The following is a 53,343-nucleotide window of genomic DNA, read 5'->3' as shown; positions in this document are numbered from 1 at the left end:
CGCTGAGCCAGCATCTCCGTAAAACCGTACCGAGCGTCCGCAACCACGCGGGCCTTTTTTGCTGTCGGATCGCGCCCCAGGGTGCGGTCGCTTCACGACCCGGCCTGGTCCCCGCAACGGCTCGGCGATCTTCTTCCCCGCCAACCGCAAGGGTTGGCTTCCTCGCGCAACAACAAGATCGCCTTCTGCCGTCCTTCGCTTCGCTACGGGCCTTTGGCTGCAGGTCGGCCGCCCCGGCGCTCAAGGACCGCCATCAAGGCCGCGGTGGTCGCGGGCTTGAAACAGCAAACGGAGATTATCATGGCTCAGATCGGTTCCTTCACCCGCGGCGAAGACGGCGTGTTCGTCGGCTCCATCAGAACGCTCGCCTTCAACGTCAAAGCACGGCTTGTTCCAGCCGACGCCTCCACAAACGAAAAGGCCCCCGACCTCAGGGTGGTCGTGGGCAATGTCGAGATAGGTGCCGCATGGCGCCGCACCTCGAAAGAGAACACGCCCTACCACTCGGTCAAGCTCGACGACCCGTCCTTCCCGGCGCCGATCTACGCCAATCTCATTGACGGCGATGACGAATACGCTCTCGTCTGGTCCCGCTGACCGGACAAGCTCGCGGCGGCTCCAAAACAGGGCCGCCGCTACTCGATCACATAGCCAAGTGCGCGATAACCCGCGCGTCGTTTCGCAGCCATCCGGGCCAGAACCGGCACGGTGTCATCGACGTAGTCAACGACCAGCACATCCTTTTTACCGTCATGCTGGCGATGAAGGCGCCCAACATATTGCGCCAAGGTTCCTTTCCAGGCGATGGGCATCGTCAGGAACAGGGTGTCGAGTCTGGCGTCGTCGAAGCCTTCGCCAATATAGCGGCCAATCGCTATAATAAGGCGCTCCTGGTCATCCGGCGCGCGCAGTGCTGTTTCGGCCATTTTTCGCTCGCCTGCAGACATGCCGCCACGCAATACCACAAGGTTTTTCACAAAGGGTGAGAACCGCTGCTGCAGTTCATCGAGGTGATCTTTTCGCTCGGTCAGCACAACTGGCGATCGTTTTGCCTCCAGCGACTTCAGAACGTCGTCGAAGATAAGCTCGTTTCGTCGCCTGTCCTGCGCCAGAGCAGCATATATCGCGGGCATCGATGGTCTTTCGACCGATGCCAGGGGCGGCGGCAATTCGAATTTTGTCGAGCGATCCCGGGCACGGTGACGGATGCCACGCTCTGCAGCCTGGACCCTCGCATCGACACGGTGACGAACGGCGCCGCACTGCATGAAGATAATCGGATGGTGCCCGTCCTTGCGAGCAACAGTTGCGGACAGCCCCACAACGTACCGCGCCTTTGACCGGCGAGCCACGAGCTCAAAACTTGCTGCGGATATATGATGACATTCATCGACAACCAGATGACCGTAATCGGCGACAAGATCGGCGACTTCTCCATTTCGCACGAGGCTCTGGATCAGGGCTACATCGATGACGCCCTTCGGTTTTCTCTTGCCCCCACCAACTATTCCGATTTGCTTCGGGTCAATCTTCAAGAACGATCCAAGGCGCTCTACCCATTGATTGAGTAGCTCGCGCCGATGGACCAGGATGAGCGTGTTCCGGGCTCGATGTGCTATGAGCGCCGCTGCCACAACAGTCTTGCCGAAGGCCGTTGTCGCGGCAAGCACGCCGGTGTCGTGGGCGGCAAGTGCGTCGAAAGCCCTCGACTGCGGCCGTCGCAATTCGCCCTGGAAGGAAACGTCCGCGGGAAGCGCCATGCCGATTTCACGATGATCGTCCAAAATGGCAATGGCGCCGTGGCTTTCGATGAGTGCGATTGCCTCGTCGAGGCAGCCTCGTGGCAATGCGACATGCCGCGGATGGAGCTCGGCGCATGAGATGACCCGAGGCTTGCCGAATGTCGGCAAGCGCATGGCCTGCGCACGATAAAATTCCGGGTTCTGGAAAGCCGCCAGACGAATGAATTGCGTAATCAAGGGCGGCGGAAGCTCCGTCCTGTCGATATAAACTTGATCGGCGACCACAACCTTTATGCTTTGGGGGATCGCTGCTTCTATTCGCCGTGGCTCACTGCGACGTGACGGCAACATTTTCCACGGCTCATCGGCGTGTTCGTCATCGACCGGCATCCGGACGCCCAAGACCCGCCCCGACAATTCAGCTTCATCTGCGATCCTGAAGACGATGTCCGCCGATACCCTGGGCAAAGACGACAGGTAGGCCCACTGGTCATCGTAAGGTCGCAATTTGTCATCGACAAAAACGCTGTTGCCGCTTTCGCGCGCTTTCCGTTGCAGGGGAAGCGCAATCAGATTGCCGAAGCCACCAAGCGGCATCGTATCCTGATTGGGAAAGAAACGATCATAGGAGGTAAAGCCGATCTCGGGGCGGTTCTCCATCGTCTCCGTGATCAGTGCCGCACCCAGTTGTCGGGCGATCCTGGCCGGAACAGGTTCGGAGAAGAATATCCAAACATGGCCACCATTGCCTGATCTCGATCGCTCAAGAGCGGCGGCGATTCCTTTTGCACGACAGGTGTCCAGCAATGCGCTCGTGTCATCAGCCCAGCTTTCCTTGTCGAAGTCGGCTGCAAGGAACCAGCATTTCTCGTCTTGCAGCAACGGATACACCCCGGCCACAAAGTCGCCAGAGCGGGCATCGCCGCCGCGAAGGTGCTTTTCGATGATGTCCTCGGACGGCGGAATAAAAGCCTGATGCGGGCATTCCCCGCATTTCACCTTCGGCTTGCCGCAGATTCCCTTCGCCCACTCGTTGGAACATGCAGGAGAATATCCCGAGCGGCCCGCCTTCCTGTTTTCCCATCGCACCGGGAAAACATCGGGCCGTCCGGCAAACAGGCGACGAAACAACTCCACCTTCTCTACCGACGGCGAGTTGTTGGTGACTGGCGCATCGGCAAAAAGAGCCGGTTCCGCAGTGCGGTCCGTGGAGGCAAGTTTTCGTTCAAACGTTTCAAGGGCGTGCTCAAGCTCAACGCGCTCGGCATCCAAATCAGTCAGACGCCGTCGAATACGCGCTATTTCCTGCGCAACTTCATCCTCGCCCGCCAACGTCGCTGCCCATCACATAAGGTTTCCGTCGCCAATCAACATAAACCAAAGAATGCTCACGCATAAGCGACGTAGTAAATGCCTCACGCTCATTTTCAGGCCGGAATTATGCGGAGTATACCGGGGCAATAGTTCAGAAAAAACAGATGCCTAAATCGCCCCACTCCGCATAACAACGGACTACGCATAATCGACGTTATGCGGTGCACCGCATAACGTCGAGCTGGGTGCCGCCTGGCAGAAGCGCTCCGAGCAGACGGACCGCGACTACCTCTCGGTCAAGCTGGACGACCCGAGCTTCCCGACTCCGATCTACGCAACACTCGCCGATGTCGAAAGCGAAGACGGCTACCAACTGATCTGGTCTCGCCCCAACCGGGATTGACCGGCCAAGGCCCCGCCACCAGGCGGGGCCGAAATTCTGGAACACCCAGCAATGCTGTAAATGCTGGATTTGCACTTACGCAGGCGCGATAGTCGCGTCGCCAGAGACACCCAAGAAGCCTTTCTCATGTCGCTTTCACAGCCCGCGGGCGATAGCCGCGCTTTCGTTTCTGCCGGAGGAGATCGAGAAATAGCCCAACCGCCTCGTCTTCCCGGCCGAAATGATGGACCATCATTTGCCCGTTCGATCCGATGCGGCCCCACTTACGCAAGAGACAGATGTCGCCAAACAGATTGGGTTCGATCGACATGGCATAGTAACGTGCCATGTTCCTTGAGGCATCGGTGCGCTCGATATAGAAATGATAAGGCTGCAAGATCATGGGATCAGAATCGTTGATCTTCGTCGTTGCGTCCAATGAGACTTATGAATCGGTTAGCTGCAATTGATTCATGGTAGTGATGAGTAGCTCGCAAGCTACCAATGCTTATTGGTTGGAAATGGGGCGCGACACGTAATGGAAACAGCCCGCGCTACGGGTACCAGCCCGATACGATCAAGGATCACATGAAAGCGCTGGCGGAGCAGAGTCACCCGAAACTACACGGTGCCGGTCCCATGGTGCATGGTATGGGCTCAATTGATGTTCCGGGGTGGCGTCCCAATCGTCCCTCACACCGTTTCGCTGCGATGTATCTCAGCGTGAAGCGAGGTGTGCGATTACAACGCCAAAAGAGTGATACCTACGACCCTATCATGTTTTCTCCGATTGAAACCTATTCTCGCCGACGCACGCCTTCATGTCGTCGCGCCGGAACCAGATCGCGCGACCGCACCGGAGCGGCGCGTTTCCTGCCGTGAACACGATCTGCTCGTCTGCCCGCATGCGAAGCACTTCGTGCGGCTGGATCAGCGGTCGCGCCGCCAGCTGTTTCGATCGCGTGCGCGAGGAGCCTTTCGCCTGGAAACTGCGACTGACCTGATCGATCTCGACCGTCGTCATGCCGCAACGGCGCGAGATGTAGTCCGCGGTTTCGGGATCGTTGATTGCCGCAAAAGAGATCCAGCTCGCGCTTTCGAACCACTTGCTGGCGGCGTCGCGGCCGCCATAGGTTTCGCGCATCTGGCCGATCGACTGATAGATCATGACAAGCGTGATGCCGTACTTGCGGCCCGCGTCGCGCCCCGTCTCCAGGATCCGCATATAGCCGAGCCTTGCCACCTCATCGAGGAGAAAGAGCGCCCTGCCCTTCATCGTGCCATCGCGATTGTAGATCGCGTTGAGGAAAGCCCCGATGATGACGCGTGCGATGCCCGCATGCGTCTCAAGCGTCTTGAGGTCGACATTGATGAAGACGTCCGTATTTCCCGCGGCAAGATCGCTCGTCGAAAACGTCGTTCCCGACACCAGCGCGGCATAGTTCGCGTAGGAAAGCCAGTGGGTCTCCTTCACGGCATTGGCATAGACGCCGGAAAAGGTTTCGGACGTCATGTTGACGAAGGCTGCGACATTCTCCTTGACGAAGTCCGAGTTGGAATTGTCGTAGATTTCCTGCAAGCGCTGGCGCAACTGCGGCTCGGGTTCGGACAGATTCCTGCGTACCTGCCGCAGCGTCTGGTCGCTCGTCGCCGTGTGGCCGGAGAGGCAGACATCGGCGATCAGCGCGGTGAGCAGCTGCAAAGCCGAGGCGCGGAAGAAATCGTCGCGCACGCCGCGCGCGCCGCCGCTATCGCTCATGATCCACGAGGCGACGGATGCGATATCCTCTTCTTTCGTGCCGCCGAACTGCCCGATCCAGTCGAGCGCATTGAAACCGGTCGCCGTGTTCTTCGGATCGAGCACAAAGACGTCGCGGTCCGCGCTCGCGCGATGGGCCGAGACCATCGGCGCCACCTCGTTCGACGGATCGAGAACGATCAACGAGCCGCCCCATTTGAGCGCTGTCGGGATCGTCACCGACGTCGTCTTGAAGCCGCCGGAACCGGCAAAGACGATGCCATGCGAGGAGCCGAAGGAGCCGTCGAAGCAGAGCAGCGGCGACCTGCCGCCGGCACCCCATGTCTGCGGATTGTCGGCGCGGAACGATAGCGAGCCGACGCCGTCCTTGTCGACACGGTATCGCTCGCCAATCACGATACCGCCCGTTTCCGCAAACAGCTTGTCCGCGTCGGCAAGTTTCATCCAGTCGGACTCGCCATGCATCGCCCGCTTGCCGCGGATCCGCCTTGGCTTGGGACTGGCGAAGGCCGCGTTGCCGGTGAGCGCGACGCGCAGAGCAAAGCAGGTTGCCATCGCTGCCGCCCCCGCTCCGATCAGCGTTGCGGGATCGACATAAGACAGAACGGACTTCGATCGTGGCACCTGATCCACGAATGCAGAAAGCCTCACCGTTTCGCGAAGCACGGCGATCAGGATCACACTGACACCGCCGGCGACGACGCCCCATCCTGCTGACTTGATGCGGATCGAGCCGGCAGTCCCGAACAGGAAGATAGTGCCGATGAGCGCCGCCGTGAGATAGGGCAGAGCGATGCCGGCGCGGCCGAGCATCTCGCGTGTGGCTTGCGTCTTTCCAAAACCGGCCAGCCAGTGTTCGATCCCGGTTAGTCCAATGGCAACCAGGACCATCAGCATCGCGGGCGTGACGAAAAGCATGATTTTAGTCATCTGACTTCCCGAAGGCCTCCGCGCCGATCGCCAGCAGCCGTGATCGCTCCACCTCGTCGCCCTTGATGCGTTGACGAAGGTCAATCAACGCGCCCAGCAGCAGCGCGCGCTTCTCATAGCGAAGACCGGCTTTGACGATCAGTCCGCCGAGCTCGATCTTTTCCCGCGTGTCCTTTTTGCGGGCGTCGGATGTGGTCGTGCGCGCCATTCGCTCAAGCCTCGCCAATGCTGCTCTCAGCCGCGCCAGGCGGGACCGCTGCGGCTTGCTCGCGGACCGCACCACCGGCCCCTGCCCTCGCCTTGCCGGTCGAACCGGTCTTCCCCGAACCTTGGTCTCCGCGAAACCGCTTGGCCAGATCCTCGAAGGCGGCCTGCAGCTCTGCCTCGTCGACCTCGATCTCGCCGAGGCCAGCCTTGAGCGCGATACGGCCAACGCGCTCGGCCTCACGGGTCTCGGCCGCCTTGAGCTGCTCCTGAAGCCTGGCGATTTCGTCGCGGATTTTTGAGGATGGCTTCTTCATTTCCTGATGTCTCCTTGGTGAGAAAGCTTGTCATACGAACCCAGTTTTTCCGATCGGAGTGCAGAACGCACTATTGTGAATCCTACAATCGCCAGCGGCGATGTTTTGGTGGATGATCCCGGCCGTTCGCAAGGACGGCTGCCAAGGGCGCAATTATACGTCGCTGACGCGACGTGCTGCTGAGAGACCCTGGCGGGGTCGTGGCTCCGGCCGAGCCTGTTGATTTTGTTCGCAATCGGGAGAGAACTCCGCCGTGGCCGTCCCTCATTTCTCCGTCAGCGTCGTCGCCCGCGGCTCCGGCCGCAGTGCGGTGCTGTCGGCGGCCTACCGGCACTGCGCCAGGATGGACTACGAGCGGGAAGCAAGGGTCATCGACTACCGCGCCAAGCAGGGCCTGCTGCACGAAGAGTTCGTCATCCCCGCCGATGCGCCGGACTGGCTGCGTTCGATGATCGCCGATCGCTCGGTGTCCGGCGCCTCCGAAGCGTTCTGGAACAAGGTCGAAGATTTCGAGAAGCGCTCCGATGCGCAGCTTGCCAAGGATGTCACCATTGCCTTGCCGCTCGAACTGACGCCCAAGCAGAACATCGCGCTTGTCAGGGATTTCGTCGAGCGGCACGTGACCGCAAAGGGCATGGTGGCGGACTGGGTCTACCACGACGCTCCCAGTAATCCGCATGTCCATATGATGACGACCTTGCGGCCGCTGACAGAGGACGGTTTCGGCGCCAAGAAGGTCGCGGTCACCGGTCCGGATGGCAATCCGATCCGCAATGATGCCGGCAAGATCGTCTACGAGCTCTGGGCCGGCGGCATCGACGATTTCAACGCGTTTCGCGACGGCTGGTTTGCCTGCCAGAACCGGCATCTGGCGCTCGCCGGTCTCGACATCCGCATCGATGGACGCTCGTTCGAGACGCAGGGGCTCGATCTCACGCCAACCATCCACCTTGGCGCCGGCACCAAAGCCATCGAGCGGAAAGCCGATGGTGTATCAAGGCCGGTGGAACTGGAGCGTCTCGAACTGCAGGAAGCGCGTAGGGCCGAAAACGCGCGTCGCATCCAGCGCCGGCCGGAAATCGTTCTTGACCTGATCACCCGCGAGAAGAGCGTCTTCGATAGCCGTGACGTGGCAAAAGTTCTGCACCGCTATATCGACGATGCGGCCATGTTCCAGAGCCTCATGGCCCGCATCCTGCAGAGCCCCGAAGCGCTGCGTCTGGAGCGCGAACGCATCGACTTTGCCACAGGCGCCCGGGTTTCTGCCAAATACACCACCCGGGACATGATCCGCATCGAAGCCGCAATGGCCCATCGTGCCATCTGGCTGTCTGAGCGGTCGTCGCATGGCGTGCGAGACGCCGTGCTGGAGGCGACGTTCGAGCGCCATTCCCGCCTGTCCGAGGAGCAGAAAACGGCAATCGAACATGTCGCCGGTGGCGGGCGCATCGCCGCCGTGATCGGCCGCGCCGGCACCGGCAAGACGACGATGATGAAGGCGGCGCGCGAGGCCTGGGAAGCGGCAGGTTACCGCGTCGTCGGCGGCGCGCTTGCAGGCAAGGCCGCCGAGGGTCTCGAGAAGGAAGCGGGCATCGTCTCGCGCACGCTGTCCTCGTGGGAGCTCCGCTGGAACGAGGGACGCAACCAGCTCGACGCTCGAACTGTCCTCGTGCTTGACGAGGCCGGCATGGTGTCGTCGCGGCAGATGGCGCTGTTTGTCGAAGCGGTGACGAAGGCCGGCGCGAAGCTCGTTCTCATTGGCGATCCCGAGCAGCTGCAGCCGATCGAAGCAGGTGCGGCCTTCCGTGCGGTTGCCGATCGCATCGGCTATGCGGAACTCGAAACCATCTATCGTCAGCGCGAGCAGTGGATGCGTGACGCCTCGCTTGATCTTGCGCGTGGCAATGTCGGCAAGGCGGTTGATGCCTATCGGGCAAACGGAAAGATGATTGGCGCCGAGCTGAAGGCGGACGCGGTCTTAAACCTCATCGCGGACTGGGACCGTGACTACGATCCAGCCAGGTCGTCGCTGATCCTGGCGCACCTTCGTCGTGATGTCCGGATGCTCAACGGACTGGCACGTGCGAAGCTCATCGAGCGCGGGATCATCGAGGACGGTTCGACCTTCAAGACAGCGGATGGCAATCGCAACTTCGCAGCGGGAGACCAGATCGTCTTCCTGAAGAACGAGGGTTCGCTCGGCGTCAAGAACGGCATGCTCGGCAAGGTCGTCGAAGCTGCTCAAAACCGCATCGTCGCAGAGATCGGCGAAGGCGAACGCCGCCGCCAGGTGATGGTCGAACAACACTTCTACAACAATCTCGACCATGGCTATGCCACGACCATCCACAAGAGCCAAGGTGCGACCGTCGACCGGGTGAAGGTGCTTGCATCGCTCTCACTCGACCGGCATCTGACCTATGTGGCGATGACCCGCCACCGCGAGGATCTCGGCGTTTATTACGGACAGCGATCCTTCGTCAAGGCCGGCGGGCTGACCCCGATCCTGTCGCGCAGACAAGCCAAGGAAACGACGCTCGATTACGACAGGGGCCCGTTCTACCGCCAGGCTCTTCGCTTCGCTGAAGCGCGCGGCCTCAATCTCGTTACCGTCGCCCGAACGCTCGTTCGCGACCGGCTGGAATGGACCGTCAGGGAGAAGAACAAGCTTGCGGAACTTGGGCTGCGGCTTGCCGCCGTGGCGACCAAGCTCGGGCTCGTCCGCGCGAGCCAGCAATCTCCACACCAGGAAAGCCTCAAGGAGACAAGACCGATGGTCATAGGCATCACCACCTTTGCGAAATCGATCGATCAGGCAATCGAGGACAGGGTCACTGCTGATCCCGGATTGAAGAAACAGTGGGAGCAAGTCTCTTCCCGCTTCCATCTTGTCTACGCTGAGCCGGAGCGCGCGTTCAAGGCGGTCAATATTGACGCGATGCTGAAGGACGGAAATGTTGCCAAAGCAACCTTGGCGACGATCCGCTCAGAGCCCGAACAGTTTGGCGCGTTAAAGGGCAAGACTAGGATTTTCGCCAGCCGCACCGACAAACAGGAGCGCGAGACGGCCGAAACCAATGCGCCGGCGCTGGCGCGCGATCTTGAGCGCTATCTGCGGCAGCGGGCGGAAGCCGAGCGCAAGTTCGAGGTCGAAGAGCGCGCCGGCCGCTTAAAGGTGTCGACCGATATTCCGGCGCTGTCGGCCAACGCCAAACAAACACTCGAATGGGTTCGCGATGCGATCGACCGCAACCTGCCGGCCGGCCTTGAGTTCGCGCTTGCCGACAGGATGGTAAAGGCTGAGCTGGAGGGATTTTCGAGAGCCGTAGCGGAGCGATTTGGCGAGCGAACTTTCTTGCCGCTTGCTGCAAAAGACTCCAACGGTCAGACGTTCAATGCCGTCACTGCGGGAATGACTGTCGGGCAGAAAACCGAGATGCAATCGGCGTGGAATGCGATGCGAACGGTGCAGCAGCTCGCCGCGCATGAACGCACGACGGTGGCGCTGAAACAGGCGGAAACTTTGCGCCAGACCAAGAGCCAAGGGCTCTCTCTCAAATGACGGCGCCAATGTTTGCACCTCGGCTCGGACGTGCTCAACGAACGCACGCAGTCGTGCTCCTGTTGGTCACAGCATTCGTCGTTGCTGGCAGTGCGGCTGCGGCGATCATAGGCGGATACCGGATCAACCTGACGCCGAGCGAACCTATTGGTCTCTGGCGGATCGTGGCACTCGATCGTCCGCCGGCGCCAGGCGATCTCGTGTTCATTTGCCCGCCGCAAACGCCGGGGATGCAACTGGCGAGAGAGTGTGGTTATCTGCGCTTTGGGACCTGCCCGGGTGGGGTCGCGCCACTCATCAAGACGGTCATCGCCGTTGCCGGGCAGCATGTGGAAATCGGCGCTGACGTCTCGATCGACGGGCGCAGGATCGCGTTTTCCGATCTGGCTGAGCGCGACGGCAAGGGTCGGCCAATGACACCATGGCCCGGGGGCGTCGTACCGGAAGAAAGCGTCTTTCTCCATTCACCGTTCAGGGGGTCCTATGACTCCCGCTACTTCGGTCCCCTGCCTGCCTCGGGCATCCTTGGCTTGGCTGAGCAGGTACTCACCTATGCGCCGTGACTACGCTCAGTCAGTCCTGTTGATTGCTGCTTCCATCATAGCCGGAACGGTGGCGTGGAGCGGCCACGTGGCTCTCCTTCCGGTCGCGCTGACATTTCCGGTCTTGTGGAGGCTTGCGCCAACGAGGCTCACAGCGACCTTTGTCGCGGCCGGTTATTTTTTGGCGGCATCCCGGGGACTGCCGCAGAGCGTTGCTGCCTTCTACGCGTCGGATCTCCGGCCGGGCCTGCTGCTCTGGCTATGCGCATCGCTTGGCTTTGTCGGCGTCCACGCGACGCTGTGGACGAGAAGCGAACGTGTTCGACCGTTTTGCTATCTCGCGGCAGCCTTGCTCATGGCCATCCCGCCATTCGGCATCATCGGCTGGGCGCAGCCGATCACGGCCGCCGGCGTGCTGTTTGCTGGATGGGGATGGTGGGGGCTCCTTGCCACGACAGCCGGCCTCATCGGCCTCGTAACCCGCATGTGGCCCGCTGTCGCAATCGTTCTTTCCGGCTTTTGGCTGTGGTCTGCCGCATTCTGGACCGATCCGAGGCTACCGGAAACGTGGCGTGGCGTCGATCTCGAATTGGGCGCTTCGCTCGGTCGCGACGTCAGCATGATCAGGCACCGTGATCTGATTGCCATGGTGATGACGCAAGCATCAGGCGAGGCACGGACCATTGTGCTTCCTGAAAGCGCTCTGGGGTTCTGGACGCCGACGGTCGAGCGCCTCTGGAAGGACAGTCTATCGGGGAGCGAGATTACCGTCACCGCGGGCGCGACTGTCGTCGCTGCTCGTGGCTACGACAATGTGCTGGTTGCGATCGATGAAAATAGCGGCCACGTCCTCTACCGCGAGCGCATGCCGGTTCCAGGTTCAATGTGGCAGCCGTGGCGGCCCTTGCTTGGGGTAAGCGGCGGCGCGCGGGCGCATTTTTTCGAAAACCCGATCCCGACCGTCGTCGGCCGTCGGATAGCACCGCTGATCTGCTACGAGCAACTGATCGTCTGGCCGGTACTGCAATCCATGCTCCATGATCCGGACATCATTGTCGCGGTCGGCAACGGCTGGTGGACCAATGGGACATCCATCGTCGCTATCCAGCGCGCCAGTGCGAAAGCCTGGGCGCGCCTCTTCGACAAACCCCTCGTGATTTCCTTCAACACCTGAGTGCCATGGAGACCTCATGCTCGACGCAGCGCTGATCCAACAATGTGCCGATCCCTCATTGAAGCCCGCAATCGTCGAACGGTTCGTGGCCGCCGCTGGGTCGGCCAATCCTCTCGAGATTACTGTCAAGTCGGGTGGCAGGCTCATTCTCGTTCCAAAGCCGACATCGCCAGACGAGGCGATGGCGATCGTCAGGCAATATGTCGGCCAGGCGGTCGTTCGCGTTGGCTTGACGCAGTTTCCGGCGGGTGTTGGTGTGAAGGATGTGGCCGATCTGAAGCCCGATCTGCTCGACCAATGCGAAAACCTCCGCAAGGGGACGGTGATGTTCGCCAAGGTTCTCAGGATCGCTGCCATGTGGTACGGCAACCCGATCAACCAAGATGGTCTAACGCAGGTGTTCGAGGATGCGGTTTATGCCTGGAAGACGGGCGAGTTCGAGGGAGTCAGCGTGTTCCAGGCGGAGGACCCCGGAAAAGACGTAGCGATCCACAACGTGTTGTCTGCGGAGGACGGAGAAGCCAACAGCGAGACAGCTGCCGCGGACGCGCACACGGAAACCGTGGAGAAAAGCGAGAGCGTTGGATCAGCCGAGATGCGGGTCGACCTGTCCAGGATCGGAGGAAAATGATTGCGGCGATGATTGTGTGCTTCCGCGGATGCGCGCACTGAGACGCCGGTACAGCCTCGCTCAGCCGCCAAGTAGCGGATTTCAATGCACCACGAGCCCTTGTCTGGTGTCGGGTTTTTGCATATATTGCATGTCGGGTGTTTGCAGAAAGAAGTTGACCATGCACCAGCCAAGGACACTGAAGCAGAAAATCCAGAACCGCGTCGCCAGAACGAAGAAGACCGATGTCTTTCTTCCGCGAGATTTTGCTGACCTCAGTGGCGAGGACCAGGTTCTACGCGCGCTCAGGTCACTGGTCCATGATGGCGCTCTAATGCGGTTGGGCTACGGTGTCTATGCCAGAGCGATGCGGTCACGATTGACAGGTCGGCCTATGGTCTTGAGCGCAAACGGTTTCCACAGTGCGGCACTTCAGGCGCTCAACAAGCTTGGTGTGCCGTGGGAGCAGAGTGAGAGCACGAAAGCCTATAATGAAGGCCGCTCTACCCAGATCCCGGTGAACCCGACAGTCAAGGTAAAGGCACGCTTCAATCGGAGGCTATCTGACGGCCGCACGGAGCTTCGCGTTGAAAAGTAAGCCAGACCAGAAAACGCTTCTGGAAGTACAAGACTATTCACCGTCAAGCACCGATACGTGCGGTATGATCTGCCCTACGAACCTATCGCCAAGGGTGAGGGCGTCTTGCGGCCGGAGATCAAGATCGAGATCGCTGTATTTCCTGTTTGCACCGCACTGGAAAAGCTCTCCGTCTTATCCTTTGTCGCTGAGGCCAGTCGTGCTGATGCCGAAGCCAAAGACGTCGCATGTGTGCGACTGGCCGAAACCGCTGCGGACAAGTTCGTCGCGCTCGGGCGTCGGGCCGGCTTCGCTTTTTCGGGATTGGGGGACCTCGACCACACGCTTGTCCGTCACGTTTATGACTTGTCTCGCATCGACGGTCACTATGATGCAGCGGAGGCCGCCGCGATTGCTTTGGAGACGATGAAGGCAGACGTCGAAAGTCACGGTGACGAATACCCCGCCTATAAGGCAGATCCTAGGGGTGAAACGCTCCGCGCGTATGAGATCATGTCCAAAGACGAGAAGTTCGCCGAGGGCTACGCGCAACTGCTCGGTGCCATGGTTTATGGTGACAGGCCTGAATTCGCGGCAGCTTTCGCGAAGGTACAAAACTTCGTCCAACGAATCCGCGACGCCTGAGTTTTCGGGCCTTTGATCGTCCCGCAGTGTATTTCACCCCGAATCGGAGCCAGCCCGGTGTGCTTTCGCCAAGATTCTCTTGGAACGTACGATTCCGCCCCCAGCCGGAAATCGATCCCATCTTCAGCGTTCAACGCGCATCAATTCGCGGGCGCTAATGAAAGAGGAGGCTGGAAGACTGTTCCAACCTTTATCTCGACCGCTGATTATACCCGGCAAGACGGAAGTTGATGCTGGGGTGTGCCGATAAGACTTCGCGCTGTGATGAGCCGGTCAACTTGATTTCGTCACCAACTCGGCGGGTTCGACGCCGAGCCCCTCCGCGATCTTGCCTAGCACAGTGATGCTTGCCGACACTTTGGCGTGCTCGATCTTACCAATATAACGTGCGCTCAAGCCGGAGTGATGCGCCACTTCTTCCTGCGTCAGTTTCTTGCCATGACGGATTCGACGCATGTTGGTCGCCACGACCTCCTTGAGATCCATGGCGGGAGCAGAACCTGAATATGAATGATCGTTCTAGGAACGATAGTTCCGATTCGTTGGGGCATGTGATATTGCTCATCCGACTGATCATCTACTTCCATCGGGTATAGGGCGTATGATCACGTGCGATACCGGCCGTGCGGTGACGCAAAAAAGACGTTGTTTTGGAGCGGTGAGACAATGAAGTTGGAGCAGACGCGGATGAATGATGTTAGCTCGTCCGAAGCGGATGTCGAAAAAAATAAAAGGGAATCTCGCTACAATGCGATGCAGAAACCAGATTTAGAGGTGCTGGCGGTTTCTGCAATCCGCGAACACCGCCACCTTCTCGCCGCCGGTGAAGCTGTCTACGAGGAGTGGACCCTCGCGACTGCCAGCCCATCGGTCTCCAGCGCCGTACTCAAAAGCCTGCAAGACGAGTATATCGCGCGTCAAAAGAAATCCGAGGCTCAGCAGGAAGAACTCTCCCAGATCATCGACGCGCTTGGCTATGTCCCCAAGGTTCCGGTTGATAGTGGTGAATGACGCTCAAACCAGCCCGCGATCCTTAGCGATGGCTATGAGTTGCGGAAGGGTCTCTGCCTCGAGCTTTCGACGTGCGCTGTCGAGGTAGTGCTGCACAGTTCTCGGGCTGATACCCATGAGGTCAGCGGTTACGTCGGCCTTTTTGCCCTTTGCCGCCCACATTAGGCACATTGCTTCTCTTTGCGAAAGTAGTTGTTTTGGTGTGAGAACTGTCGTCGCGGCTGTGATTATCAAGCGATAATGGACAGCCAGGACAGCATGCATCGCTTCTTGCGCGTTCTGTAATTTTGAATTGTCAGCCTTCTTTTCCGACGAGGCAAATGTCAGCATCATCTTGGAACCGAAACTTCCTTCGATGGGAATAGTCACCCCGCTGCGAATGCCATGTTCGATCGCCTGGTCTCGAAAGCGTTTGAGTTCAGAAGTTCCACGGACTGGCCAATCGTCGGCTGTCCAGCAAAACGTCTTCATGCGACGCTTGGCTTCCGTAATGACCGGGTCGATGCGGGAATATTTGCCGCCGAGGTAAATGGCCTGCCACTCCTCAGGATAAGAGTTGAACGTGCGGATCTCCAGGCCTTCTTTTTGTAGATATGCGAAACGCTCAAAGCCACATGACCTTGTGAAGCTCTTCAAAGCGCTTTTGATCATACGTTTGTTGTGCGCGGCGTCCGCCATGTCGATAAGAGAGCGAAGGTCTCCGGCCACTGATCTTCTCCTGTCTTCCTGGGCAGCCGCACGCTTCGCGCTTTTCGCGCCGCTGGTTTCGTGGTGCAAATGTCCCGCCGGCCAGAGTCGCTTGGGACATCAGATTATGACCGCGAAATCTCCCCATCTCTTTAAGGTGAAACAAGTACCCTTTGTCGAGAAGCATATCCACGGTCGTAGCAGGATAGCTCTACTCACGTTTATGGGGCGCTCAAGTTTTCTCAATCTAAAAGATGGCGATAACTTGAAAAATTTTTCTGACACCTGATAGCAGCCGTGCAGAAGGGTTTAACCAGACCTGGATGGAAGAACAATATCCCGATCGACCAGAATGTTGAACTTGTAGCCTGGCCGGATGCGGATCGTCGGCTGTACATTCAGATTCTTGGATATTGTTTGTTCAGCCACGCGACCGAAACCTTCCGCAAAATTACGCCGCGCAGCATCCGAGGCCGTATCCTGCATTGCAAGCGTGGAACTCTCAGGCAACGACATGTCGATTCCGGTTCCGATGACTGCCACCAGCGCTGCAGAACCGAAGGTTCTCAAAAAGTGACGGTCGACCTTGTCCTTGAAGCCGCCGTAACCTTCCGCGTCCGTGCCGGCCATGCCGCCGATTTGCAAGGTCGAGCCGTCAGGGAAAATGAGATCGGTCCAGACGACGAGAACACGCTCCTGACTGAATGAGACCTTTGAATCATAGCGGCCGAAGAGTTTCGCGCCCTGCGGGACGAGAACCCGGTGTCCGGTGGCGCTGTCGTAGACATTCTGACTGACCTGCGCGATGATGCGTCCCGGAAGGTCGGAATTGAGACCGGTAATCAAGATAGCGGGAATGACCGAACCGCGCTTCAGCTCAAAGGCCGACATCTGCGGCACGACCCGGTTCGGCAGATAGCCGAGGTCCTTGATATCCTGGTTGAAGAAATCTTCCTTCGACGGTTGAGCGTTCGGATCGTGGTTCTCGCCCATCAGCCCGGATTTCATTGCGGCGGCGTACAGGTCCGAGGCGTTATTCGCTGCCGCAGCCATCGTCTGCCGACTCGTGTCCGTCGAGTTGTTGGCGGCTTTCTCCACATCAAAAACATCCACCTTCAATGGCGAGTCCAAAGCGGTTGCCCGCGCCTGCAGCCGGGCCATCCGCTGCCGCTGGGCTTCGCGGATATATTGCTCGTCCTGTTCCCGCTTCAGCCGAGCCTTCCATTCCTCCTCCGATTCGATCCGCGGGCGTCGCTCTTCCCATTCCGTCGGTCGGCGGTTGACAACAGTCGTTTCCTTCTCGACCTTCTGTTCGACGGCGGGCGTCGGCTGAAACGCTTCGCGTTCCGCTGGCTCGCCAATAATGCCGTCGGTGACGCCGCGCTTGAGCTGGTCGCCGAAGTTTGTTGCCGGCGTATTCGAAGCGCTGTTGAGATCGTTGTTGCGGTTGAACGGCAGTCCGCGCCACGCCAGACCGATCACGACAACGCCAATGAACAGCGCGACGATGACGATGGCGATGATAATCGGCAGCCGGTTGAGACGGCGCATGCCTTTCTGATCGTCGGCCTGATTGGATGCACCAAGCTGCAGAGACTGGACCATATCAGCCTCCTCAATTGCGCTGCATGATGGAAAGCGGGCTGGCCGGCACAGCACCCGCTGCCGTTACCGCATAGGCCCGGCCAAGGGCAATGGTTGGCGTTGACAGGCGCGCGAGCAACTGGCCATCAACGCCATCGATCGAATAAGTGAGCTCGACCGGCTTCACATCCTTGCCGCCCTTGCCGTCGGTGATGACCGTGTAGCCCCAGCCTTTCAGCGCAGCCTTGAGTGCGGCCGCAAAGTCCGACGACTCTTTTTTCATCTTAATCGTCGTCGTGCCTGCGGAACCAATCTGCTCGGCAAGCCGGCTTGCCATATCGCCGGCAATGGCACTTGCGGCGGGACCGGTGACGGCGATGGGGGTGGAACTAGTGCTCAACCCATCCTCGGTCGTCTGGCAGCCGGAAAGAAGGGCCACCGTGATGAGGGAGATCAGAAACTTGCGCATGGTTTAGCCTCCCCGCCGGATGGTGATCTTCTGCTGACGCCAGCCGATGCCGGAGACCAGGATCGCCTTGTCGACCGCGTAGTCGACGATCATCATGTCGTTCTTCATGCGGTAGTTGACGATGAGGTTCTGGCCGCCACTGACGACGAACAGAACCGGCGCCTCCTGTCCCGTGATCGACTTCGAAAACTGGATGTAGGTCTTAGTGCCGTCCGAGTAGACCCGTTTCGGCTTCCAGGGCGCGCTCCCGCTGACCGAGTAGGAGAAGTTGAGTTTATCAGGTGCCGTTCCAGGAATTCCGCCGGTCTCCAGCCGGGAATTGATGTCGGCAAGCTTGGTCGAGACGTCCTCCGGATACTCGAAACCGACCCGCGCCATGTACTGGCTCGGATGGGACTTGAGCTGGATGTGATAGGTGCGGCGCGACGTCGTGACCACCATCGAGGTCACAAGTCCCGGCTCCGACGGCTTGACGATCAGGTGGATCGCCTGCCCGCCCGTCGCGCCAGACGTCGCAGGTTCGACCTTCCAGCGCACCGTATCGCCGACGAGAACGTCACGGACGATCTCGCCGCCTTGCAATTCGATATCGCAGACCTGAAGCGGCGAGCAGACAACGGATGGCTGTGTCTCGCCGAAGAGGAAAATGACTTTGCCGTCGGGACCGGTTGTCACCAGTCCGGCTGTGCCGCGCCATTTCCTGGAAATATTCGTGCCCTTCACCTCATTGTTTGTCATGCTCTGCGCCTCAGCGCCGCTGACAAAGACGAGTGTGGCCAAGCAGCCGACGGCTGCGATCAATCCTATCTCACGCATTGAAAATCCCCTGCCCTTAAAGCTGCGCTGTCCAGTCGAAATCCCGGACATAAAGACCGATCGGATTGAGGCGGATGATCGCCTCGTCCTGCGGCGCTGTCAGTGTCACCGTTGCGATCCCGCGAAACCGGCGCGTGCCGATCTCCTTGCCTTTGCGGTCCCGTTCGTATTCGGTCCAGTCGATCTGGTAGGTCTGGTTCGAGAGCGCCACGATGTTGTTGACCTCGATGGCAATCGTCGAGGACTTCGCCTTCTCGAACGGTGAATTGCTCCGGAACCAGTCATTGATCTTTTGCGTCGACGGATCGGAGGTTCGAAGAAGCGCGTATGTCCGGTCGATATATTGCTTCTGCACGACGGCATCCGGCGTGATCGAACGAAAGCTAGTCACGAAGTTGCCGAGCGAGGCGCGCACCACCCGCACATCCGCATATTCGATCTGTTCGGGGAACCCTGATGTCATCGACGTCCCAAGCTTGTCGACCTGGACTATATAGGGCACCAGTTTCACCTGAGTGCTCAGATACATTGCGTATCCGAAGCCGATGAGGGCCATGGTGAGGCCGAGAATGCCGACGATCCGCCATGCAGCGGCGGCCTTTACATAGGAACCGTATCGCTCGCTCCATTCCTGTCGAGCGGCAAGATAGGGGTTTTCGGGGGCGCGGTTCGCTGCCATCGATGCATCACTTTCCGATTGCTACTGATCTTTGAGTTCCGGGGGTGGCTTCGGTCCGCTATGACCGCTGCGGCTCTGGTCGAGTTTGGCGCTGGCGAGCCCGAGGATCGATCCGGCATAGGCGCCGGGCGAACCAATGGCCTTTTCCTTGGCCGCGGAGCCCGCGGCCATTCCTGCGGACCCTATCCCTGTACCGAAACCTCGGAGTGCCGCACCTGCCACTGATGAACCTGCGGCCCGGGCCGCCTGGCCGGCTGCAAAGCCGGCTCCCGCCGCACCCGCGGCAAGGAACCCGGCGCCTGTGGCGAAGGATGCCGCCTGGCCGCCGTGGCGGATTGCTTCCATGCCGCCCGAGACGGACGCACCCTGGACGACGCCCTGCATGATGTTCGGAACGTAGATGGCGACGATGAAGACGACGACCGCAATGCCGGCGATCGCGAGTGCGGTCTGGAACTGATCGCCAATGTCTGGCTGGTTTGCCAGGCCGATCAGAACCTCAGATCCGATACGTGAGATCATGACAAGCGCCATCAGCTTCATGCCGACGGAGAAGGCATAGACCAGATACCGTATGGCGAAGTCCTTCGTATAGGACGAACCACCCAGCCCAAGCATGATCATGCCGGCGAGCAGGCCGATATACATTTCGACCATGACGGAAACGAAGATCGCGGCAACGAGCGAAAACGAGATGACGACGACGACCATGGCAAAGGCCGCCGAGATCGCCAGCGCGTTGTCCTCGAAAAGCCCGAACTGGATCTTTTCCGACATCTTGGTTGCGACGGCGAGCCCGGCGTTGAAGACATCGGCCGGGGAGGCAGTACCGCCACCGGCGCCGATCTGGAACAGGCTGTCGATAACCGCCTTGGCGAAGGTCGGTCCCTGTGCCAGCACAAAGGCGAAGAAGCCGACAAACATGATCCGCCGGACAAGCTCGGCAAACCAACTGTCGAGCGATGCGGTCTGAAGTGCCAGCCAGACCGCGGCAATGCCGATCTCGATCGTCGCCAGGATCCAGAACAACGACTTCGCCGCGTCCATGACCGTGGTCTCCCACCCCTTCGCGGCCGTGGTGATCTGGCTCTGCAACGAGGTGAGCACGGAACCTTCCTGGGCAAGGGCCGGTTGTGCGCACAGGGCAGCCAGGGCGGCGAGCAGCATCGCGGCGCGAAGCTGCCAATGAGATACTGTCACCATATCCTCACCATTCGACCGTCATCTTCTCGCCGCCAGACGTTGGATACTCCTTCGAGGCGCCGAAGAACTTTTCCCGGCGCTCCTGCGCAGCCTGCTTTTCGGAAATCAGGAACCAGATGCCGGTGCTGCCGGCCGCAAGGAAGGTCGCGATCGCGAGCAAGACAAATTTCGTTTTCACCATTCCACCTTCATTTTCTCACCGCCGGAGGTGGACGGTGCTGTCCCGTCGAAGAACTTCTCCCGCCTGGCCTGCGCGAGGTCCTTGTCGGTCTGCTCGGTTTGAAGCCAGGTCCCCATCATGGTCATTTGTTGGGAGACGAGCCCGCGCAGCTTCTGCATCTGCGCCACCTGCTGTGCCGCGATCTGATGCCCGACCTGCAGGGCCTTCATTTGCCCGTCGGCGGTCTCGGACATCGATCGCAGCGAAGTCATTGTGCCTTCCTCGCTGTCAAACTGCTCGGCCGTCAGGCTCGCGGCCTTCAGCGTGCTGGCGATCGTGTCCCGGTTGGTGTCGGACCAGGTCTGGTAGCTTGAGGAAAAGCTTGTCGTATTCGGCAGGTTGGTCCTGAGGTTCGAATAGCTCTGAAAGCGCTGCTGAAGCACGTCGTCGGCATTGCCCATCGAAAATGAAATGCTCTGGCCCTGATCGACGATGCTGCGCAACTGATTGAGATCGCTCTCGACCTGCCCCCACATGTGCGATGGAAGCGTTGCGGTGTTCTGCAGCAGGTTTTGGTAGATGTTGAGCTGCGTTTCGATCTGCTGCGCGAGTTGGCTGATCTGGGTCAGCTGGTTCTGAATTTGCTCACCAGCTTGGCCAACCAAGGAGACGAGCTCGCCATTGTTGAGCAGCTGCGTCCACTCGGTGGCCGCAGCCGTGGCGGTTCCTGCTTTTGCCGGCATGATGGCGCCGATCGTCAATGCAACGATCATTAAGCCGGCGAGCAATTTATTCGAAGTTGAGCATCGATGCGGCATCGTGAACTCCTCTCGTTTGAAGCCAATGGATTGGCCAGTCGCGGCTATGTTCGGAATGGAGCGTACGAATGCGCTTCAGGTCCTCCTTGCCGGACACGCCGACGAAGCTCAGCGCCACCGGCCCAAGCGCCATATCGAACAGCCGCCGGCCTTCCGGCGTGACGACGTAATATTCGTGCTTCGGCAATGCGTTCGAGACGATCTCGATCTGCCGCTCGTTGAAGCCGATCCGTTCGTAGAACTCGCGCGTCCCTGGCTCGCGGGCAGCACCGTTCGGAAGGCAGATTTTTGTCGGGCAGGATTCCTTCAGCACGTCGATGATGCCGGAGCGCTCGGCATCCGAGATCGACTGCGTGGCGAGTACGACAGCACAGTTGGCCTTGCGCAGCACCTTCAGCCATTCGCGGATCTTGGCTCGAAATACTGGATGGCCAAGCATCAGCCATGCCTCATCCAGCACGATGAGGCTTGGCGAGCCATCGAGACGCTTTTCGATCCGCCGGAACAGATAGGTGAGCACGGGCACGAGATTGCGCTCGCCCATGTTCATCAGTTGCTCGATCTCGAAGGTCTGGAAGGCCCCGAGCAAGAGACCATCTCGTTCCGCGTCGAGAAGCTGACCCATCGGACCGTCGACCGTGTAATGATGCAGCGCATCCTTGATCTCGCGCATCTGCACGCCGCTGACAAAGTCCGACAATGACCGTCCAGGCGCACTCGCCATCAGTCCGACCTGCCGCGAGATCGCGTTGCGATGATCGGGCGTGATGGTGATGCCCTGCAGCGCCACCAGCATTTCGATCCATTCCGTGGCCCAAGCGCGATCGGCGTCACTCTTGAGGTCCGATAGCGGGCAGAACGCCAGCGCCCTCCCCTCTTCGGGAGCGTCACCGCCGATTTCGTAGTGATCGGCGCCGGTGGCGAGCGTCAGCGGCAGAAGTGAATTCCCCTTGTCGAAGGCGAAGATCTGCGCGCGTTCGTAGCGCCGGAACTGCGCGGCGATCAGCGCCAGAAGCGTCGACTTTCCTGAGCCTGTAGGTCCGAAGATCAGCGTGTGACCAACGTCATCGACATGCAGGTTGAGCCGAAATGGCGTCGAGCCGCTCGCGACCTGCATCAGCGGCGGTGAGTTCGGCGGGTAGAAGGAGCACGGCGCCACTGGATTGCCCGACCAGACCGAGTTCAACGGGATCAAATCCGCAAGATTGTGGGTATTGATCAGCGGTTCGCGGATATTGCTGTACCAGTTGCCGGGCAAGCTGCCGAGATAGGCATCTGTCGCATTCAGCGTTTCAATCCGCGCGCCGAACCCCTCAGCCTGGATCAATCGACGGATCGCTTCCGCATTCTCCTGCAGGACTTCATGATCATGATCGAACAGGACAATGACCGGCGTATAGTAACCATAGGCGACGAGCTGCGACGAGGCTTGCGCGATCGCATCTTCCGTCTCGGCCACCATCGTCATGGCGTCCTGATCGACCGAACGGCTCTGCGTCTGGAAAAGCTGATCGAAGAACGGCCTTACCTTCTGCTGCCATTTTTTGCGGGTGCGCTCGAGTTTCTGCCGCGCCTCTTCCGCATCGAGGAACATGAAACGCGATGACCAGCGATAGGTCAGCGGCATCAGGTCGAGGCTGTTGAGGATCCCCGGCCAGCTTTCGGCGGGCAGTCCGTCGATCGCCACGACGCCGAGGAAGCTGTTCTCGACCTTTGGCGTCAGTCCATGCTCGAGCTCGGCCGTGGCGATCCAGTCGAGATACATTGGAGCATCCGGCAATCGGATCGGATGGTTTTCGCCGGTGATGCAGAAGCGGACGAACTGCAGCAGTTCGTCATAGCGGGCGAGCCGCTCCCCTCCCCTCTCGACAACCTCGCGCGTTTCCATCCGCCGGATCGAAAGTGTGTTGGCAAGATACTGCTCGATTTCGCGCACGGCGTTCTTGAAGATAAACAGCACCGTGTCGGCGTAGGTCTTCTTTCGGCTCTCCTCGTCCGAATAGATGTATTTGCTGAGCGCTGTCTTTTTGGGCGCGAGGGGCCTATAGGTGAGGACAAGCGCGTGCTTGCTTTCGAAATGCCCCTGCTCGCGCCCAAAATGCGCCCGTCGCTCGGCGTCGATCGCGCGCGTGACCGCGTCGGGGAAATGGCAGCGGTCATCTGCCGGGTAGTCGAATGTCGGGATGCGAACCGCCTCGACCTGGATCATCCAGCCGCTCCCAAGCCGAGACAGGATCGTATTGATCTGACGTGAAAGTTCGTTGCGCTGCAGATCGGTCGCGCTTTCGGAGTCTGGTCCGGCAAAATACCAGCCGGCCATCAGGCTCCCGTCCTTCAACAGGAGCACGCCATTGTCGACCAAGCCGGCATAGGGGACGAGATCTGCAAAGGATGGGCCGGTGGCCCGGAAGCGTTTGAGAGCGACCATGCCTTCCCCTCAATACCGACGCCACGGCGAGGAGGTCGCCATGTAGTAGTGCTGGTAGGCCATATGGCGGACATAGACTTGCCGCATCAGCGGATCCGCCTTTGCCATCATTCTCAGGAACCCGACGATGACGATCCAGACGGTAACACCGAAGAGGGCGGAATAGACCGTCAGCACCACAAAAATGAGAATGACGGCGGCAAGCCCTGTGAGCAGCACCAGTTCCCGGTCCGCACCCATCAGAAGATTCGGACGCGACAGCGCGCGGTGAATTCGGTTGCGTTGCAGTCCGGACAGGGACTCAGCCATGAGCCCCCTCCCCTTTTCCGCTTGCAGCAAGGGAGGTCGTCTGCTCGCCGGACAGTCCGATCGATGCGCCGGTCGCACCGAAGAGGCCGATGATGGTGGTGGCACCGAGCAGGATACCGGCGACAAGCACGATATAGACGAGCCGCCGCGCGAAATCGTTGAGCTCGCCGCCGAATATCAGCATGCCGCCGGCGATCGCGACCGCTGCAAGTGCGATAGCGCCGGCAACCGGACCGGTGATCGACTCCTGGATCTGCTGCAGCGGCCCTTCCCACGGCAGACTGCCGCCGGAACTCGCGAGTGCCGGCGCGACCGAGGCAAGCACGATGGGTGCCGCGAGGAGGGCTATGGCGAGGACTGCGTTCCTACGCGACATGGCGCGCCTCCTGTTCTTCCATCAGCTGATCGGATTCGATTTCGTATTCGCCGTGTGCGTAGCGCTCGACCTGGATGACGTCGCGAACCCGCCGTCCCCGCGCCGTCCGCTCGATCGAGATGATCAGATCCACAGCTTCGCCGATCACCTCGTGCATCGGCTGCTGGCTGGCTTCCGCTGTCAGTTGCTCAAGGCGGCGCAGCGCCGACATGGCAGTATTGGAATGGATGGTGGCGACGCCCCCTGGGTGGCCGGTGTTCCATGCCTTGAGCAGTGTCAGTGCAGCGCCGTCACGGACCTCGCCAACCACAATCCTATCGGGGCGCAGGCGCATGGTGCTCTTCAGCAGTCGCGCCATGTCGACCGTATCGCTTGTGTGGAGAAGCACGGCATTCACGGCTGCGCACTGAACTTCCGCGGTATCCTCAAGGATGACGAGGCGGTCCTCAGGTGTCGACTTGATGATTTCATTGATGACGGCATTGGCAAGCGTCGTCTTGCCGGAACCCGTGCCCCCCGAAATGATGATGTTGAACCGTGCCGAAATCGCGCTGCGGATGGTCTTGGCCTGCTGTTCTGTCATCAGGCCGGAGCGCACATAGTCGTCGAGCGGGATCAAGCGCGAGGCACGCCGGCGAATGGTGAAAGCCGGCTTGGAAACGACGGGAGGTAATAGTCCTTCGAAACGGTGGCCGCCGATCGGCAGTTCGCCGGAAATGATCGGCTGCTCGGTATCGACCTCGGACTGGAGTGCATGCGCTACCGTCCCGATGACCATTTCTGCACTTGCGGGCGACATCACACCGGCCGGAGCCACTCCATGACCGAGCCGTTCGATGAACAGTTTGCCGTCGGGATTGAGCATGATCTCGACAACGGTCGCATCATCGAGCGCGACACAAAGCTGGTCGCCAAGCGCTTCCTGAAGTTTGCGGACAAGCCGAGGGTGGGAGCGAAGCTGGTTCACGGATTTCTCCTTATGCTGCCTGGCTGACGGGAGTGAATTCAGATCGGTAGTTGGAGGGACGGATCTTCTCGAAAATCTTGGCGTCGGCCGGCAAGATTCCCGCCACGGCCATGGTCACGCCGATTTTCCTGGGATCAGCCAGCCGCTGCAGGGGCCAGCCAACGCGACTGAGGATACGTTCGAAGCGCAGGTCGGTGGCCGTGACGATTTCAGTGACGCCGTTCACGAGGCACCACTCGATGATGCCCGCAAACATGCTCAGCGTTGCCTCATGGACCGAGCCGGCTCCCCTGCCCTCTTCTAGGGTGGTATCAACGCAAAAGCGGGAACTCTCGACCATCGCAGCATGGGCGTTCAGCCGCCCGTTTGGGAGAAGCGACGAAAAGATGTCCGTTACCATCGTCGGGCCAATGGCTGGCAACAGCCTCGCGCATCCTGCCACACGGCCGCTTTCCGAAACAGCGATGATGTAAGTCGGTTGGAGGGCGTCGAAAGCGTCCGTTTCCCGGCCGTCGATAACATCGACTTCCCAGCCCAGTCGATTTGAAAACACCTCAGCGCGAAGCCTGTGATGTGCTTCGAGAAGTTGTTGTTGAGAAATGCTCTGTCGAGCAGAAATCGCGAATACTTGCATGCTTATCTCCGTTCCGAAAATTCGCTGCGGAGATGAGCACGGATCACAAGTGCTGAGCAGTTGTAGAATTCTACAAGGTAATTGGAGGCGAGTCGGCTCTGCGATTCGGGAAGGATTACTGGCGTCGCCAGAGGGCTAGCTTCGTCTTGCAGGATTCACCGGAGAACAATTCGAGATCAGGAATCTGGAAGAGTTTGCGCTAACCCTCTGATCGGAAATACAAAAACTCTTACATGCAGCTTGCGGGTTCGCCTGGGAACTTGCCATCCGTTAACCTTTTGTTAAGCCTAAACTTCTGGACGAGTAGAGAGAATCGTGTTCTATTTTGGCGGGCAATGGCCAGTAAGCCGATAGAAGGCCGCCAAGGGGGACAAATGGCGATAGCAAACCGAGTGGAAGCATTTGTTGGCTCCAAGGAAGATGCTGGCAGCAAAATCATGCGCCATGCCGCAATTTTGTCGGGGCAATTGCAGCAGCTCAGAACTCGCATGTATCCGCCAACAGCGCAAAAGGCCCTGCGTCCGTTTTTGACCAACGAAGTGTCTAAGCTGACGTCTATACCCGATTCCACCCTTAAGCTTTTGTCCACCGAAGGGCGTGGACCGGTTCCCAGCAGACTAGAGAATAACCATCGCGTCTACACGCTCGCCCAGATTAATGAGCTGCGTGAACTGTTCGCTAAGCAGAAACCTTCAGATGCCTTGCGATTCTTGCCTCGCCGTGGCGCTGGCGAGCATCTCCAGGTTGTGGCAATTGCCAACTTTAAAGGCGGCAGCGCAAAGACCACTACCTGCGTCCATCTATCTCATTATCTCGCGCTGCACGGCTATCGCGTCCTTGTATTGGATTTGGATCCTCAAGCATCCCTGTCCGCTATGTTTGGTGCTCAGCCGGAGCTGGACGTTGGGTCAAATGAAACAATCTACGCCGCCCTACGCTACGACGAGGCCGAACGTCGCCCAATTCGCGACATCATCCGCAAGACATACTTCGATGGCATTGACCTTATTCCGGGAAATCTGGAAGTCATGGAGTATGAGCACGAAACGCCGCGGGTTTTGGCGATCAAATCGAGCTCCGGCGCAATCTTCTTCGAGCGATTGAAGCTCGCCCTTTCTGAAGTCGAGACGGACTACGATGTTGTCATTCTTGATACTCCGCCGTCGCTCGGCTTTCTCACGCTGAGCGCAATATATGCGGCAACCAGCATGATTATCACCGTCCATCCGGCCATGCTGGACGTCGCATCGATGAACCAGTTTCTTCTCATGATGGGAGACCTCATTAGCGTTCTCAATGAGAGCGGCGCACAGCTTGATCAGGATTTCATCCGGTACTTGGTAACACGGCACGACCCAAATGACGCGCCGCAGTCACAGGTGGTTGCGATGCTTAGGCACTTGTTCGGCTCTGATGTTTTGTTGCCGACCGCCATTGAAAGTACGGCGGTGGAGGCCGCGGGCCTGGCGAAACGTTCGGTATACGAGCTCGAGATGGGACAAATCGGTCGCGATACCCAGAAACGTGCCCGGGAGGCGGTAGACGCCGTGAATGAGGCGATAGTTCGCCTGATAAATGACAGCTGGGGGCGGACATGAGCAAATCTTCCCGCAAGTCCATTGTCGCCAGCTTCGGGCTGCTTTCGGCAGAGCTCGAGAACAACCCGACAACTGATCAGCAGCCCGAGGCCACGGCTCAACCTTCGGGCAATCGTGTCGGGGCTGGTGTTATCGGCGCCGCCCACCGGGCAATCGATGACATTAGATCAGAGCGAGATCGGTTGAGGGCTATTGTCGAATCGGGTGGCGGCTCGGTTCGAGACCTGGATCCTTCCCTCATCGACCCCTCCCCTTACCCAGATAGGTTGCCCGACGACGACGAAATGAGTTTTGAGGCGTTCAAGCGGTCAATTGAAACCGAGGGACAAAAGGTTCCCGTCCAGATCCGTAAACACCCGTCGTTACCCGGTCGGTATCAGATCGTCTACGGTCACCGGCGCTGGCTTGCTGCCAAGCAGCTCCGCCAGCCCGTTCGAGCCATTGAGGTCGAGATTTCCGACCTTGACCTCGTTCTCGCACAAGGAATCGAAAACGCGAGTCGCCAGGACCTGACCTGGATCGAGCGTGCGCTGTTTGCATTGCGGATGGACGAGGCGGGGATCAAGCCGCGCTACATCTACGCCGCGCTTTCGATCGAAGACGCCGAACTGGCACGGATGCGGAACGTCTACAGAATCATTCCCGTGGATATTATCGAGGCCATTGGGCGGGCGCCAAAGATCGGACGGCCACGCTGGCTGGATCTTGCCAAGACGGTTGCGGGCGACTCGGGTACGCTCGATGCCTTACGAGCGGTGTTGGTTAGGAAGGGCGATGTGTTGGAGACTTCCGATCAGAGGTTTCAGCGTGCGTTGAACGCCATCAAGCCAGCATCGAGTGGTCGTCGGGAGCCAAGCCCGATTACCGATACGAGCGGCACAAAGCTCGGCGCCTTGCTGATGTCCTCGAAAGAGGTTCGAATTTCGGCCGAGGGATCACTTGGGATCGAGTTTTTGAAGTTTGTTAAAGCGGAGCTCCCAGCGCTTACCGAGCGCTTTGCCCGCCTGCGAGAAAACGAAAAACCCTGACAGTTGTCAGGTTTTGGAGGTAAAGAAAGGAAGCGCTGCAAAAGAAAAAGGCCCCCAAACGTTGCCGTCGTGGAAGCCTCTCTCTCAGTGTGACAACTAGAGAATCGCATTTCCCCGAATCCCAGTCAAGAGTTTTTGGCACTGTTTTTGGTGAGCGGGTTTCTTTTGCCTCTCAGAAGGTGAAAAAATGCAAAATGGACATGTGACCACGCCCTTTGGACGGCGGCCGGTGACGCTTGCCCTCGTGAGGAGACAAGTCGCTGCGAAGGAGATCAAGCCTGGAAAGGCGGCCGATAAGTGGAAGATATTTCGGGATGCGTCCGAAGCACGCGAAATACTCGGTCTTCAGGATCGCAGCTTGGCAATTCTGGACGCGCTTCTGAGTTTCCATCCTGAAAACGAGCTACGCGGAGACACCCAACTCGTCGTATTCCCGTCGAACGCTCAGCTGACCCTCCGTGCGCACGGTATAGCGGGTGCCACGCTTCGCAGACATCTCGCGTTGCTCGTGGAAGCCGGATTGATTCTTCGCAGGGACAGCGCTAACGGCAAACGCTACGCTCGAAAAAACAAGATGGGCGAGATCGAAAACGCGTTTGGATTCGATCTCTCACCCCTGCTCATGCGCGCTGAAGAGCTTGCTGGACTGGCCCACAAGGTTGTTGCGGATCGGCTAGCGCTGAGGAGGGCGAAGGAAAGCCTTACGATATGCCGGCGAGATGTCCGTAAGCTCATCACCGCCGCGATTGAAGAGGGCGCGGAAGGGGATTGGGAGAAAATAGAGTCTGTGTACGTGGAGCTAGTCCGCCGCATACCGCGCTCCCCAGGGCTCTCCGACCTGGACCGGCTCCTTGATGAGATGGATATGCTGCAGGAGGAAATACTCAACACATTGGATATGCAGCAAGAATATAAGAAAATAAGCACCAATGGTGGTCACAGTGAGCATCACAAACAGAATTCAAATACCGAATCCACCACTGTACTTGAACCTGGCCCCAGAAAACACCAGGGTGCACGGTTGAGCCAAAGCGACTCGCGACAGCGTGAGTTGCTGAAAGTGTTTCCGTTAGGAATGGTGTTAAAGGCGTGCCCCGAGATTGCGGTATATGGGCCTGGCGGCGCGATAAATAGCTGGCGGGACCTTATGGCTGCGGCAATCGCCGTGCGCTCGATGCTTGGTGTCAGTCCGTCAGCTTATCAGGAAGCGTGTGAAACCATGGGACCGGAAAACGCAGCAGTCACGATCGCCTGCATTCTGGAGCGGTCAGGGCACATCAATTCTGCCGGCGGGTATCTGAGAGATCTCACATCAAAGACAGAGCGAGGCGAGTTTTCACTTGGACCTGTTCTGATGGCGCTGCTTAAGACGCATGGGCTGGGTGAGAAAGCAACTGGTTGAACGGTCGATGGCTTTGACTCCAAAACCCTGACAGCTGTCAGGGTTTTTGTCGCCGAATGACCGCAGCAACAGAATTCAACCCGAAACAGCCTAAGGACCAAAGTCGAGCTGGTAAAGGCCAAAGCTGAAGACGCAAAGGTTTATCCGCTTGGATTGGTGATGAAGGCCTGTCCGGAAATTACGGACTATGCGGCAAGCGGGATCAGCAACTGGCGCGATCTGATGACCACGGCGGCGCAGGTGAGGGGTTATCTCGGTATTTCGCCCTCGGCCTATGAGGATGCGCTCGATGTCTTCGGCCAGGAAAACACCGCCATCGTCATCGCCTGCATCCTGCAGCGAGCCCAGACCATCAATTCCGCCGGCGGTTACCTGCGGACGTTGACCGAAAAGGTAAGGGCAGGGGAGTTTGCCGTAGGGCCAATGTTAATGGCGGCGCTGAAGGCAAATGGCGTGCAGCCGCAGTTGGTGACCGGGACGTGATGGTGGGTCCAGTGGGGCTGGTTATCCGCCAGTTCCTGGCTGTTGCAGCGGAGTGGTTGGAGCCAGGCTGGGTGGTGCATCTTCGGTCGAACAAAAAGCGAGCCAGCAGTGCAAATCCCATGACCAGCGCGAGAAAGAAGAGGTACTGTTGTCTCATCTGTTTCCACCGTTCAGGCACAATTCGAGGTGTATTTTTCCCGCGGGAACATCACCTGAATGGATCGAAGAGCGCCAGTATGTCAAACCGCCCGGTTTTGGTTTGATTGCTTTTTGAGTGGTATCCGGCTCTGACCGCCACCATCGCAACCCGGCGTTTCAAGATAGAGCTCGTATGTCTTCTGCACCTCGTTTGCGGCCCGTTGCTTCGATGCCTGGTCACCGCTCATTATACCTTGGCGGAATTGTGAATGGCCAAGCAGAAAAATCCAGCGCCAGCGACCTTTGAGCGGACCGCCATCGATGCGATAGATCCGGCCGACATCAATCCCATTCGGCGCTATCGCTGTGAACTCGTGCGATGGCTCTTGTGCTCCGATGCTGGTTTTTGCCAAACGGTGTTGTCCATGGCTCTCAAACTCTGTTCTCGCCCTAATTGTTTCATACAGAACGAGGATATCCAGCAAACGTGTCATCAAGATATGGTGACGAAAATCTCTGAAGATCGTAGCGGTGGCGGCTCAAATATGCATGGGCACTAGCTGCTTCCATTGTTGCGTTGAGCTCATGCATCATTTCGATCATCAGGTGCTGCGATGTCGATGGGATCCAGTCCACGCAGTACTCTTAGCCTGTTTGCCGTTGCAACCGAGAGATTGGTCCAGGTGCTTCGATGGTTTCGGCCGTGTCGATGAAACTGTCGTCCAGGTCGTGCTTGTTCAAGAGATTGGCTTCATTTGGGTCGGTATCATCGTTGAAGGAACCTGAGAAAGTACAGAGACGTGGATAGGCGAGTCTATTTTACAGCAATCTCATCAGGGCCACATTTGCGCGCCGTGAAGAATGCGCAGGATGCGAACTGTGTCGGCTGTAACAGAGTAGGCGGCATCGTGCGGCGTACGGGGGATAACTAATTCGCGCGTCCCAGCGAGACGACCGGGCCTTCCGCTCTCTGGAAAGTCCAGCAACCGGTGTAACGCCAAGACGATTTGCTCATCTACGTGCGTCGCTGCTCGCGGGTTCCCGGCTTCGATATACGTGAAAATGCCATCGCGATCGGAAAGAGCGAATTGCGCCCAAACGAGCTTCATCACTGACCGGTCGCCGCCTTGCGTAGCGCAGCAGTTCGTCGACTCGCAAAATGAGCCTCGGCATCGGCGTCGTTGACGTCCGGTCGCGTGTCATTAAGGGCTTGTTGTAATTTCGCTCTAAACCAGGTGTCGTAGGCGATGCTGTTGCTGATGAGTTCCAGGGGCAAGGCTCCCTCCCTAGCGGTTCGGGTCAAAAGGATACGGACTGCATCGGAGACCGTGAGCCCCATGCCTTCTAGAACCGCTGTGGCGCGTTCCTTCACCTCCGCATCTATTCTTGTTTGGACTAAAGCGTTTGAGGGCATCGTTGAATCTCCTTCGTCACTGCATTGTAATGCAGTTGAATAACAAATACTAGATCGAACAATTCCCTCGGACTTCGGTGATATGGCTTTGTACAATGTCGGAAGTTATGGATAAACGGTCGTTTGAAAATGCCGATAATAGCTAGTGAGAATTTCAGTAGGCAACAAAACGCCTGAAAATAATGAAATCGGGCGTCTGGATATACGCACTTCAGGTCGATTGCTGTTCTGGCGGTAACACCCAACGTGCACGTGACCGTCTTCTTGATTTTATAGTCCGATAAGCCGAAGCTAATCCCTAGATAACTACCGTGTGGCGAATAATATCAACGTAAACAGTGGGTTAATTACCTTAGAGTTCGCGTCGGCGAAATTTCAAATCGGTAACTGGGGCACATTTGGTGGCAGTGCCGAAGTGCTGAGCAATTGTGCGGTTGCTGCTCTTCTACCATAATCGATGGCGAAGCATAAGGCGCTGTCAGGATCCGAGACATGGGTAGCGGCACAATGGACGAGATCGATCTCGACAGCCTCGACGAAGCTAAAGACGGCCTCATTGGGTTGATCTGGTTTTAGGACCGTGCAAGAACGACGCCCGGCAAGGACGGGATAGGCTGATTGCAAGCGCCGATGCCAAGGCGATCGCCGAGATAGCAATAGAATGACAAGCCGAGTTTCTGGCAGGTTTTCATCAGCCCGAGCATGACATCGCGGGCAATACGTCCATTCCGGCTCATCGTGCCGCCAGAGATCTTTCGCTTGGTGACGAAGCTGCGCAGGTCGTTCTCCGACGCGTTGGTGTTGAGCGGGATCTCCGGCCGTTCGAGCACGCGTAGCAATTCATGCTTGCGCCGGTGGAGCCGCGCCAGCAATGCGTCGAGCTCTGCATAGCCGGTGCGCAGGGTAAAGATCCGGTCGAACCTGCGCCGGAAGGCATTGGCAGCATCGGGCAATGGTTTCTGCTTCCATGCCTTGAGGGCCTTGTAAAATAGCCAGACGAGATCGCGAATCAGAGCGACAGATCGCGCCTCCTTTGGCCTTGCCGGCATTAGCTTTTGCAACAACCGTTCTGCATGGATCCAGCACAGGGCATGATTGCCGACGCGGAACTGGCCGGCATCGTCGGACACGATGACGGCGTTGCCAACGAGCCCGTGATGGCGGATGGAACCCCAACTGCCTGCTTCTCCGAGGACGCGGATCATGTCCCTGTCGAAGATGTCGATGCCTTTGTGCGCCAGATGTTCAAGGAACGGTACCTGGTTGCAGAAGCGTTGCGGTTCGACGGTGCGCAATCTGGCAATGAGGCTCGGGTCGCCGCGGCGATCTTCCAGATAGTCGAATGCTGCATCGTTGAGGACATAGTCCTGATAGTTGCCACGTAGCAGCGACAGGAAGTTCAGCCGTGATTTCGATTTCGTGGTGCGAAAGACCGTAAAATGCTGACCACCGATCTGCGTCGTGTAGAAATTGTCGTGAGCATGGCGGGCGCCGGTATCGTCGACCGTGACATAGGAGGATGACACCAAACCGGCATGCAGCACCGCCACATCCTCGGCGACAAACCCATCCAGTTCTTTGGTCAAGAGACGCACGACCTGTCGTTTCGAGATGTTGATGCCGACATCGTTCAGCAATGTCGTCAGCCGCTGCGTCGTCACCTGGCCTTGCGCGTGCAGCATCAGGCAGAGCCGCCGGAGGTTCGCTCCGTAGCCGCCCATGATACCGGCGGGCAATGGCGCCAGAACCGTCCTGCCATCCGGGGTCACCCAGCATTCGCGGCGGTAATGCACAAGCTCGGCCGCCAACACCAGTTCCCGCACGAAGCAGCTTTTGTAGCCTTTGAACCGCGAGCCAGTGGGAACATTGGCACGCAGGACCTCTTCCCGGCTCACCCGCTTCACATCCAGCTTTGGGCCACGGGGCTTCTTCTTGGCAACCTGCCGATCGCCGGGCTTCCCATCCGTCGCCTTGTCCATGCCGGACGGGCGAAACGTTGGGCGCGGGGGCAGGCTCTTCAGCCGGGCGATCTCATCGCGCAACAACTGGTTCTCGACCTTTAGACGGGTGTTTTCCAGGCGAAGCTCTGCATTTTCCTCACGAAGGGCTGCGTTCTCCGCTTCCAGCTTCTCGAGCCGAACTTCAGCTTGCTGGGCTCGTTCCAGCAAGCCGGTCACCACACTGCGCAGCGCTTTCAGCGAAAGCGTGTCGGAATGCTCAGGGGAGGGGAGCCGTCTCTTTGCCATCCTGGGACTGAATCACGATTTGCCCTGACGATGGAATCCCCCCACCCAGACTACCAGTCCGTAAAATGCGTCCCTATGCACAAATCTCTGTCATGTATTTAAATTATAGCCCGGAAACCTCTTCGTACGAACTGCCCTGGCACTCTCGTCCAATGATACCAATTGGCGCCATTCAATTCATGCGATCCTTTTCCAAACGACTGAAGGAGCTGAGCGAATGCAAGATATTCTGGAGGCCCAACGGCAGATGCAGATCGAGGCTGACCAGGTTGTCTGTATGCTGAATCTGAATGAACTTCTAAGCGAACTCGGGGATCCCTCGCGTGTTGGCAGCTCTGCCATGGGTCTGATGGTGCGACGCGACATAGATATAACGGTAGCTTGCCCGAGGTTGGACGAGGATGCTTTCGCGGGCTTCGCCGAAATTGGCGCGAAACTCATGCAAAGAGCCGATTGCGTGGTCGCCACCCGGTTCCGAAATGACACGGGAAGATGGAATACCGAGCCTGAGAAATACCCGGACGGCCTGTACTTGTGGTTGTCGGTAATGATGCCTGATGGTGCAAAATGGACCATCGATATCTGGTTGGTGGACAAACCAGAAAGGCAGCCAGACCTGGCTCATCTCAGAACCTTGCTGCCACGCCTATCCGATGCGGATCGCAGCATCATCCTCCAGATTAAGCATGTCTTAGCAGAGAGCAAGATATCTAGCGCGTTGGTTTATGAAGCAGTTATGGATCATGGCGTAAGAACCGTCGCCGAATTCGAGCGCTGGCATCGCGACTGCCAATAGTGATTTGCTACGCCGTTGAGCCTGGCATTTTTCCAATTTGTTCCCTCGGCAGCCTTCCCAGCTCAGATCGATAAAACGCCGCCATTCGATGATCGCACCTATTCGACGGCATACGCCGGCGATTGTCATCGCGAAAATGAATGGCTTGATCGAGATTGTTTGGCTCCGAGTATGCCATCGTGCCACCAAATATGCCCCAGTTACTCAAATCGTAAGCGGGGCAGATTTCCGGGCACGGCGGTGGCTTCTGCGCGAGTTATCCTCTTCGACATACGCGCGTTATTGACCAGCTACTATTCGAATCACTCGGCGCGGGATAACGTCGTGTTCAGCGTGAAGGGGGCGGGAATGTACTGGTTAGACTAAGAATTTGGAATTTCTGACGTCTGAAAGATGTAATGCTTGAATTTGTACCGGGCTCAACGTCACGGCGCCTCGCCTCGCAGCCTGCTCCAACGTCATCTCCGCAACGCGGCGTGGATTGCTCGCGCGACGTTTTCGTTGGAAAGGTAGTCCCCGATATGGTGAGGATCTTCATTCCTGTTTCGGATATCCGTCCAGTTTTCAATACCCTCGCAAAACGTCTTGCTGTCCAGCGACGCGTATGTTGCAACGTAATCCCGATCGTCGGTCGCATTTATCCAGGATTCAACCTGATTTGGCTTCGAAAGTTTGGGTGGGACGATGTTTTCCTTCACCACGCCGAAGGCAAGAGGAGATCCGAGGGTAATGAAAAGCGGGACCGGAGGACCCGCAAGATTGGCGAGCAGGCGATATGCGACAACCGAACCAAGTGAGTGCGCCACGATGACATAAGGCTCGCCTTCCAAATATGGTTGGACGATCTTGTCTACGGCACCTGTGATATGGGGTCGTCGAAGATAGGCATCGACCTGGACGACGAATTTGAGCCCGTAGCGCCCGAACGCAGGCAGCCTCTTATCGAGAAGTCTTATCAAAGCTTGGGAATACTCCCAATTGAGCGGACCTCGAGCCACGATTTCGGCACCGACTTCCTCACGAACATGCGCTTCATCGATCCCGAACCGGCTCGCCATTTCCCGCAAGATCTTACCTTGCTCTTCGCTCGTCCCTTCACCGCCACGAAGTCGAACGCCAACCAGGTCGCCAGTCTGCGTGGTTAGCTGATCGAGTACGTCACCGTAAAAGGGCATTTCTGGAGAAAGGGGCAACGGCGCAAGTCCCAACTCCGACCATTTGTCGGTCAGAGCCCTTGTCCACACGGCTTTTAGGATTTCCGGGTCTAAACCCTCCTGTCTCATTCCGTGCACGAAAACCAGCCTCATTATACTATCCTCTGCTGTACAAAACCATTTGCGATCGAAGCGGCCTTCATTTCAAAAGTCGTCCAGACTGCATCGAGCAAATGTGCAGAAAGCGGTCGTAGAAATTCGTATCGCCTGTCGTCATTTACGAGCGACCATCCCCGTGTATTGAGAGGGAAATGACCGATCACATCGTAACTTCCGACACTGCCCTGATCAGCGACGAGATCTCGAGCGTTGCCGTAAGCATCAAGAAGAAGCATCAGGTCAAAAGGCACCCATCCATTCCTGTCGGCAAAATACCATGCGACGTTCGCTAGCTGATCCAAATTTCCAGCTCTCTCGTAAGCATAACCGGCGAGTATCCCGAGGGCCGGATTTTGATGCTTTTCCTGACGGATCCTGCTCGCGAAGTCATTCAATCTCGCCTTATCAAGGGTTCTGTGGATACTCAAAAGCGCGCTCCATTCGGCAGAAAGCGATCGTTGGTCCTGCTTGCGCAAGGCAAAAGAGGGATCAATGTGGGTGTAGTTCACGCTTTCCAAGCCGCTAACCCCCAGTACGAGCGTTCCCCGAAAACCAGGATATCGTTGCCCGATTACTAAGCCGCGGCTGGTGCTGACCGCCGCCGTCTTGCTTAGCTCATTCAGTTCAAAGATTGGGGTAGATAGAGAACGTCCTTTCGCCATCACGATATCGGATACTTCGGCGCCAACTATTCTCATCGCCTCAGTGAAGCCTGGAGGGAATGCGGTAGCATTCTCATTGGCGAAATTTTGCGCCTTCTGCTCTATGAGACGCGATTTATCAGACTTTAACGCAGCAGCGCGATTTCGGGCATTGTTCTGTCGTACGAGCAGCCGCCGAGATGGGCTCGTATCCGCGTCCAGAGTCGTAGCGGAGCCAACGATGCCCCCCTTATAGCTTTCGGCAGCCGGAACCTCGACATACAGGTCGTTGGGTCGTCTCCAACTCACTGTAATCGAGGGTTGCTGGATGACAGCATTCTCGATCAAGCCTGAGGCATAGGGCACCTGATCTTCGAGATGCTCTGCTAACGACACAGAAGATACGACGATCCGTCCATCGCGTATTTCCGTTGCCCCGAGGTCTGGGCCACGGAACGCTTTCAACAGGCACTCAGTAAAGATGCCGTGCGGTAATGCCCCCTGCACCTCTTGAGCGGGCTGCCTCAAATCAGTTGAAAAAAATTCATCGTAGGGGGCCGCAAGTCCTGGCTTCGCTGGCGTCCCAAAGATGGTGCTGCCTTGCACATAAACCGCCTCGGAGATGGATGTGCGACAGGCATCAGAGAAAATGGCTACTTGGCCAATGCCGAGCCGGCGGGCATTGCGCATTGACGGGTCGACATTGACGGCCTCATCGCCGTCAGACGAATAGTTTGATAGCAGCCATTTATCACCGCTCTGGCCCGCGATCCCATGTCCAGAGTAAAATACGATCAACCGTGCAGGATACTCAGCGACAATCAACTTTGTCAGGGTCTTGAGGCGCGCTATTGTTACGGCCTCTTCCTCGTCCGTTATAAGAAACGTTTCATACGCTGAATGGCTGTCTCGAGCCCAGTCGGCAAATCGACGGGCATCCGAATGGGCCGCGTCGAGGGCATCCAAATTGCCGCTTTTTCGCACACCGATCGATATACAGAAGTTACGAGGCATGTTCCCACCACCATGAGCGTTTTGAAGCGTCGAAAAACGTTTCGCCGGTTGATCATCTGCCGTGTGCCCGCGCGGAGATCTGAAGAAGGCTTTGATGTCTTGGAAAGTCTGTCAATGCCATTGCGAGCAACGTGTTCAAGGTGATCATTTTCCCTCCACCGCCCAACCGTAGAGTTCGCAATGCAGAAAACCACGACGACCTTCCGGAACCGCCAAGCCGTAAGGTTCCTAGGTCCCCGCCGGCCCTCAACCAAATTTGTTCGTCTATCGGGCCTGATGGATACAACTCGGTCATTGTGCTCTCCAGGGACGCCCAAACGTCGGCGTCTTCGCCTTCGTTTGTGGCGTTCACCAGCGCTATCCTCGCGCGGCCTATTGCGAAGTCATCTTCCAGAACCGACGTCTTGAATATCGGATGTTGCCTCTGGGAAGTTTCCTCCTGAACGTACGACGAGACAAATTTGAAGACGTCAAAAACCCTTGTCGCTCCATCTGAGCGGTCCATAGCGCCGCCCTTTAGCGCCTCAAGCAATCCGGCGGTAAAAACGCTGTTTCGGCCGTTAGGGAGGATTATCGAAGTTTCCGACGCACGCGAGGACGCGATGAGGACTCGGCTACGCCCGTCGACCAGCCGCTCGAGCGAGCCCTCGCTCCACCCCTCCCGCAGCGGCGAGTTGTTGTTCAGGCCTCCGGCATGGCAAGCATCGAGAATGACCAAAAGGCGCCTGGCACTAATCCGGGAAAGTGCGGCATCGAGGTCGGCTTCTCCGATAACGGTGTTAGCGCATTCGGTCTGCACGTAATCATACGGAACAAGGGCGCTTGACTGGTTTGCGCCAACCTGCACACCGTGGCCGGAGAAATATACGATTACCGTATCGTCCGCGCGTGTACGGAGGGCCAGATCTGCGAGCGCGGTGCGAATGGCCGAACGAGTGGCCTCGTGGTCGCAGAGACACGTCACGTTTTCAAATGGAAACCCGACAGTCGAGGTTAACAATTGCTGCAGATCTTGTGCGTCATTTAATACAGCCTCAGGAAGAGGTTCCATTTCGGAATAGTTGGCGACGCCTACGATCAAGGCGTAGCCTGTATCAAATTTGCTGGACAAGCTGTAGCCTCATCTGAATTCGGGATCGTTCGCCAGCAATTTCAAGTGCTGATTCTGAGGATAGTCCCGGAGCATTTCCCCCAATAATTTTTGAATGCGTGGTTCACGGCCGTATCGTACTGTCCGAAGGGCTTCGCGCCACTTAAAGCGTCCATTGCCATTCTGCAGGACATCAGCACTTCGCCCACCAGCTCGCTCCCATAAAGCATCATGATCCGGTCCCGTGGGATATAGCTCGGCGGCAAGATCTGCGACGGACTCCCACTTCTCGAATGAATTCACCGGCGTGAGCTTGTTCAGCCACCGATTGAGGTAGCTGATAAGGTCCACGGCGCCTCTTAATGCCGGCCGTAAGTCTTCTCGTCCGAGAGACAGAAGCTTCAGCAGATCGTCTACAGTCACAGACCAGCGTTGCCGAGTGATCAACTGGCCCAGGCTCACAGCTTCCTGTTCTGTTAGCCTCGTATTTTTGATAAGGGCGGCAGCCAACCACTTTCTAAACTGCGTTTCCCCATAAGCGCCGGTAACCGTCAGGATTTCGATGGCGCGACCGAAGTCACGAGACGCCAAGTCGTCTAAAAGCAGGGCAAGTTTTGGCATTCGGCAAACCGCCTCCAGCAACGCCGCCTCCGGGGTCCATATTTGATGTCCTTCCTCCATTTGTTTGAACCATCCGTCAGCCGTCGCCGACAAAAGCTTCTCTCGCGCTGGGCTTGGTAGTACGCTCCAGATTTCGGAGCGTCGTGCGAAACTGATGACATTCGCCAAAGGCGTCTTGGAAAGCAGACCGATTGTTTGGGCAACATCTTGTTCCCCGTCCAACATACTCGCAAGTAGACGATGAAATTGATCGACAGGTTTGGATGGCCCTTTCCATGCGCCGATGTTTATCAAGAGCGCTGAGCGCCAGATGGCACGCATTACCTTTGGAGAATCTTCGGCTTTTCGCACAAGCTCCGGCCTCCGCGCGACAGCCTCTGCTGCATATACGGTTAATCGCTCGTCCTGCAGATCGACGGCCATGTCGACCTTCTGCTCGTCCATAGCGTGATCCGCGATAACAGCGATACCCTGCGACGAATTACGTGGCTCGATCTTAGCTTGGAGGCGAACAGCCTTTTCGATGCCAAATGCGGCTAGAGAAATCGACGCATGTAGTCGGAAGAGACCTTTCTCGACTGCAAGTTTGAGAACTTGTAGCGGCGCCCCGTTTGGCAGTTTTGTAGGCGCAAGGGTAACCATTACGTCTTCAAGTTCCCTCCCGAGGTCTGTCCTCTGCAAAAGATTCGCGACGAGGTCACCGGCGATCGCTATCCATCGCCAGAGCGCGGCAGCAAAAGATTTGTTTCCCTCGCGTGACGGCGTAGCAAAACCCGCAATCGCCGCTTCCCGCCAAGGTGCAATGGCCTCTTCGGACAAGGCGTTTCTGGCGAGCTCAATAAACTCGGCGTCCTCACGCGGAGGGAAATTGCTTTTGGCGATACGGTCACGAAGAGAGTTCCAAACTTCGACGCTACCCACATCAAACGCTTTGAGGTCAAGATTGCGAAGCTTGAGCAGGTCCGCGGTGCTCGCGCTCTCCAGCGCAAATGCCAGATTTCTAGTCAAAGCCTCCTTGCGCTTGCGTCCATCGGCCGATTGTGGAGACAGCGCATCAACGAGGCGCACGGCGGTGAGCGCATTTCGCATCCCATGAGGATCAGTCTCGCTAAAACGAAACGCCTGCTCCAAAAGAGTCAGTTCCGAAAAGCTAACTGGAGTCATCCCAATTGCGGCACCGAAATCAAGAAGAGACCGATTGGCGTCGGGGCTCAACAAAGCCTCGGCAGCGGCTGAGGGGGACGCACCCAGGAACTGGTCGATGAATCTAGAGCCCCGCCATCTAGCGACCAGCGATTTTGGGGTGCAGACTAAAAGGGGAGCGGGCGATTCAACGATATCGCCCGGCCCGAAGCTGAGGCGGAACGAAAAATGCTTCCTCATTTCCGGCCAGAGCCGTATCCAGAGTGCGGCGACAAGCGTCTCAAAGCCAACATGACCAACCCGTACTACAGGGCCGTTGCCAGCAGTCAGCAGTGCGGAGACCGCTGCCTCGAGTTCCGGGTCCTGACGTGGTCGGTCAAGAACTTCCGGCACCACTAGCGCTGGTAGGGATGATGGTCTGACACCTTCCGAAATCAGTTGGTCAAACACTGGTTGGATGTCGCTGTACGCACAAATACTTTCCAGCGGAATCAAGATCGCGTGAGCCAGAACCATTCCGCCCCTTGGGGCTGCCGGGTCGTGGAACGTCCGCGCTAAGACATACTTGTCCCTAAAGGGAAACCCGGAGACGAAGGGTGTCCATTCCGCGCCGGGAGGCGCATTGTCCGGAAGATCGAGCCGGGGCGCTAGTTCCGCCATCGTCTGCCGGTCGCCTGACGTCATCAGGAGACCATGTCCCCGATTTAACTCACCGAAGATGGCTTGCTCAAGGTTCACGTCACACGTCCGTTTGCAACGCCGCGCAGAAGTCGATCGATCGCGATAGTGAGGTCCTGAGATTTAGTGCCGTCACTTTCAACAATATACCCGAATTCTTCTGGCCCGCGCGCAACGTATTCGGCATCACGTTCATGGGGACTAAGTGGTCGTTCCAATGCAGACACTCCCATGAAAATAGGTGCGGTCCAGTTGCAACGAATAAAGGATTCGAGCATGGGCATTCTCGAGGCAAGGGCGCTCTGAGGAGTAAAACCATCGGGCAGTTCGTCCCAGCAAGTCAAAAGGACGCTCAGGTTGGGTTTTTCAACGGGTGGGTCGCTACTGGCGTTGGCAAAAAGCAGAATCTGAAGAAGCTCAACCATCCGCGCTTGATCCGACATATGGACGTCACGTGCTTGAGGAGGCTTGACGCCTTGCTCATTGAGCGGCCGTGAAAAAATGTCATCGCCCACCCTCGTCTGCTGTAGCCGCAGCAGAAGAAGCCAAGATGACGAAGCCTTAACGCGTTCGAGCCACTCGACCGGAACGCGACGGGATGAACTGATGCTCCTCACCTGCTCTCCACCGTAGTCAGGCCATATAAGTTTGGTGCTCCGAGCGCCGGCGGCGTCGGACACGGGCCAGATGCTATCCAGATATGTCGACGTGGCCGTGTGCGCGGCGGCACGACCTTCGTTTAAACTCTCGAGAGCACCTTCAAAGGGCTCGAGGTTGCTGGCTGCCCCGTCCATTCGCAGCCTCCCTTTATCTCCCATAAGCCTCTGAAGCAGTTGCGCGCCGAAATGAGTTTTACCGACCCCGCTTTCGCCGATGACAAGAATTGAATTTTGCTCGATCACGTCGCCGCCCCACCAAACAGGAAGAGCGGATCGTCGCTTTGCGCAGTAGGTTGAGGGAGCCGTGTCAATGGTCGCCTCTCCTTCAAGATCCATTGAAAAAGCTTCATCATACTCGTTTCCGGTACGCTATCCCCCTGCATGATGCTCACCGAAAACTCGGCGACGTTGGGCATCACGTCTACGACGGCTGAACGCACCGCCTGCTCCATTGCATCATCAATATCGATGTCCGACTTGGTCCACACCAGAGCCACGGGTCTACCGCGAAGTTCGTCGCCCACGCGGCGCGCCAGCAATCGGAACGCATTACGGGCGGCGCCCCTGGTCTCGCCTGAGAGTGCTTCACGGTCCGCAACCAGCAAAAAAATATCAGCGTGATCCGAAAGCCAAAGGGCGCCGGCCCCCTCGACCGAGTCACGATTTACGGCCCAGCGCTGAAACCATTCGCCAGGTGCATCGGCGAACACGTAGTCGGCTGGCGATAAGCTGTGGGGACTCCTGAACCGAGTATGCAGGAAACCAGGGGCCCGCCCGCCGCGACTCGCAGTGTGGGGCGGAAAATCTGGAGGATGACCTGGATCCCACCTGAGCGCGCTCGACACGGCTTCCCAGCCAGCCAAGGAAAACGAGCCAGCGAATTGACGATCTTCCAGCCCAGTGCCGTGCCGGCCGACAAGAAGATAGAGGCTTGCAAGCAAGGTCGTCTTGCCCGCATTTTGCGGACCCACGACACCTACCATCATCGGCCGAGCGCGACCGGCGACGAATGCGAGATCGGCCAGTCCAAGCGCTTCCCCCGACCAAGGCAGTAGCACTTCCTCACTTACATCAGCAGGCTTTGACGGTGGTTTCAGATTACCCGCCCAAATCGGACATTTGTGCAGATCGACGTGTCCCATATCGCAGCCTACATGAGGGACGAAACAGTTTGCGTTGGTACACTCCCTCATTTCTAACCTTTCCGCGTCCGTTTGGGGCTTTGGCGAGCTTCCGAAACGGCCCGCGAAGCCTGGAGCTCTCGAAATATCCATGCGGACCATGCGGGAAGAGTTAACTGAGTGTCAGGGGAAACGCCTGTGACACCTGCGAATCCCTCCAAAGTGGGTGCCGATCCAACGAAAGAAGTGACCGACATTCTCCCAGATTGCGATCTGTCAGGCTCTGCAACATGTTCGCGAAGCGCTCTCAAACTAGGATTCGCCTTTATTTCGTCAGCGAGTTCAAGGATTCGATACTCTTTCCCGGAGTCGTATCCGGGAAGAGCGACAACCGCTTCGTGAAGAAATGAAGAGACGCTTGCTGGGGAGAAGGTTGGGACTAAATTGTGTAAGTCAAATGCCATGAGCGCCGCCGCAGCGGCAGGCGATAGTGCACGATAATTAATTCGAGCGCTTGGTGAGAACAGGGACTCCTTCCACCACAGCAGATTGGTTCGTCGCTGAAGGCCCACGGTGGCGACGCCGACCTGGGCGACGGCAGCCCCTACATATTCGGAAGCGCTTTGAGCAAGAGCCGTAAGTGGCGCCGAGACATCGGGCAACTCAACAGAAACGGATTTAACAACCCCGTCGATCACGTCCCCTACGGCGCTTGCCATACGCTGGCCGAATTCCGTATTCCACTGAGCTGCGTTTTGGGGCCAATAAGGGTTTCCATTCGTAGCGACGTTGCCCGTTTGATTGTCATGATAATGTGGGCCGGCGGCTGCCTGGATGTTTTTTTTCAGATAGTCTCTGTTCGCCATACTTCGCTTTACCGTTGGCTCATTCAAAGCAGGAGCTTCGAATCTCATGGGCGCGAAAGAAATCTGGTCCGGCGTCGCCCATTCTGTTTCTGCACGTCCGTCGATCTTCTCCTCGAGGGAACCAATGACACCGTGCCACACGCCTTGCTCATTGTCCGCTTCAGTGAGTGGAAGGACGTTTCTTGCTGTATTGACGAATGCGACGCCTATGCGGTCTTCATCCTTTGCAGAGAGAGCGAGCGCCTGTAGAAGCATCGCCCTGATAACCGCAATCGGAGTTCCGGAAAACGTGTTGACATAGGTCGGCCACCGGCTTTTAAGTGCCTCGACAACGGAAAGCACGACCTCATCGTCCGTTCGCACTGCGGGATCACACGCAACGAGCACGTAAGGTATCGTTTTGCTCGGGTCTTTTTTGAGTAGGGCTGCTAAATCCGCTGCTGTGGTTTCCAGCTTCTCCAGTTTGGCGTCGTCGCCGCGGACATCTATCAACCCTTGGCTCAATAACTGCAGCAGGACGCTATCGCTCAAGATTTATCTCCACGGGTTTATGATTCGTTTAAACGTCAAAGTAGCATGCTGAATACGATCATACGCAAGGACGGTGACTTCTAAGCGAATGGGTTTTCTTGGGAAAACGGATAAAGATCCGCCTTTTACATCAACATATGGGCCTCGCTGATGACGTGCAGGCATTGTTCAACGGTCTCCCCGGATCTCGTCGAGCCGCTCAAAAACGTTATGGTGCTCGTCGCGAGAAAACCCGCGCAGCGTTTGACCGAAGTGCCTATCAGCTGTGTGGAGGATACGGATCATTCCTCCTCCGACTTTTGGACCGAAGCAGCGCCCGACCATGCTTTCGAGACTGCGCCCCAATCGACGCCTCGCTCTTCGGCTAGCGTCCAAACGCTCCAGAAATCTGGATCTGCCGACTGCGGTCGCTGTGCATCGGGCAATTCGTCAACCTCTACTAGAACTGGGATCGGCGCTGCCCAGCCGAGGAGAACAGCCTGCCTGGACGGTAAACTTGGCAACTCGCGCAACAGCCCGCCCACATTGTCGGGGACTAGGCGCGCGACGAGATTCTGGTCTGCATCGTTGACGATACGATGCAATAGAAACGTGTTGCACTGGGCGAGCACCGTCGCAGAAAGCTCCGATGGGCGCTGCGACGAAAGCACGAGCCCAAGCCCAAATTTGCGCCCCTCTCGGGCGATGCGCTCGAATACTTCGCGGCAGAGCTGGATTGGAGATGAGGCAGGACCGTCATCGTCTTTACCGCGCCTAGCGAATGTGTGCGCTTCCTCAAGCACGAGCACCGTCGGCAAGGTCCGGCCCTTCGGATGGCCGCGACGATACCTTTGAAGCGATTCAAAGATCAGCCGAGCCAAAACGGAAACAACAATGTGGACGATCTCGGATGGAACGAGAGATAGGTCGACAACCGCGATCTGCCCATTGCTCGCGCCATCGTCGCCCACATAGTCCTTTAGCCAGGATTCGAAGGAAGTCGGCGGATCTCGCCCAATTACGGCACCAAGCCGTTGATCGGCGAGCATTCCGCGAATTCGAAGTCCGAGTGTCGAAATAAACCCCGCAAGGTTTCCTCCTTGCTCGGTTGCGACTCGGTCAAGATGTTCGGCGAGAATGTTGACGTCAAAGAACTGTGGCGCATCCTCGCTGATAAGCGCCGCGTGACTAATATCCGGCAGCGTCCGTGCCAATGTGTCCAGCTCACTACGGATCGTTTCTAGGTCGGCAATCGCGAAGTCGTTGAAGTAATTGCCTGATCTCCGGCTATCGACAATTCCCGTGATCGTGGTTGCAATCGCGGCAAGTGCGCCGCTGGCCGAGTCCAGAGCCTCACCGCCAAACTGGGAACAATCTGACGCGATCGTTTCAAGTAGCCGCGCACACTCGAATCTCGCTTTTGGAGCGCCCGCGAAGGCCTGTGTGCCGGTGTTCAACATCCCCGATATCCGGATCGAATAGGACCCAAGGTAGCGGCGGATCATTGCCTCTCTCGGCACCCCCTCCGACTGGCCGGCCTTCAACTCTCGCAGCCCCTGCATCAGCAACGGACGTTGCGCGCCGGGCTGGGCATGAGCGACAGCAGTCCATTCGTGCCCGCTCCAGAGCCACGCAGGAATATCGAGCGGCCGCTCTCCTGCTGTCACGGGTGGAACGCGAAACAACCGCAGTTCTTCTCCTCGATCAGCGAAAGCCTTGGCATACTCGCCATTGGGATCGAGGACGATGAATCTTGCATTGGGCACTCCGGTCTTACTGGCGTCCTTGATGGCCTTCTCTGCTGCCTCCATAGACCATCGAATGAGCCCCGCCACGGTGCATGATTTGCCGCTCCCGGTGTTTCCCAACACCGCCAGGTGCCGACCGAAAAGCTTGTCGGGGTCGACCATGATGGCCGCGTTTGATGCCATCGGAGAGGAGCCAATTCTTACTCTCTTGTCGTCGTCCCTCGCGCCCACAATGGCCTCGACCTGTGGGGGCGTCGGGATGAGAACCTGGTCTCCCACTGACGGAAACGCGATGACGCCGCGGGAGAGTTCGTATTTGGTCATTCCCGAAGCACGGTCGCGCCGGGATGTCAGTGTTCCTACCGGAGATAGCGACATTTTCCGTAGTGGAAACGGAAGATCGATCAGGCCGAAGTCTTTCAGCCCAGCGCGCTTTGGGTAAGGAGAGCGCTCGATCCCAATCCAGGTGATGTAGGCAACCGTCGCACCAGCTTCATTTGGGATGAGCACGTAACCATTGAGACGCGGAAACCCCGCCGGCACGCCAGTGTTCAATGCCGTCGAGTGCGGAGCGTCCAACTCGAGCAGCACCCTGACTTCGTCAGGTGCGACCGACTCGACGACACCGACAACAAGACCCGACAAACGTTCGATTGGACTCGTCATGATCGCCTCATAACGCACCGGTTGCGGGCGCTGGAGGCGGTGCTGCAGGCAGGTCGCTGGCTTTCGGGTCGTCCGGACGATGCTTCAACAGTTCAGTCATTCGGCCGGATATGTAGTCGAGCGCCGGCTTCGGTAGGTAGTTCGCCACTAATGTTTGAAGATCCGAGAAATGCGGTCCAAGCAACAACGAGACCTGTGCATCGCGCGTCTTTTCTGTAAATGTCTTGAGGCGATCATCGGCCGAATAGGCCATGATCACCAAATGGGTCGACGGGATCGTGAGCATATCGAGCAGCACTCGATTCACATGATCGTCGCCGAAGCCATAGCCATAGGTCACGATAACCGCGTTGGGTCGGCAGGCTGCGGCTGCGAAATCGCGAAAGAGCTCCGCATATGGATATTGGGTTGTCTCGACGTCCTTCGCAGGATTAGGATAGATCATGACCGTATCGACGGGCTTTTTGGGAATGTCGGTATGATCCGCAGGGGCCCCGAATGGAATGCCTTTCCGGTAGATTCGCCGTTCGTCCTTGTCGAAGAACCAGTCCAATGAGCCGTGAAGCTTGGTCAGGCGAATGACGCCCTCCATGAATCGGGGCTCTCCCCGAATGCCGGGTGGATTGTAGTGGACGTCAACCTCAACGCGCGACGCCCGAAAGACCGGATTCAGAGCGCCGACAAATCTGTCGATGATCCGAAGGCCCGCAAAATCGCAGCCATGTTCGATCAGACGGTCGTAGTTGGTTGTGAAGACGTGCAAGCGTTCGCGAGACGCAGCCCGGCTCGCAAAACTGAGTAGGAATGATTGCAGAGCACCTTGAGCAGCTTCCTTTGATGCCGGGTCCCTTCCAGCGACGATCCCACTTTCCGTCTTCAAGAGTGATCTAAGGAATCCGGACATTTGAGCATCGATGCCATCCTTGAGGGTCTTTGCTGCTCCCTTGTCGATAACTCCCAGACCGTCAAGCAGAGCAAGCGCACTTCGGAACTGGTCCTCGATATTTGCTGCACCTCTTTTCATGGCCGTAGCTCCGGCTTGGGCATGCGCATCGATGGCGGCGTCATGCGTCGTTCCAAACGTAACCTTGGCCATTCCCGTGGCACCTACACCTGCGATGCAACCGACCGCTGTGGTGAACCCGCTACCGAGCAGCAGATTTAGGTGCTCCGCTTGAAAAACAGCAGAAAGCCATGGCTCGATGTGCTTTCGAGCACTGTTGATCAGGGCGTCCAGTTGGTCGGGGTTTGCAGGCAGATCGTCCAAGGCGCCTGAATGGCTGCCCACGCGATAGAAGTGCTGCTTATCCATGCGTCCCCCCGGAAGCCGCGACCACGGCCCATTTGTTCACCAATTGCGCTGCGTCAAGCTGGACGGCGTAATTTGTCGTTCGGCTATGCCTCATCGATTGCTGCTCCAGGCAACCACGGCCCGCTCGGCGGCCAAAATCGCTCTTCTTCTAATCCGACGACTAGCGGCATCAAGAAGACTCGAAGATCGGCGATGATGGCGGCGAAAGTCCCTGGTGCTCCTGCCAACCGCTCGCGGCCGAGGAAGGCGCGCCATTGAGCGGCCCGGGCTTCCGCGAATTCATCGCACAGGCCAACCGGAATGTCAGACGGAAGAACCGTTCTGCGTCGTTCGAAGGTGCGCTGTACGGCCACGACGAGGGCGGCCCGGCGAAGCTCGAATGTTCTGGAGATCACCCAGAGGTCGTAGAAATCCTTGAGCCTGCTATTGGCTATGCCGAGTGTGACGAGCGCCTCGAATTTCTCCGCTACCACCGTCTCGACAGGATAGGCCCGGAGTTTCGGCGTCGGGGAGTCCAGCAGGACGGGATAGTCAATCTCGATGGCCGCCGGCGTGATCGCATCGCCGAAGCCAATGTCGACCTGGATCGGGATACGCGCCCCGGCGATGGTTGCCGTCGTGCGGACCCGCACGCCACCATATTCCACCTCCTCGCGGATCGACGCCGCCGTCAACGCGGCCACATCAAACGTTACTCCGTCATCGGCGACCGGCTGCGCACAAATGGCTCGGAAAGTTTCGGCAATGGCCTCGGCGTCGTCGTCGCCTTGGCCAAGCAGGTCCAAGTCGCGAGTGGGCCGAAACGGGTCGGCGACCCAGGTCACAAAGAGCATCGCACCTTTGAGGACGAAGCGATCGCGATGCGGCGACACGCTCAGCCGATAGAGTAGACGCTCGATCGCATAGCGCGTCAGGAGAATCTGGAAATCTGATCGTTCGGCACGCGCTCGGTCGAGGAGCCGCGCCCGCACTGATGCGCCGACGTTGCGGGGCTCATGCGGCATTGGACACCGTCGCTTCGACGTAAGGACGCATGACCGACCAGACCCGCGCCTTTCGCGCGAAACGCCAGAGTTGATCAGGCGTGCACCGGCGGCGGCGGAGGCCCTCGCGTAGTCCTTCCATCGCAACGTCGAGACCGACCTTGGTCCGGTAGCGGAAGCAATCGACAATTGTCTTCGCCGGATCCGTGATGGCGACATCGACATTCTCGATGCGGTGACGCTCGACCCCCTCGGTCAGCGCCGACCCAGTAAAGCGCACAAACCTGATGGGCGGATAATCGATCTTGGGACGCCAGGCGGTACGGTCGATCGCCATCCACACAAATGAGGGCATTTGCAGGGTCAGTTCGTGGTATTGGAGCGCCGAGGTCAGGCAGACCACGCCCTTTGGGACTAGAACAGCCGCTTCGGCGAGCGCATGGGCAGCCTCAACGTGGGTGTCAGGGAGTTGATAGAGGCCGCGCGCCGGGCGGACGACCGCTTCCTCTCGAACGAGACGGGCGAGCGTCTCGGGTCCAATTCCTTCGGCCACAAAGTCCTTCAGCCGAAGCATCCCCCGAGCTCTCAGGAGGTCGAGCGCTCGAATCCGTTGGGCACCAGTCGAGGGCATTGGAAGTGATGTTTCCTCTGTATACGAAATTTATAGCAGAGGTTTTATCACAGAAAAATCGAACATGAAACCAGGAAACTTGTACGCTGTCGCGGCCGGCGATTGTCCTAAATGTTAGTGTTTCTGCACGTAGAATTCACTACCAGATCGTAAGGGAATGACTGGAGCGGCGCAGCCCGAGGGGCAAGCCTCCAACATAGTCTTGGTGAAATTTATAATAGTCTGTAAGACACGCGTGGATAGTTGGTTCGAGGGTAAAATGAAAAATCGCTACTGGTTGATCGCTAAAGGATTTTTTCCTGAAACCCTCCCTCCCTGCTTTGTATCAAGTGATTTCCAGCGCGCCATTCGAGGTATTGTCGCAGATATTGATGACAAGAAATTCCATAAAAGGCCGACAGAATACATTCGATACAGTGGAACTAAACATGATGGCAATAGACGTTTCTTTGGCACGCCACACCCGATCTCGTATTTTTACGTTTCGACTTTCGTGCACAAACATTGGAAAAAATTCGAAAGACAGTTCCAGATCTCTCCGTTTTCCGTAAGCGCTCCTAAAATTCCGGGAAACAATGCAGATCGATCCATCCAAGTTTCCTCCCTGTCTGAAATCGCAGCCCAGGCGCAAATCAAATTACGTTACGCCCCCTACATTCTTAAGACCGACATTTCACAATTTTTTCCAAGTATCTACACGCATTCAATCTCGTGGGCTGCTCATGGCATAGAAGCATCAAAGGCCGACCAATCGCCGAAATCAAATGATTTGATTTTCAATCAGTTGGATTTCTTCACGAGGAACTGTCAATCCGCTCAAACGAGGGGTGTCCTTGTCGGTCCGGATGCATTTCGTCCGATTGCAGAATTTGTGGCATCAAGCATTGACAAGTCATTACATGCTTCAGTTGGTAATTTGATCGTTGGCGCAGTCCGGCATGTGGATGACTTCTACATTGGCCTTCGCACCGAATCCGATGCATTGGTTGTTCTTTCACAACTTAGAGAAACTTTACAGAAATTCGAATTGCAGATAAATGACAGTAAAACACGTATTTATAACAGCTTAGATCCTATAAATGATTTGTGGGCTCAAGAAATTAGGAAGCTAACTCGAGAAACAAACTCGTGGCATAGCTCACGTGAGGATTTAATTTATACGTTGGATAGATCATTGAGAATTTCCAGTGAGATTGGCTCTCAGAGCCCTATTAAAATTGTTCTGCGGCATCTTGATCAAATCAAAGTTTATGATCGAGACCATTGGGATGTGGTGGAAAGTTATTTGCAGCGTATCTGCCACCACCATCCTCATTGCATCGATTATGTGGCGCTGCTCGTTGTTAAGAGAAAAGCTATTGGTGGCCAAATTGATAGCAGTGGATGGCAGGAAGCCTGCCAGTATCTTTTATTAATGCATCTGGCATTCAACCATCATCATGAAATCGTATGGCTTTTATGGCTGTTGCTGTCGTGTAGAATTGACATAAGCGATCATGTTGCCGACGAACTGTCCAAATCTCAGAATGGCCATGTCCAAGCGCTCCTTTTGTATGCCTATAAGGATGAACGCCTAAGGAAAAAGCCATCGATAAAGTTTGCTAGTAAACTTTTTACCGAAGATGCCGATTGGCTTACAAACCTCGTCGCGAGGTCTATAGGGATCACGAAAGCTAGTTTTTCAGGCAAATTTGCATCGGAATTCGAGCACTTGGCAGATCGAAAGCTCGCTCTTATTGATATTGAAGGCTATGTATCTCGCCTTGGAGAGCGACCTTCACGGGCTATTAGTAGAACGAGATACGGGTATGACGACGACGAGGGTTACGAATCAGACAATGATGACGATTCCGATGGCAACGACAATGAGGGCGAGTTCACGCCAAATCCGGACGACGATTACTAGAAGCAGGCACGTGCGACCATTAATTTGCGTCTAACCGACGCCGTCCTCACAACCAATACGAAGGGCAATATCACCGCTTGGCGGTTTTGGTTTCACCAGGCTCGCTCAGTTGCCCCTCCCAGAACAACGCCAGTTCCAACTGTCGAAGCTTTCCTAAATTGTGGGCTTCTTTCAATGGCCGCAACGCGCTACGAAAATTTTCAGGCAGGCGACTATCGGGATCCAAGAGCCAAGAGTGAACGGCATTGAAGTAGGCAATGTATTCTTTCGCTCGCGCGTGTTGATGCCACTGTGATAGCCCGAAAGATCTCGCCACAACTGAATCCCAAATTGGAAAAACATCGGGGGCGGAGAAGTGAAGAAACTTGCTGGTCCCTACAACAGAATTGTTGATCGCCTGAAGGGTTTCTTTCCAAGCGTTGAGATCTAGATAGTTTCCTTTATCACGCCCAGCCTCGACAAGCCGTTTCAAATCAGACGCTCCGGAGCCTGTCGGGGGGCTCTTCAGAATCGTCGGCATCCAACCATAAACGGCATACGCTCCCGACAAAACCTGTTTGTGACAACTCAAATCCAATTTTCGAAATAAATCTGTAAGCGCGAGATAACCAATTAAATATGAACTCTGTGTTAGCGAAACTTGGATCTCTCGACCCTTAAGGTTGTTCAAGGCAGCAACAATTGCGGTTTTCGATATTATGACATTGGGCATTTTCGTTCCAGGTACCTGAGAAAAATCTTCGGCCCACAATCCGTCGGCATCATCCTGATCCTACCGCTTGCACTAGGGGCATTGTAGAATTTGGGGCAACAATCGAAAACCACTATTATCGGCATTTTCAAAGTTTCTGGCAGGTTCTGCAATTGAACAGGCCGAATCTTGAGTTGGGATCGAAAAGATTTCAGCGGGGTCGTGGGTTAGATAGTTCTCAATGCGAGGCAAATGCGGTGTCCCTAGCTGCCATATCGGTGTAGTTTTTTGTCAAACGATTCTCCGATTCGATCTGTATACATGGAAACTTCGCTCTATCTGCCGGTTAAAAGCTTTCTTGAAAAGGCAGGTTACGTCGTCAAGGGCGAGGTTGGCGGCTGCGATCTTGTCGGCCTCAGTAATGACGATCCGCCTGTTGTCGTGGTCGCCGAGCTAAAATTAAGCTTCAATCTGGAGCTCATTTTGCAGGCGGTCGACCGGGCGACCATTTCAAACGAGGTCTGGATCGCTGCCCGGATATCGTCCAGCGGTAGAGGTCGTGAAGCCGACAAACGCTACCGCAACCTCTGCCGCAGGCTTGGCGTTGGCATGCTGGGCATTTCCGATGCCGGCGAGGTCAGCGTCATCGTTCGTTCCGTGTCACCAATGCCGCGGACCGATCCAAAGCGGCGTTCGAGGCTTATGCGCGAACACCAGAAACGACGCGGAGATCCGGTGCTTGGTGG

General features: G+C 57.3%; 49 protein-coding genes and 2 pseudogenes (1 of these 51 only partly in view). 16 read left to right on the top strand and 35 right to left on the bottom strand.

Going from position 1 to position 53,343, the window contains the following annotated elements:
• Positions 1–300 precede the first annotated feature (300 nt).
• Positions 301–597 carry a DUF736 domain-containing protein gene (locus tag LB462_RS16210; RefSeq protein WP_224509918.1) on the top strand — a complete coding sequence of 99 codons (297 nt, stop codon included), beginning with the start codon at positions 301–303 and terminating at the stop codon, positions 595–597.
• Positions 598–635: 38 nt separating this feature from the next.
• Here LB462_RS16210 and LB462_RS16205 read toward each other — a convergent pair whose 3' ends face one another.
• Positions 636–3,074, bottom strand: coding sequence for a TOTE conflict system archaeo-eukaryotic primase domain-containing protein (locus LB462_RS16205; protein ID WP_224509915.1), 2,439 nt, complete (start codon positions 3,072–3,074; stop codon positions 636–638).
• A 217-nt stretch (positions 3,075–3,291) separates the two neighbouring features.
• On the opposite strand from LB462_RS16205, the pseudogene LB462_RS16200 reads away from it, so the two are divergent.
• Positions 3,292–3,459, top strand: a pseudogene (locus LB462_RS16200) (DUF736 domain-containing protein); the annotation flags it as partial.
• A gap of 124 nt (positions 3,460–3,583) precedes the next feature.
• Here LB462_RS16200 and LB462_RS16195 read toward each other — a convergent pair.
• From LB462_RS16195 to traC, 4 genes are all read right to left on the bottom strand, one after another.
• On the bottom strand, positions 3,584–3,841 hold the full coding sequence (locus tag LB462_RS16195; RefSeq protein WP_224509911.1) for a WGR domain-containing protein: 258 nt from the start codon (positions 3,839–3,841) through the stop codon (positions 3,584–3,586).
• A gap of 372 nt (positions 3,842–4,213) precedes the next feature.
• The gene (gene traG, locus LB462_RS16190) at positions 4,214–6,127 is read right to left on the bottom strand and encodes a Ti-type conjugative transfer system protein TraG (RefSeq protein WP_224509909.1); all 1,914 of its coding nucleotides are present in this window, start codon (positions 6,125–6,127) and stop codon (positions 4,214–4,216) included.
• Positions 6,120–6,335: a type IV conjugative transfer system coupling protein TraD gene (traD, locus tag LB462_RS16185; RefSeq protein WP_224509906.1), complete on the bottom strand. Its 216-nt coding sequence runs from the start codon at positions 6,333–6,335 to the stop codon at positions 6,120–6,122. Before traD ends, traG begins: the two co-directional genes overlap by 8 nt.
• Positions 6,336–6,339: 4 nt before the next feature.
• Complete coding sequence (gene traC, locus LB462_RS16180) at positions 6,340–6,648, bottom strand: conjugal transfer protein TraC (protein ID WP_224509903.1); 309 nt, start codon at positions 6,646–6,648, stop codon at positions 6,340–6,342.
• Between the two features lie 253 nt (positions 6,649–6,901).
• Between traC and traA the strand changes: the two genes are divergently transcribed.
• From traA to LB462_RS16150, 6 genes are all read left to right on the top strand, one after another.
• Complete coding sequence (gene traA / locus LB462_RS16175; RefSeq protein WP_224509901.1) at positions 6,902–10,210, top strand: Ti-type conjugative transfer relaxase TraA; 3,309 nt, start codon at positions 6,902–6,904, stop codon at positions 10,208–10,210.
• Positions 10,211–10,218: 8 nt separating this feature from the next.
• Entirely contained in the window at positions 10,219–10,773 is a 555-nt protein-coding gene (gene traF / locus LB462_RS16170) for a conjugative transfer signal peptidase TraF (RefSeq protein WP_224509898.1), read from the top strand.
• Positions 10,763–11,926 (top strand): conjugal transfer protein TraB, encoded by a 1,164-nt coding sequence (locus tag LB462_RS16165; RefSeq protein WP_224509894.1) that lies wholly within the window; start codon positions 10,763–10,765, stop codon positions 11,924–11,926. Before traF ends, LB462_RS16165 begins: the two co-directional genes overlap by 11 nt.
• A 16-nt stretch (positions 11,927–11,942) precedes the next feature.
• Complete coding sequence (locus tag LB462_RS16160; protein ID WP_224509891.1) at positions 11,943–12,557, top strand: TraH family protein; 615 nt, start codon at positions 11,943–11,945, stop codon at positions 12,555–12,557.
• A gap of 160 nt (positions 12,558–12,717) precedes the next feature.
• The gene (locus LB462_RS16155; RefSeq protein WP_224509888.1) at positions 12,718–13,134 is read left to right on the top strand and encodes a DUF6088 family protein; all 417 of its coding nucleotides are present in this window, start codon (positions 12,718–12,720) and stop codon (positions 13,132–13,134) included.
• A 57-nt stretch (positions 13,135–13,191) separates the two neighbouring features.
• Positions 13,192–13,758 carry a nucleotidyl transferase AbiEii/AbiGii toxin family protein gene (locus LB462_RS16150; RefSeq protein ID WP_224509885.1) on the top strand — a complete coding sequence of 189 codons (567 nt, stop codon included), beginning with the start codon at positions 13,192–13,194 and terminating at the stop codon, positions 13,756–13,758.
• A gap of 273 nt (positions 13,759–14,031) precedes the next feature.
• Here the strand turns inward: LB462_RS16150 and LB462_RS16145 are convergent, their stop codons facing one another.
• Positions 14,032–14,244: a helix-turn-helix domain-containing protein gene (locus LB462_RS16145; RefSeq protein WP_224509882.1), complete on the bottom strand. Its 213-nt coding sequence runs from the start codon at positions 14,242–14,244 to the stop codon at positions 14,032–14,034.
• A gap of 201 nt (positions 14,245–14,445) precedes the next feature.
• On the opposite strand from LB462_RS16145, the gene LB462_RS16140 reads away from it, so the two are divergent.
• Positions 14,446–14,769, top strand: a complete 324-nt coding sequence (locus LB462_RS16140; protein ID WP_224509954.1) for a transcriptional repressor TraM — start codon at positions 14,446–14,448, stop codon at positions 14,767–14,769.
• A 3-nt stretch (positions 14,770–14,772) separates the two neighbouring features.
• Here LB462_RS16140 and LB462_RS16135 read toward each other — a convergent pair whose 3' ends face one another.
• From LB462_RS16135 to traI, 13 genes are all read right to left on the bottom strand, one after another.
• Positions 14,773–15,477, bottom strand: coding sequence for an autoinducer binding domain-containing protein (locus LB462_RS16135; RefSeq protein ID WP_224509879.1), 705 nt, complete (start codon positions 15,475–15,477; stop codon positions 14,773–14,775).
• 288 nt (positions 15,478–15,765) lie between these two features.
• Positions 15,766–17,061, bottom strand: a complete 1,296-nt coding sequence (gene trbI, locus LB462_RS16130; protein ID WP_224509876.1) for an IncP-type conjugal transfer protein TrbI — start codon at positions 17,059–17,061, stop codon at positions 15,766–15,768.
• 10 nt (positions 17,062–17,071) lie between these two features.
• Complete coding sequence (trbH, locus tag LB462_RS16125) at positions 17,072–17,509, bottom strand: conjugal transfer protein TrbH (protein WP_224509873.1); 438 nt, start codon at positions 17,507–17,509, stop codon at positions 17,072–17,074.
• A gap of 3 nt (positions 17,510–17,512) precedes the next feature.
• Positions 17,513–18,325 (bottom strand): P-type conjugative transfer protein TrbG, encoded by an 813-nt coding sequence (gene trbG, locus LB462_RS16120; protein WP_224509871.1) that lies wholly within the window; start codon positions 18,323–18,325, stop codon positions 17,513–17,515.
• 16 nt (positions 18,326–18,341) lie between these two features.
• Positions 18,342–19,004 (bottom strand): conjugal transfer protein TrbF, encoded by a 663-nt coding sequence (locus LB462_RS16115; protein ID WP_224509867.1) that lies wholly within the window; start codon positions 19,002–19,004, stop codon positions 18,342–18,344.
• A gap of 21 nt (positions 19,005–19,025) precedes the next feature.
• Positions 19,026–20,207, bottom strand: a complete 1,182-nt coding sequence (trbL, locus tag LB462_RS16110; RefSeq protein ID WP_224509864.1) for a P-type conjugative transfer protein TrbL — start codon at positions 20,205–20,207, stop codon at positions 19,026–19,028.
• Between the two features lie 4 nt (positions 20,208–20,211).
• Positions 20,212–20,388: an entry exclusion protein TrbK gene (gene trbK / locus LB462_RS16105; protein ID WP_224509860.1), complete on the bottom strand. Its 177-nt coding sequence runs from the start codon at positions 20,386–20,388 to the stop codon at positions 20,212–20,214.
• Positions 20,382–21,185 (bottom strand): P-type conjugative transfer protein TrbJ, encoded by an 804-nt coding sequence (trbJ, locus tag LB462_RS16100; protein WP_224509857.1) that lies wholly within the window; start codon positions 21,183–21,185, stop codon positions 20,382–20,384. Before trbJ ends, trbK begins: the two co-directional genes overlap by 7 nt.
• Positions 21,157–23,613, bottom strand: a complete 2,457-nt coding sequence (locus LB462_RS16095) for a conjugal transfer protein TrbE (RefSeq protein ID WP_224509855.1) — start codon at positions 23,611–23,613, stop codon at positions 21,157–21,159. Before LB462_RS16095 ends, trbJ begins: the two co-directional genes overlap by 29 nt.
• Before the next feature lie 9 nt (positions 23,614–23,622).
• Complete coding sequence (locus tag LB462_RS16090) at positions 23,623–23,922, bottom strand: conjugal transfer protein TrbD (RefSeq protein WP_224509852.1); 300 nt, start codon at positions 23,920–23,922, stop codon at positions 23,623–23,625.
• Positions 23,915–24,298 (bottom strand): TrbC/VirB2 family protein, encoded by a 384-nt coding sequence (locus LB462_RS16085; RefSeq protein WP_224509849.1) that lies wholly within the window; start codon positions 24,296–24,298, stop codon positions 23,915–23,917. Before LB462_RS16085 ends, LB462_RS16090 begins: the two co-directional genes overlap by 8 nt.
• Complete coding sequence (gene trbB / locus LB462_RS16080) at positions 24,288–25,265, bottom strand: P-type conjugative transfer ATPase TrbB (protein ID WP_224509831.1); 978 nt, start codon at positions 25,263–25,265, stop codon at positions 24,288–24,290. The genes LB462_RS16085 and trbB overlap by 11 nt, the downstream gene beginning before the upstream one ends.
• A 10-nt stretch (positions 25,266–25,275) precedes the next feature.
• A complete protein-coding gene (traI, locus tag LB462_RS16075; protein WP_224509829.1) occupies positions 25,276–25,899 on the bottom strand; it encodes an acyl-homoserine-lactone synthase in 624 nt (207 codons plus the stop codon).
• Positions 25,900–26,273: 374 nt separating this feature from the next.
• On the opposite strand from traI, the gene repA reads away from it, so the two are divergent.
• The 4 genes and pseudogenes from repA to repC (LB462_RS16055) all read left to right on the top strand — a co-directional run.
• Positions 26,274–27,497, top strand: coding sequence for a plasmid partitioning protein RepA (gene repA / locus LB462_RS16070; protein WP_224509826.1), 1,224 nt, complete (start codon positions 26,274–26,276; stop codon positions 27,495–27,497).
• Positions 27,494–28,525 (top strand): plasmid partitioning protein RepB, encoded by a 1,032-nt coding sequence (gene repB, locus LB462_RS16065; RefSeq protein ID WP_224509823.1) that lies wholly within the window; start codon positions 27,494–27,496, stop codon positions 28,523–28,525. Before repA ends, repB begins: the two co-directional genes overlap by 4 nt.
• A gap of 187 nt (positions 28,526–28,712) precedes the next feature.
• Entirely contained in the window at positions 28,713–29,927 is a 1,215-nt protein-coding gene (gene repC, locus LB462_RS16060; RefSeq protein ID WP_224509821.1) for a plasmid replication protein RepC, read from the top strand.
• A 102-nt stretch (positions 29,928–30,029) separates the two neighbouring features.
• Positions 30,030–30,410 (top strand): annotated as a pseudogene (repC, locus tag LB462_RS16055) (plasmid replication protein RepC); the annotation flags it as partial.
• A 239-nt stretch (positions 30,411–30,649) separates the two neighbouring features.
• Here the strand turns inward: repC (LB462_RS16055) and LB462_RS16050 are convergent.
• The 4 genes from LB462_RS16050 to LB462_RS16035 form a co-directional block, all read right to left on the bottom strand.
• Positions 30,650–30,961, bottom strand: coding sequence for a hypothetical protein (locus tag LB462_RS16050; protein WP_224509818.1), 312 nt, complete (start codon positions 30,959–30,961; stop codon positions 30,650–30,652).
• 420 nt (positions 30,962–31,381) lie between these two features.
• Positions 31,382–31,657 carry a type II toxin-antitoxin system RelE/ParE family toxin gene (locus LB462_RS16045; RefSeq protein WP_224509952.1) on the bottom strand — a complete coding sequence of 92 codons (276 nt, stop codon included), beginning with the start codon at positions 31,655–31,657 and terminating at the stop codon, positions 31,382–31,384.
• Positions 31,657–31,962: a type II toxin-antitoxin system RelB/DinJ family antitoxin gene (locus LB462_RS16040; protein ID WP_224509815.1), complete on the bottom strand. Its 306-nt coding sequence runs from the start codon at positions 31,960–31,962 to the stop codon at positions 31,657–31,659. Before LB462_RS16040 ends, LB462_RS16045 begins: the two co-directional genes overlap by 1 nt.
• 572 nt (positions 31,963–32,534) lie before the next feature.
• Positions 32,535–34,208 carry an IS66 family transposase gene (locus tag LB462_RS16035; RefSeq protein WP_224509812.1) on the bottom strand — a complete coding sequence of 558 codons (1,674 nt, stop codon included), beginning with the start codon at positions 34,206–34,208 and terminating at the stop codon, positions 32,535–32,537.
• 217 nt (positions 34,209–34,425) lie between these two features.
• Here LB462_RS16035 and LB462_RS16030 point away from each other — a divergent pair, with 217 nt between their 5' ends.
• Positions 34,426–35,004, top strand: coding sequence for a hypothetical protein (locus tag LB462_RS16030; protein WP_224509809.1), 579 nt, complete (start codon positions 34,426–34,428; stop codon positions 35,002–35,004).
• 458 nt (positions 35,005–35,462) lie between these two features.
• On the opposite strand, the gene LB462_RS16025 is transcribed toward LB462_RS16030, so the two are convergent.
• The 11 genes from LB462_RS16025 to LB462_RS15975 all read right to left on the bottom strand — a co-directional run bounded on the left by LB462_RS16025 (position 35,463) and on the right by LB462_RS15975 (position 50,000).
• Positions 35,463–36,311: a hypothetical protein gene (locus LB462_RS16025; protein ID WP_224509807.1), complete on the bottom strand. Its 849-nt coding sequence runs from the start codon at positions 36,309–36,311 to the stop codon at positions 35,463–35,465.
• Positions 36,311–37,972: a caspase family protein gene (locus tag LB462_RS16020; protein WP_224509804.1), complete on the bottom strand. Its 1,662-nt coding sequence runs from the start codon at positions 37,970–37,972 to the stop codon at positions 36,311–36,313. The genes LB462_RS16025 and LB462_RS16020 overlap by 1 nt, the downstream gene beginning before the upstream one ends.
• A gap of 52 nt (positions 37,973–38,024) precedes the next feature.
• Entirely contained in the window at positions 38,025–39,083 is a 1,059-nt protein-coding gene (locus LB462_RS16015) for a caspase family protein (RefSeq protein WP_224509801.1), read from the bottom strand.
• A 9-nt stretch (positions 39,084–39,092) separates the two neighbouring features.
• Entirely contained in the window at positions 39,093–41,564 is a 2,472-nt protein-coding gene (locus LB462_RS31570; RefSeq protein WP_224509798.1) for a GAP1-N1 domain-containing protein, read from the bottom strand.
• Entirely contained in the window at positions 41,561–42,406 is an 846-nt protein-coding gene (locus LB462_RS16005) for a TRAFAC clade GTPase domain-containing protein (protein ID WP_224509795.1), read from the bottom strand. Before LB462_RS16005 ends, LB462_RS31570 begins: the two co-directional genes overlap by 4 nt.
• Complete coding sequence (locus tag LB462_RS16000; protein ID WP_224509793.1) at positions 42,403–43,305, bottom strand: TRAFAC clade GTPase domain-containing protein; 903 nt, start codon at positions 43,303–43,305, stop codon at positions 42,403–42,405. The genes LB462_RS16005 and LB462_RS16000 overlap by 4 nt, the downstream gene beginning before the upstream one ends.
• A 53-nt stretch (positions 43,306–43,358) precedes the next feature.
• A complete protein-coding gene (locus LB462_RS15995) occupies positions 43,359–44,681 on the bottom strand; it encodes a GTPase-associated system all-helical protein GASH (protein WP_224509790.1) in 1,323 nt (440 codons plus the stop codon).
• 281 nt (positions 44,682–44,962) lie between these two features.
• Complete coding sequence (locus LB462_RS15990; protein ID WP_224509788.1) at positions 44,963–47,074, bottom strand: ATP-binding protein; 2,112 nt, start codon at positions 47,072–47,074, stop codon at positions 44,963–44,965.
• A 7-nt stretch (positions 47,075–47,081) separates the two neighbouring features.
• Positions 47,082–48,386 (bottom strand): SIR2 family protein, encoded by a 1,305-nt coding sequence (locus tag LB462_RS15985; protein WP_224509785.1) that lies wholly within the window; start codon positions 48,384–48,386, stop codon positions 47,082–47,084.
• Positions 48,387–48,469: 83 nt separating this feature from the next.
• Positions 48,470–49,390: a nucleotidyl transferase AbiEii/AbiGii toxin family protein gene (locus tag LB462_RS15980; protein WP_224509784.1), complete on the bottom strand. Its 921-nt coding sequence runs from the start codon at positions 49,388–49,390 to the stop codon at positions 48,470–48,472.
• Positions 49,380–50,000: a type IV toxin-antitoxin system AbiEi family antitoxin domain-containing protein gene (locus LB462_RS15975; protein WP_224509780.1), complete on the bottom strand. Its 621-nt coding sequence runs from the start codon at positions 49,998–50,000 to the stop codon at positions 49,380–49,382. Before LB462_RS15975 ends, LB462_RS15980 begins: the two co-directional genes overlap by 11 nt.
• A gap of 259 nt (positions 50,001–50,259) precedes the next feature.
• Between LB462_RS15975 and LB462_RS15970 the strand changes: the two genes are divergently transcribed.
• On the top strand, positions 50,260–51,906 hold the full coding sequence (locus LB462_RS15970; protein ID WP_224509777.1) for an RNA-directed DNA polymerase: 1,647 nt from the start codon (positions 50,260–50,262) through the stop codon (positions 51,904–51,906).
• Between the two features lie 70 nt (positions 51,907–51,976).
• Here LB462_RS15970 and LB462_RS15965 read toward each other — a convergent pair whose 3' ends face one another.
• Positions 51,977–52,618 carry a hypothetical protein gene (locus LB462_RS15965; RefSeq protein WP_224509775.1) on the bottom strand — a complete coding sequence of 214 codons (642 nt, stop codon included), beginning with the start codon at positions 52,616–52,618 and terminating at the stop codon, positions 51,977–51,979.
• 300 nt (positions 52,619–52,918) lie between these two features.
• Between LB462_RS15965 and LB462_RS15960 the strand changes: the two genes are divergently transcribed.
• Positions 52,919–53,343, top strand: partial view of a DUF2161 domain-containing phosphodiesterase gene (locus tag LB462_RS15960; RefSeq protein ID WP_224509772.1) — the 5' portion only. 256 nt of this gene lie beyond the right edge of the window; the window shows 425 of its 681 coding nt (coding positions 1–425); it begins with the start codon at positions 52,919–52,921; its stop codon lies off the right edge, out of view.

The organism is Phyllobacterium chamaecytisi (genome assembly GCF_020164455.1).
Classification (GTDB): Bacteria; Pseudomonadota; Alphaproteobacteria; order Rhizobiales; family Rhizobiaceae; genus Phyllobacterium; species Phyllobacterium chamaecytisi.
The sequence above is the reverse complement of the archived record's forward strand: the minus strand, read 5'-3'. Positions and strand labels throughout refer to the sequence as shown.

Coding starts and splice junctions, on each gene's coding strand:
- LB462_RS15980 (WP_224509784.1), bottom strand. CDS start 49,390: ATGCCGCATGAGCCCCGCAACGTCGGCGCATCAGTGCGGGCGCGGCTC.
- trbI (WP_224509876.1), bottom strand. CDS start 17,061: ATGGTCCAGTCTCTGCAGCTTGGTGCATCCAATCAGGCCGACGATCAG.
- LB462_RS16140 (WP_224509954.1), top strand. CDS start 14,446: ATGAATGATGTTAGCTCGTCCGAAGCGGATGTCGAAAAAAATAAAAGG.
- repA (WP_224509826.1), top strand. CDS start 26,274: ATGGCGATAGCAAACCGAGTGGAAGCATTTGTTGGCTCCAAGGAAGAT.
- LB462_RS15990 (WP_224509788.1), bottom strand. CDS start 47,074: ATGACGAGTCCAATCGAACGTTTGTCGGGTCTTGTTGTCGGTGTCGTC.
- LB462_RS16020 (WP_224509804.1), bottom strand. CDS start 37,972: ATGCCTCGTAACTTCTGTATATCGATCGGTGTGCGAAAAAGCGGCAAT.
- LB462_RS16210 (WP_224509918.1), top strand. CDS start 301: ATGGCTCAGATCGGTTCCTTCACCCGCGGCGAAGACGGCGTGTTCGTC.
- LB462_RS16165 (WP_224509894.1), top strand. CDS start 10,763: ATGCGCCGTGACTACGCTCAGTCAGTCCTGTTGATTGCTGCTTCCATC.
- LB462_RS16115 (WP_224509867.1), bottom strand. CDS start 19,004: ATGGCAGCGAACCGCGCCCCCGAAAACCCCTATCTTGCCGCTCGACAG.
- LB462_RS16045 (WP_224509952.1), bottom strand. CDS start 31,657: ATGAAGCTCGTTTGGGCGCAATTCGCTCTTTCCGATCGCGATGGCATT.
- LB462_RS15965 (WP_224509775.1), bottom strand. CDS start 52,618: ATGCCCAATGTCATAATATCGAAAACCGCAATTGTTGCTGCCTTGAAC.
- LB462_RS15975 (WP_224509780.1), bottom strand. CDS start 50,000: ATGCCCTCGACTGGTGCCCAACGGATTCGAGCGCTCGACCTCCTGAGA.
- LB462_RS16040 (WP_224509815.1), bottom strand. CDS start 31,962: ATGCCCTCAAACGCTTTAGTCCAAACAAGAATAGATGCGGAGGTGAAG.
- LB462_RS16025 (WP_224509807.1), bottom strand. CDS start 36,311: ATGAGGCTGGTTTTCGTGCACGGAATGAGACAGGAGGGTTTAGACCCG.
- traD (WP_224509906.1), bottom strand. CDS start 6,335: ATGGCGCGCACGACCACATCCGACGCCCGCAAAAAGGACACGCGGGAA.
- trbJ (WP_224509857.1), bottom strand. CDS start 21,185: ATGCCGCATCGATGCTCAACTTCGAATAAATTGCTCGCCGGCTTAATG.
- LB462_RS16160 (WP_224509891.1), top strand. CDS start 11,943: ATGCTCGACGCAGCGCTGATCCAACAATGTGCCGATCCCTCATTGAAG.
- LB462_RS15985 (WP_224509785.1), bottom strand. CDS start 48,386: ATGGATAAGCAGCACTTCTATCGCGTGGGCAGCCATTCAGGCGCCTTG.
- LB462_RS16000 (WP_224509793.1), bottom strand. CDS start 43,305: ATGGGACACGTCGATCTGCACAAATGTCCGATTTGGGCGGGTAATCTG.
- LB462_RS16155 (WP_224509888.1), top strand. CDS start 12,718: ATGCACCAGCCAAGGACACTGAAGCAGAAAATCCAGAACCGCGTCGCC.
- traG (WP_224509909.1), bottom strand. CDS start 6,127: ATGACTAAAATCATGCTTTTCGTCACGCCCGCGATGCTGATGGTCCTG.
- LB462_RS16195 (WP_224509911.1), bottom strand. CDS start 3,841: ATGATCTTGCAGCCTTATCATTTCTATATCGAGCGCACCGATGCCTCA.
- trbH (WP_224509873.1), bottom strand. CDS start 17,509: ATGCGCAAGTTTCTGATCTCCCTCATCACGGTGGCCCTTCTTTCCGGC.
- LB462_RS16030 (WP_224509809.1), top strand. CDS start 34,426: ATGCAAGATATTCTGGAGGCCCAACGGCAGATGCAGATCGAGGCTGAC.
- traI (WP_224509829.1), bottom strand. CDS start 25,899: ATGCAAGTATTCGCGATTTCTGCTCGACAGAGCATTTCTCAACAACAA.
- traC (WP_224509903.1), bottom strand. CDS start 6,648: ATGAAGAAGCCATCCTCAAAAATCCGCGACGAAATCGCCAGGCTTCAG.
- LB462_RS15970 (WP_224509777.1), top strand. CDS start 50,260: ATGAAAAATCGCTACTGGTTGATCGCTAAAGGATTTTTTCCTGAAACC.
- repC (WP_224509821.1), top strand. CDS start 28,713: ATGCAAAATGGACATGTGACCACGCCCTTTGGACGGCGGCCGGTGACG.
- traF (WP_224509898.1), top strand. CDS start 10,219: ATGTTTGCACCTCGGCTCGGACGTGCTCAACGAACGCACGCAGTCGTG.
- trbG (WP_224509871.1), bottom strand. CDS start 18,325: ATGCGTGAGATAGGATTGATCGCAGCCGTCGGCTGCTTGGCCACACTC.
- repB (WP_224509823.1), top strand. CDS start 27,494: ATGAGCAAATCTTCCCGCAAGTCCATTGTCGCCAGCTTCGGGCTGCTT.
- LB462_RS16085 (WP_224509849.1), bottom strand. CDS start 24,298: ATGTCGCGTAGGAACGCAGTCCTCGCCATAGCCCTCCTCGCGGCACCC.
- LB462_RS16090 (WP_224509852.1), bottom strand. CDS start 23,922: ATGGCTGAGTCCCTGTCCGGACTGCAACGCAACCGAATTCACCGCGCG.
- LB462_RS16145 (WP_224509882.1), bottom strand. CDS start 14,244: ATGGATCTCAAGGAGGTCGTGGCGACCAACATGCGTCGAATCCGTCAT.
- LB462_RS16035 (WP_224509812.1), bottom strand. CDS start 34,208: ATGGCAAAGAGACGGCTCCCCTCCCCTGAGCATTCCGACACGCTTTCG.
- trbL (WP_224509864.1), bottom strand. CDS start 20,207: ATGGTGACAGTATCTCATTGGCAGCTTCGCGCCGCGATGCTGCTCGCC.
- trbK (WP_224509860.1), bottom strand. CDS start 20,388: ATGGTGAAAACGAAATTTGTCTTGCTCGCGATCGCGACCTTCCTTGCG.
- LB462_RS16095 (WP_224509855.1), bottom strand. CDS start 23,613: ATGGTCGCTCTCAAACGCTTCCGGGCCACCGGCCCATCCTTTGCAGAT.